Annotated in this window: 50 protein-coding genes (1 of these 50 cut by a window edge); 35 read left to right on the forward strand and 15 right to left on the reverse strand. The window is 72.8% G+C overall.

The window, feature by feature from the left end; genetic code table 11:
- From AB0N17_RS30065 to truA, 3 genes are all read left to right on the forward strand, one after another.
- Window positions 1-953: DNA-directed RNA polymerase subunit alpha (locus AB0N17_RS30065; RefSeq protein ID WP_366014692.1), on the forward strand; the 953-nt coding region annotated here is incomplete at its 5' end.
- Window positions 954-1,081: 128 nt separating this feature from the next.
- A complete protein-coding gene (gene rplQ / locus AB0N17_RS30070) occupies window positions 1,082-1,576 on the forward strand; it encodes a 50S ribosomal protein L17 (protein ID WP_366014693.1) in 495 nt (164 codons plus the stop codon).
- A 104-nt stretch (window positions 1,577-1,680) separates the two neighbouring features.
- On the forward strand, window positions 1,681-2,535 hold the full coding sequence (truA, locus tag AB0N17_RS30075) for a tRNA pseudouridine(38-40) synthase TruA (protein ID WP_366014694.1): 855 nt from the start codon (window positions 1,681-1,683) through the stop codon (window positions 2,533-2,535).
- A gap of 1 nt (window position 2,536) precedes the next feature.
- Here truA and AB0N17_RS30080 read toward each other — a convergent pair whose 3' ends face one another.
- Window positions 2,537-3,415 (reverse strand): hypothetical protein, encoded by an 879-nt coding sequence (locus AB0N17_RS30080; protein ID WP_366014695.1) that lies wholly within the window; start codon window positions 3,413-3,415, stop codon window positions 2,537-2,539.
- A 304-nt stretch (window positions 3,416-3,719) separates the two neighbouring features.
- On the opposite strand from AB0N17_RS30080, the gene rplM reads away from it, so the two are divergent.
- The 3 genes from rplM to glmM all read left to right on the forward strand — a co-directional run bounded on the left by rplM (window position 3,720) and on the right by glmM (window position 6,262).
- Window positions 3,720-4,163 carry a 50S ribosomal protein L13 gene (gene rplM, locus AB0N17_RS30085; protein ID WP_058923752.1) on the forward strand — a complete coding sequence of 148 codons (444 nt, stop codon included), beginning with the start codon at window positions 3,720-3,722 and terminating at the stop codon, window positions 4,161-4,163.
- Between the two features lie 42 nt (window positions 4,164-4,205).
- Window positions 4,206-4,718 carry a 30S ribosomal protein S9 gene (gene rpsI / locus AB0N17_RS30090; protein WP_004927169.1) on the forward strand — a complete coding sequence of 171 codons (513 nt, stop codon included), beginning with the start codon at window positions 4,206-4,208 and terminating at the stop codon, window positions 4,716-4,718.
- Window positions 4,719-4,903: 185 nt separating this feature from the next.
- A complete protein-coding gene (glmM, locus tag AB0N17_RS30095) occupies window positions 4,904-6,262 on the forward strand; it encodes a phosphoglucosamine mutase (protein WP_366014696.1) in 1,359 nt (452 codons plus the stop codon).
- Between the two features lie 51 nt (window positions 6,263-6,313).
- Here the strand turns inward: glmM and coaA are convergent, their stop codons facing one another.
- On the reverse strand, window positions 6,314-7,303 hold the full coding sequence (gene coaA, locus AB0N17_RS30100) for a type I pantothenate kinase (protein ID WP_366014697.1): 990 nt from the start codon (window positions 7,301-7,303) through the stop codon (window positions 6,314-6,316).
- Window positions 7,304-7,445: 142 nt separating this feature from the next.
- On the opposite strand from coaA, the gene glmS reads away from it, so the two are divergent.
- Window positions 7,446-9,293, forward strand: a complete 1,848-nt coding sequence (gene glmS / locus AB0N17_RS30105; RefSeq protein WP_366014698.1) for a glutamine--fructose-6-phosphate transaminase (isomerizing) — start codon at window positions 7,446-7,448, stop codon at window positions 9,291-9,293.
- A gap of 28 nt (window positions 9,294-9,321) precedes the next feature.
- Here glmS and AB0N17_RS30110 read toward each other — a convergent pair whose 3' ends face one another.
- A complete protein-coding gene (locus AB0N17_RS30110) occupies window positions 9,322-10,101 on the reverse strand; it encodes an SDR family oxidoreductase (protein ID WP_366014699.1) in 780 nt (259 codons plus the stop codon).
- Between the two features lie 95 nt (window positions 10,102-10,196).
- Here AB0N17_RS30110 and AB0N17_RS30115 point away from each other — a divergent pair, with 95 nt between their 5' ends.
- The 6 genes from AB0N17_RS30115 (at window position 10,197) to AB0N17_RS30140 (ending at window position 16,013) form a co-directional block, all read left to right on the forward strand.
- On the forward strand, window positions 10,197-10,568 hold the full coding sequence (locus AB0N17_RS30115; RefSeq protein ID WP_366014700.1) for a holo-ACP synthase: 372 nt from the start codon (window positions 10,197-10,199) through the stop codon (window positions 10,566-10,568).
- Window positions 10,569-10,614: 46 nt separating this feature from the next.
- Entirely contained in the window at window positions 10,615-12,063 is a 1,449-nt protein-coding gene (locus tag AB0N17_RS30120) for an NAD(P)H-hydrate dehydratase (protein ID WP_366014701.1), read from the forward strand.
- A gap of 546 nt (window positions 12,064-12,609) precedes the next feature.
- Complete coding sequence (alr, locus tag AB0N17_RS30125) at window positions 12,610-13,767, forward strand: alanine racemase (RefSeq protein ID WP_366014702.1); 1,158 nt, start codon at window positions 12,610-12,612, stop codon at window positions 13,765-13,767.
- 154 nt (window positions 13,768-13,921) lie between these two features.
- Window positions 13,922-15,190: an alpha/beta hydrolase gene (locus tag AB0N17_RS30130; protein ID WP_366014704.1), complete on the forward strand. Its 1,269-nt coding sequence runs from the start codon at window positions 13,922-13,924 to the stop codon at window positions 15,188-15,190.
- Entirely contained in the window at window positions 15,147-15,668 is a 522-nt protein-coding gene (gene tsaE, locus AB0N17_RS30135) for a tRNA (adenosine(37)-N6)-threonylcarbamoyltransferase complex ATPase subunit type 1 TsaE (RefSeq protein WP_366014705.1), read from the forward strand. Before AB0N17_RS30130 ends, tsaE begins: the two co-directional genes overlap by 44 nt.
- A gap of 144 nt (window positions 15,669-15,812) precedes the next feature.
- Window positions 15,813-16,013 (forward strand): hypothetical protein, encoded by a 201-nt coding sequence (locus AB0N17_RS30140; protein WP_366014706.1) that lies wholly within the window; start codon window positions 15,813-15,815, stop codon window positions 16,011-16,013.
- Here AB0N17_RS30140 and AB0N17_RS30145 read toward each other — a convergent pair.
- Window positions 16,010-16,573, reverse strand: a complete 564-nt coding sequence (locus AB0N17_RS30145) for a hypothetical protein (protein ID WP_366014707.1) — start codon at window positions 16,571-16,573, stop codon at window positions 16,010-16,012. The genes AB0N17_RS30140 and AB0N17_RS30145 overlap by 4 nt on opposite strands.
- A 113-nt stretch (window positions 16,574-16,686) precedes the next feature.
- On the opposite strand from AB0N17_RS30145, the gene tsaB reads away from it, so the two are divergent.
- From tsaB to AB0N17_RS30165, 4 genes are read left to right on the forward strand one after another with little or no spacing between them, the layout of a single operon-like run.
- Window positions 16,687-17,343 carry a tRNA (adenosine(37)-N6)-threonylcarbamoyltransferase complex dimerization subunit type 1 TsaB gene (tsaB, locus tag AB0N17_RS30150; RefSeq protein ID WP_366014708.1) on the forward strand — a complete coding sequence of 219 codons (657 nt, stop codon included), beginning with the start codon at window positions 16,687-16,689 and terminating at the stop codon, window positions 17,341-17,343.
- A gap of 17 nt (window positions 17,344-17,360) precedes the next feature.
- The gene (gene rimI, locus AB0N17_RS30155) at window positions 17,361-17,918 is read left to right on the forward strand and encodes a ribosomal protein S18-alanine N-acetyltransferase (protein WP_366014770.1); all 558 of its coding nucleotides are present in this window, start codon (window positions 17,361-17,363) and stop codon (window positions 17,916-17,918) included.
- The gene (tsaD, locus tag AB0N17_RS30160) at window positions 17,911-19,002 is read left to right on the forward strand and encodes a tRNA (adenosine(37)-N6)-threonylcarbamoyltransferase complex transferase subunit TsaD (RefSeq protein WP_366014709.1); all 1,092 of its coding nucleotides are present in this window, start codon (window positions 17,911-17,913) and stop codon (window positions 19,000-19,002) included. Before rimI ends, tsaD begins: the two co-directional genes overlap by 8 nt.
- A complete protein-coding gene (locus AB0N17_RS30165) occupies window positions 18,999-19,256 on the forward strand; it encodes a hypothetical protein (protein ID WP_366014710.1) in 258 nt (85 codons plus the stop codon). Before tsaD ends, AB0N17_RS30165 begins: the two co-directional genes overlap by 4 nt.
- A gap of 200 nt (window positions 19,257-19,456) precedes the next feature.
- Here AB0N17_RS30165 and AB0N17_RS30170 read toward each other — a convergent pair whose 3' ends face one another.
- Entirely contained in the window at window positions 19,457-20,326 is an 870-nt protein-coding gene (locus AB0N17_RS30170) for a hypothetical protein (protein WP_366014711.1), read from the reverse strand.
- A gap of 154 nt (window positions 20,327-20,480) precedes the next feature.
- Window positions 20,481-22,790 (reverse strand): glycoside hydrolase family 3 N-terminal domain-containing protein, encoded by a 2,310-nt coding sequence (locus AB0N17_RS30175; RefSeq protein ID WP_366014712.1) that lies wholly within the window; start codon window positions 22,788-22,790, stop codon window positions 20,481-20,483.
- A 108-nt stretch (window positions 22,791-22,898) separates the two neighbouring features.
- Here AB0N17_RS30175 and AB0N17_RS30180 point away from each other — a divergent pair, with 108 nt between their 5' ends.
- The 4 genes from AB0N17_RS30180 (at window position 22,899) to AB0N17_RS30195 (ending at window position 27,379) form a co-directional block, all read left to right on the forward strand.
- Window positions 22,899-23,921, forward strand: coding sequence for a LacI family DNA-binding transcriptional regulator (locus AB0N17_RS30180; protein ID WP_366014713.1), 1,023 nt, complete (start codon window positions 22,899-22,901; stop codon window positions 23,919-23,921).
- Window positions 23,922-24,108: 187 nt separating this feature from the next.
- Complete coding sequence (locus AB0N17_RS30185) at window positions 24,109-25,164, forward strand: LCP family protein (RefSeq protein WP_366014715.1); 1,056 nt, start codon at window positions 24,109-24,111, stop codon at window positions 25,162-25,164.
- Window positions 25,165-25,679: 515 nt separating this feature from the next.
- Entirely contained in the window at window positions 25,680-26,036 is a 357-nt protein-coding gene (locus AB0N17_RS30190) for a YciI family protein (RefSeq protein WP_366014716.1), read from the forward strand.
- A 116-nt stretch (window positions 26,037-26,152) separates the two neighbouring features.
- Entirely contained in the window at window positions 26,153-27,379 is a 1,227-nt protein-coding gene (locus tag AB0N17_RS30195; protein ID WP_366014771.1) for a sigma-70 family RNA polymerase sigma factor, read from the forward strand.
- Window positions 27,380-27,400: 21 nt separating this feature from the next.
- On the opposite strand, the gene AB0N17_RS30200 is transcribed toward AB0N17_RS30195, so the two are convergent.
- Window positions 27,401-28,594 carry a class I SAM-dependent methyltransferase gene (locus tag AB0N17_RS30200; RefSeq protein ID WP_366014717.1) on the reverse strand — a complete coding sequence of 398 codons (1,194 nt, stop codon included), beginning with the start codon at window positions 28,592-28,594 and terminating at the stop codon, window positions 27,401-27,403.
- Between the two features lie 90 nt (window positions 28,595-28,684).
- On the opposite strand from AB0N17_RS30200, the gene AB0N17_RS30205 reads away from it, so the two are divergent.
- From AB0N17_RS30205 to groL, 4 genes are all read left to right on the forward strand, one after another.
- Window positions 28,685-29,620 carry a polysaccharide deacetylase family protein gene (locus AB0N17_RS30205; RefSeq protein WP_366014718.1) on the forward strand — a complete coding sequence of 312 codons (936 nt, stop codon included), beginning with the start codon at window positions 28,685-28,687 and terminating at the stop codon, window positions 29,618-29,620.
- A gap of 131 nt (window positions 29,621-29,751) precedes the next feature.
- Entirely contained in the window at window positions 29,752-30,495 is a 744-nt protein-coding gene (locus AB0N17_RS30210; RefSeq protein ID WP_366014772.1) for a polysaccharide deacetylase family protein, read from the forward strand.
- Between the two features lie 229 nt (window positions 30,496-30,724).
- Window positions 30,725-31,033, forward strand: a complete 309-nt coding sequence (groES, locus tag AB0N17_RS30215) for a co-chaperone GroES (protein WP_020132158.1) — start codon at window positions 30,725-30,727, stop codon at window positions 31,031-31,033.
- A gap of 121 nt (window positions 31,034-31,154) precedes the next feature.
- Window positions 31,155-32,780 (forward strand): chaperonin GroEL, encoded by a 1,626-nt coding sequence (groL, locus tag AB0N17_RS30220; RefSeq protein ID WP_366014719.1) that lies wholly within the window; start codon window positions 31,155-31,157, stop codon window positions 32,778-32,780.
- Window positions 32,781-32,917: 137 nt separating this feature from the next.
- On the opposite strand, the gene AB0N17_RS30225 is transcribed toward groL, so the two are convergent.
- The 4 genes from AB0N17_RS30225 to AB0N17_RS30240 form a co-directional block, all read right to left on the reverse strand.
- Entirely contained in the window at window positions 32,918-33,454 is a 537-nt protein-coding gene (locus tag AB0N17_RS30225) for a DUF3293 domain-containing protein (RefSeq protein ID WP_366014720.1), read from the reverse strand.
- Between the two features lie 149 nt (window positions 33,455-33,603).
- The gene (locus AB0N17_RS30230; RefSeq protein WP_366014721.1) at window positions 33,604-34,311 is read right to left on the reverse strand and encodes an ester cyclase; all 708 of its coding nucleotides are present in this window, start codon (window positions 34,309-34,311) and stop codon (window positions 33,604-33,606) included.
- A gap of 76 nt (window positions 34,312-34,387) precedes the next feature.
- Window positions 34,388-35,161 (reverse strand): SDR family oxidoreductase, encoded by a 774-nt coding sequence (locus tag AB0N17_RS30235; protein ID WP_366014722.1) that lies wholly within the window; start codon window positions 35,159-35,161, stop codon window positions 34,388-34,390.
- A gap of 52 nt (window positions 35,162-35,213) precedes the next feature.
- A complete protein-coding gene (locus AB0N17_RS30240; protein WP_366014723.1) occupies window positions 35,214-35,882 on the reverse strand; it encodes an MOSC domain-containing protein in 669 nt (222 codons plus the stop codon).
- Between the two features lie 80 nt (window positions 35,883-35,962).
- Between AB0N17_RS30240 and AB0N17_RS30245 the strand changes: the two genes are divergently transcribed.
- On the forward strand, window positions 35,963-36,862 hold the full coding sequence (locus AB0N17_RS30245; RefSeq protein ID WP_366014724.1) for a LysR family transcriptional regulator: 900 nt from the start codon (window positions 35,963-35,965) through the stop codon (window positions 36,860-36,862).
- A gap of 86 nt (window positions 36,863-36,948) precedes the next feature.
- On the opposite strand, the gene AB0N17_RS30250 is transcribed toward AB0N17_RS30245, so the two are convergent.
- On the reverse strand, window positions 36,949-37,278 hold the full coding sequence (locus AB0N17_RS30250) for a WhiB family transcriptional regulator (RefSeq protein ID WP_366014726.1): 330 nt from the start codon (window positions 37,276-37,278) through the stop codon (window positions 36,949-36,951).
- A gap of 381 nt (window positions 37,279-37,659) precedes the next feature.
- Here AB0N17_RS30250 and AB0N17_RS30255 point away from each other — a divergent pair, with 381 nt between their 5' ends.
- The 4 genes from AB0N17_RS30255 to AB0N17_RS30270 all read left to right on the forward strand — a co-directional run bounded on the left by AB0N17_RS30255 (window position 37,660) and on the right by AB0N17_RS30270 (window position 43,018).
- The gene (locus tag AB0N17_RS30255) at window positions 37,660-38,271 is read left to right on the forward strand and encodes a response regulator transcription factor (RefSeq protein ID WP_003948568.1); all 612 of its coding nucleotides are present in this window, start codon (window positions 37,660-37,662) and stop codon (window positions 38,269-38,271) included.
- A gap of 1,225 nt (window positions 38,272-39,496) precedes the next feature.
- Window positions 39,497-40,084 carry a sigma-70 family RNA polymerase sigma factor gene (locus tag AB0N17_RS30260; RefSeq protein WP_100827787.1) on the forward strand — a complete coding sequence of 196 codons (588 nt, stop codon included), beginning with the start codon at window positions 39,497-39,499 and terminating at the stop codon, window positions 40,082-40,084.
- A 162-nt stretch (window positions 40,085-40,246) separates the two neighbouring features.
- The gene (gene guaB / locus AB0N17_RS30265) at window positions 40,247-41,755 is read left to right on the forward strand and encodes an IMP dehydrogenase (RefSeq protein ID WP_366014727.1); all 1,509 of its coding nucleotides are present in this window, start codon (window positions 40,247-40,249) and stop codon (window positions 41,753-41,755) included.
- Between the two features lie 138 nt (window positions 41,756-41,893).
- On the forward strand, window positions 41,894-43,018 hold the full coding sequence (locus tag AB0N17_RS30270; RefSeq protein WP_366014728.1) for a GuaB3 family IMP dehydrogenase-related protein: 1,125 nt from the start codon (window positions 41,894-41,896) through the stop codon (window positions 43,016-43,018).
- A 67-nt stretch (window positions 43,019-43,085) separates the two neighbouring features.
- Here the strand turns inward: AB0N17_RS30270 and AB0N17_RS30275 are convergent, their stop codons facing one another.
- Together AB0N17_RS30275 and AB0N17_RS30280 are read right to left on the reverse strand one after the other, a co-directional pair.
- A complete protein-coding gene (locus AB0N17_RS30275) occupies window positions 43,086-43,625 on the reverse strand; it encodes a hypothetical protein (protein WP_366014729.1) in 540 nt (179 codons plus the stop codon).
- Window positions 43,626-43,762: 137 nt separating this feature from the next.
- Entirely contained in the window at window positions 43,763-44,971 is a 1,209-nt protein-coding gene (locus AB0N17_RS30280) for a nucleotide sugar dehydrogenase (protein ID WP_366014730.1), read from the reverse strand.
- Window positions 44,972-45,253: 282 nt separating this feature from the next.
- Between AB0N17_RS30280 and AB0N17_RS30285 the strand changes: the two genes are divergently transcribed.
- On the forward strand, window positions 45,254-46,963 hold the full coding sequence (locus AB0N17_RS30285) for a glycerol-3-phosphate dehydrogenase/oxidase (RefSeq protein WP_366014731.1): 1,710 nt from the start codon (window positions 45,254-45,256) through the stop codon (window positions 46,961-46,963).
- Window positions 46,964-47,070: 107 nt separating this feature from the next.
- Here the strand turns inward: AB0N17_RS30285 and AB0N17_RS30290 are convergent, their stop codons facing one another.
- The gene (locus tag AB0N17_RS30290) at window positions 47,071-48,126 is read right to left on the reverse strand and encodes a serine hydrolase domain-containing protein (protein WP_366014733.1); all 1,056 of its coding nucleotides are present in this window, start codon (window positions 48,124-48,126) and stop codon (window positions 47,071-47,073) included.
- A gap of 169 nt (window positions 48,127-48,295) precedes the next feature.
- On the opposite strand from AB0N17_RS30290, the gene AB0N17_RS30295 reads away from it, so the two are divergent.
- The 4 genes from AB0N17_RS30295 to AB0N17_RS30310 form a co-directional block, all read left to right on the forward strand.
- Entirely contained in the window at window positions 48,296-50,419 is a 2,124-nt protein-coding gene (locus AB0N17_RS30295; RefSeq protein ID WP_366014734.1) for a serine/threonine-protein kinase, read from the forward strand.
- A 163-nt stretch (window positions 50,420-50,582) separates the two neighbouring features.
- A complete protein-coding gene (locus tag AB0N17_RS30300) occupies window positions 50,583-53,396 on the forward strand; it encodes a protein kinase (RefSeq protein WP_366014735.1) in 2,814 nt (937 codons plus the stop codon).
- Between the two features lie 128 nt (window positions 53,397-53,524).
- Window positions 53,525-55,195, forward strand: a complete 1,671-nt coding sequence (locus AB0N17_RS30305; protein WP_366014736.1) for a serine/threonine-protein kinase — start codon at window positions 53,525-53,527, stop codon at window positions 55,193-55,195.
- Between the two features lie 117 nt (window positions 55,196-55,312).
- Window positions 55,313-56,995, forward strand: the 5' portion of a protein-coding gene (locus AB0N17_RS30310) for a protein kinase (protein WP_366014737.1). It continues 174 nt past the right edge of the window; the window shows 1,683 of its 1,857 coding nt (coding positions 1-1,683); it begins with the start codon at window positions 55,313-55,315; the stop codon falls past the right edge of the window.

Here is a 56,995-nt window from a genome sequence, read left to right on the forward strand (position 1 = left end):
AGCCGCTGGAGCCGGGCTTCGGCTACACCCTCGGCAACTCCCTGCGTCGTACCCTCCTGTCCTCGATCCCCGGCGCTGCTGTCACCAGCATCCGGATCGACGGCGTGCTGCACGAGTTCACCACCGTGCCGGGCGTCAAGGAGGACGTCACCGACCTGATCCTCAACATCAAGCAGCTGGTCGTCTCCTCGGAGCACGACGAGCCGGTCGTGATGTACCTGCGCAAGCAGGGTCCGGGTCTGGTCACCGCCGCCGACATCGCGCCCCCGGCCGGTGTCGAGGTGCACAACCCCGACCTGGTCCTCGCCACGCTCAACGGCAAGGGCAAGCTGGAGATGGAGCTGACGGTCGAGCGTGGCCGCGGTTACGTCTCCGCCGTGCAGAACAAGCAGGTGGGCCAGGAGATCGGCCGTATCCCGGTCGACTCCATCTACTCGCCGGTTCTGAAGGTCACCTACAAGGTCGAGGCGACCCGTGTCGAGCAGCGCACCGACTTCGACAAGCTGATCGTCGACGTCGAGACCAAGCAGGCCATGCGTCCGCGTGACGCGATGGCGTCGGCCGGCAAGACGCTGGTCGAGCTGTTCGGTCTGGCGCGCGAGCTCAACATCGACGCCGAGGGCATCGACATGGGCCCGTCCCCGACGGACGCCGCCCTGGCCGCCGACCTGGCGCTGCCGATCGAGGAGCTGGAGCTCACCGTTCGGTCGTACAACTGCCTCAAGCGCGAGGGCATCCACTCCGTGGGTGAGCTCGTCGCCCGCTCCGAGGCCGACCTGCTGGACATCCGCAACTTCGGTGCGAAGTCCATCGACGAGGTCAAGGCGAAGCTGGCCGGCATGGGCCTGGCCCTGAAGGACAGCCCGCCCGGATTCGACCCGACCGCCGCCGCCGACGCCTTCGGCGCCGACGACGACGCGGACGCGGGGTTCGTCGAGACCGAGCAGTACTGAGTCGGTACTGAGCGTGTTCCGCCTCCGGGGGTCTCGCCGAGACCCCCGGATCTCCGACAGGCGACCGCCTGCTCGGATACTGACCTCGGTACCTGACACGGCCGGGGCAGACACACAGGAGAAGAACCATGCCGAAGCCCACCAAGGGTGCCCGTCTGGGCGGCAGCGCCGCGCACGAGAAGCTCCTCCTCGCCAACCTGGCGAAGAGCCTCTTCGAGCACGGCCGTATCACCACCACCGAGGCGAAGGCCCGCCGCCTGCGCCCGTACGCCGAGCGTCTGATCACCAAGGCGAAGAAGGGCGACCTTCACAACCGCCGTCAGGTGCTCCAGGTCATCACGGACAAGGGCGTCGTCCACACGCTCTTCACCGAGATCGGCCCGCGGTACGAGAACCGTCCGGGTGGTTACACCCGCATCACCAAGATCGGTAACCGCCGTGGCGACAACGCGCCCATGGCTGTCATCGAGCTGGTCGAGGCGCTGACGGTCGCGCAGCAGGCCACCGGTGAGGCCGAGGCCGCCACCAAGCGTGCGGTCAAGGAGGCCGACGAGGCCAAGGCTGCGGAGACCACCGAGGCGCCGGCCGAGGAGGCCGCTGCCGAGGAGTCGACGGAGGCCTGAGCCTCTGCCTGACGCTGGAAGCGGGTCCGCCCTTCGGGGCGGGCCCGCTTTCACGTTTCTTCGACGCGTTCTTCCGAGGGGCACGGCCCTGAGAGGATTTCCACGTGAGTGATGAAGTACAGCCCGGGTACGTCCGTGTCCGCCTCGACGTCTCCTACGACGGCACCGACTTCCACGGCTGGGCCAAGCAGGCGGGCGGGAAGCGGACCGTGCAGGGCGAGATCGAGGACGCCCTGCGCACGGTGACGCGGTCGCGGGAGACCTACGAGCTGACCGTCGCCGGACGGACCGACGCCGGGGTGCACGCGCGCGGCCAGGTGGCGCACGTCGACCTGCCCGAGGAGGTCTGGCGGGAGCACAACCAGAAGCTGCTGAAGCGCCTGGCCGGGCGTTTGCCGAAGGACGTACGGGTGTGGGCCCTCAGGCCGGCGCCGAGCGGTTTCAACGCCCGTTTCTCCGCCGTCTGGCGCCGGTACGCCTACCGGGTCACCGACAACCCCGGCGGTGTCGACCCCATCCTGCGCAACCACGTCCTGTGGCACGACTGGCCGCTGGACGTGGACGCGATGAACGCGGCCGCCCGGGAGCTGCTCGGCGAGCACGACTTCGCCGCCTACTGCAAGAAGCGCGAGGGGGCGACGACGATCCGGACGCTCCAGGAGCTGAGCCTCGTGCGGGGCGAGGACGGGATCGTCACGGCCACCGTCCGCGCGGACGCGTTCTGCCACAACATGGTGCGCTCGCTGATCGGCGCGCTGCTGTTCGTCGGGGACGGCCACCGCGGCCCGGAGTGGCCCGGGAAGGTGCTGGCCGCGGGGGTGCGGGACTCCGCCGTGCATGTCGTACGGCCGCACGGGCTGACCCTGGAGGAGGTCGGCTACCCCGCCGACGAGCTGCTGGCGGCGCGCAGCAAGGAGGCGCGCAACAAGCGGTCGCTGCCGTCGGCGGGGTGCTGCTGAGCTACTGGTTCGCCGCCGCGGACGCCTGGGCCTGGCCGCGGCGCCAGATCTGCCGGAAGGTGAAGTCCTGCAGGTCCTTGCCGGCGGAGAAGGCCTTGGTGTCCTTCGTGGTGACGTTCTTGCCGTTGGCGAAGCCGGTGATCGTGAAGTAGGCGTAGCGGCCGACGGCGTTGCGTGTCGAGAAGCAGATCGCTCCGTCGCAGAAGGGCTTGACGCCCTTGCCGGACAGCGAGCGCACGATGCTGTGGTCGTCGGTCTGGCCCTTGGCCTTCGCCGCCCGGTCGGCGGTGGCGAAGACGGCGACGCCGGTGGTGACCGCGATGCCGTTCAGGGTGTACGTGGCGCGGATCAGCCGGGTGCAGCCGTTCGCGGTGAGGATCTTCGGCAGGGTCGCGTCGGCCGCGGAGGCACAGTTCGTGGTGTCCGCGGTGGCGCCCTTCTTGTACACCGTGCTGCCGATGGTCAGCTGGGTGCCCGGGAACAGCGTCTCGGGGCTCAGCGGCGCGGTGTCCTTCTTGGCGCTGGATATGAAGTCCTTCGGGTCCAGCGGCGGCGGGGCGCTGGTCGGCGCGAAGGACGGCGCGGCCGAGGCCGTGCCCGGCAGGGACGCGCCGGCCGTCAGGCTGCTGGGACCGGCCTGTGGCTCGCCCTTGCCGTTCGCGGAGACGACGGCCATGGCGACGGCCGTGCCCACGGCGATCGTCGCGAGCGCGCCGCCGGCGATGAACAGCACCTTGCGGCGCTTGTGCCGGCTCTCCGAGGCCTCGGCCAGCGCGGCCCAGTCCGGAGTCCCGTCGTCACCGCCACTGTTCCACGGCTGCTGGGAATTAGGTTTCCAGGGATCCCACTGAGACTGGGGTCCCCCCTGCCCGTAACTCATGGGGCGCATCTTAGACGGGGGCCGGAGGGTGCTGGAGGGCGTCGGGCGGCATGCCACGTTTGTCCGCCGACATAAGCGGGAAGCGCCTCGTTTTGACCCTGCCGGGGGCCTGCAGGTAACCTGCTTGTTCGTTGTGTATTGGCTTGCTCGTTCTCACGCGACAGGCCTGTACCTAGGTTCCCTGGAGCAGTTACCAGTGGGCGGCATACGGGCAGTGTCCCCGGCATATTTGTCGTCCCCAGCTGCACGATCGCTTCAGTGATGCCAAGTGTCAGCACCCATCCCTGAAGAAGAAGGCTGCGAAGTGCGTACGTACAGCCCCAAGCCCGGCGATGTGACTCGCCAGTGGCACGTCATTGACGCTCAGGACGTCGTCCTGGGCCGTCTCGCCACCACCGCTGCGTCCCTCCTGCGGGGCAAGCACAAGCCGATCTACGCCCCCCACGTCGACACCGGTGACTTCGTCATCATCATCAACGCCGACAAGGTGCACCTGTCCGGCAACAAGCGGACCCAGAAGATGGCGTACCGCCACTCCGGCTACCCGGGTGGTCTGCGCTCCGTCCGCTACGACGAGCTGCTGGACAAGAACCCGGAGAAGGCCATCGAGAAGGCCGTCAAGGGCATGCTCCCCAAGAACACGCTGGGCCGTCAGATGCTCTCGAAGCTGAAGGTCTACAAGGGTGACCAGCACCCGCACGGCGCGCAGCAGCCGCAGCCGTTCGAGATCACCCAGGTCGCGCAGTAATTCCGGCCACCCCCTAAGACTGAAGAGAATCTGAGGTACATCGTGGCCGAGACCACTGCCGAGCAGCCGCTCGAAGAGCTTGACATCGACAGCTACACCACCGAGTCCGAGGTCCCCGTCGAGGGCGAGTACACCTCGGAGTCGATGGCCTCCCGCTTCGGCGAGCCCCAGCCGGCCGCCGGCCTGGGCCGTCGCAAGAACGCCATCGCCCGCGTCCGGATCGTCCCGGGCACCGGCAAGTGGAAGATCAACGGTCGCACCCTCGAGGACTACTTCCCGAACAAGGTGCACCAGCAGGAAGTCAACGAGCCCTTCAAGGTGCTCGAGCTCGAGGGCCGTTACGACGTCATCGCCCGCATCGCGGGTGGCGGTGTCTCCGGTCAGGCCGGTGCGCTCCGTCTCGGTGTCGCCCGTGCGCTGAACGAGGCCGACGTCGACAACAACCGCGGCCCGCTGAAGAAGGCCGGCTTCCTCAAGCGCGACGACCGTGCGGTCGAGCGCAAGAAGGCCGGTCTGAAGAAGGCCCGCAAGGCTCCGCAGTACAGCAAGCGCTAATCAGGAGCTGCCTGCTCGTACTCCGAACGCCCCGGCGGCACGCCACTTGTGCCGTCGGGGCGTTCGTTTATCCCCGCCAAGGGCGTATAACGACACAAGACGCTCAGAGGCTTGTGTGATCGGATGTCGGGAGGCGTGCGCCGGACCGCACCGATCGCGAAAATGCTGCTTCCTCAGGAGGACAAGTGGGACGACTCTTCGGCACGGACGGCGTGCGCGGTGTCGCCAACGCGGACCTGACGGCCGAGATGGCCCTCGGCCTCTCGGTCGCCGCGGCGCACGTGCTGGCCGAGGCGGGCACCTTCGAGGGCCACAAGCCGACGGCGGTGGTCGGGCGGGACCCGCGCGCGTCCGGGGAGTTCCTGGAGGCCGCGGTCGTCGCCGGCCTGGCCAGCGCGGGTGTGGACGTCCTGACGGTCGGCGTGCTGCCGACGCCCGCGGTGGCTCACCTGACCGGCGCGCTCGGCGCCGACCTGGGCGTGATGCTGTCCGCCAGCCACAACGCCATGCCGGACAACGGCGTCAAGTTCTTCGCCCGCGGCGGCCACAAACTCGCCGACGACCTCGAGGACAGGATCGAGGCGGTCTACGAGTCCCACCGCCACGGTGAGCCCTGGCAGCGCCCGACGGGCGCCGGGGTCGGCCGCGTGCGGTCCTACGGCGAGGGCTTCGAGCGTTACGTAGCCCATCTCCTCTCGGTCCTGCCGAACCGGCTGGACGGCCTGAAGATCGTCCTGGACGAAGCGCACGGCGCGGCCTCGGGGGTCTCGCCGGAGGCGTTCTCCCGGGCGGGCGCCGAGGTCGTCACGATCGGCGCGGAGCCGGACGGCCTCAACATCAACGACGGCTGCGGCTCGACCCACCTGGAGCAGCTGAAGGCGGCGGTGGTCGAGCACGGCGCGGCCTTCGGCATCGCGCACGACGGCGACGCCGACCGCTGCCTGGCCGTGGACCACACCGGTGAGGAGGTCGACGGCGACCAGATCCTCTCCGTGCTGGCGCTGGCGATGCGGGAGCGCTCCGAGCTGCGCTCCGACACCGTGGTCGCGACCGTCATGTCCAACCTGGGCTTCAAGCTGGCCATGGAGAAGGCCGGGATCCGGCTCGTGCAGACGGCCGTCGGCGACCGGTACGTGCTCGAGGAGATGAAGGAGCACGGGTACGCCCTCGGCGGCGAGCAGTCCGGGCACGTGATCATCCTCGACCACGCGACGACCGGTGACGGCACGCTCACGGGTCTGCTGCTGGCGGCGCGGGTCGCCGAGACCGGCCGTACGCTGCGGGAGCTCGCCTCCGTCATGGAGCGGCTGCCGCAGGTGCTGATCAACGTGCCGGACGTGGACAAGTCGCGGGTGCGGACGTCGGCCGATCTCGCCGCCGCCGTCTCCGAGGCGGAGCGGGAACTCGGGGAGACCGGGCGGGTGTTGCTGCGGCCTTCCGGGACCGAGCCGCTGGTGCGGGTCATGGTCGAGGCGGCGGACATCGATCAGGCCCGGTCGGTGGCCGGGCGGCTGGCCGATGCCGTGAAGTCGGCGCTGGGATAGGTCTTTTCGGAGCCGGGGCGCGGGGAACACCCCCCGCGCCCCTTTGCGTGCCTACAGCTTGCGCAGCCGCAGGCGCTGGACCTTGTGGTCCGGGCCCTTGCGGAGGACCAGGGTGGCCCGGCCGCGGGTCGGTGCGATGTTCTCGACCAGGTTGGGCTCGTTGATCGTCCGCCACAGGGTGCGGGCGTAGTCGAGGGCCTCGTCCTCGGAGACCTGGGTGTACTGGCGGAAGTACGAGGACGGGTTCTGGAAGGCCGTCTGGCGCAGCTTCCTGAAGCGGTTGAGGTACCAGCTCTCGATGTCCTCGGTACTGGCGTCGACGTACACGCTGAAGTCGAAGTAGTCGGCGAGTCCGACCCGGGTGCGGCCGTCCTTGCCCGGCAGGGCGGGCTGCAGGACGTTCAGGCCCTCGACGATCAGGATGTCCGGCCGGCGGACGGTGAGCCGCTGGTCGGGGACGATGTCGTAGATCAGGTGGGAGTAGACGGGGGCCGTCACCTCGTCCTTGCCGGCCTTGATGTCGGCGACGAACCGGGTCAGGGCCCTGCGGTCGTAGGACTCGGGGAATCCTTTCCGTGACATCAGGCCGCGGGCCCGCAGCTCCTTGGTGGGCAGCAGGAAGCCGTCCGTCGTCACCAGTTCCACGCGCGGGTGCTCGGGCCAGCGGGAGAGCAGGGCCTGCAGCAGGCGGGAGACGGTGGACTTCCCGCAGGCCACCGAGCCGGCGACCCCTATGACGAAGGGGGTGCCGGACTGGGAGCCCTGCTCCCCGAGGAAGGTGTTCAGGGCGCCTCTGAGGCCGTCCGTGGCGCCGACGTAGAGGTTGAGGAGCCGGGAGAGCGGGAGGTAGATGTCCCGCACCTCGTCCAGGTCGATCACGTCGCCGAGGCCGCGCAGCTTCTCCACCTCCTCGGCGGTGAGCGGGAGCGGCGTCTTGTCGCGCAGCGCGCTCCACTCGGCGCGGGTGAGGTCGACGTAGGGAGTCGCCTCCGGCTTGTGCCGGTGGACGCTCCGGGGCATCGAGGAGACCGGTGAGATCACAGTCCATTGTTAACGGAGTTTGAACGGGCCGGAAGGTGGGGTCCGTCACGCGCCGGACACCCCTTCGTACGACGGTGGGAATTTCTGATTTCGGGCAGCGGAAGGCCTGTTCCGGCCGCTTGCGCGCCGTAGGCTGCGGCGCATGTGCGGAATCGTGGGATACGTAGGGTCGCAGTCGGCGCTCGATGTCGTCATGGCCGGGCTGAAGCGGCTGGAGTACCGGGGGTACGACTCGGCGGGCGTCGCCGTGCTCGCGGACGGCGGGCTCGCCTCGGCGAAGAGGGCCGGAAAGCTGGTCAACCTGGAGAAGGAGCTGGTCGAGCGGCCGCTGCCGGCGGGTTCGACGGGTATCGGCCACACCCGCTGGGCCACGCACGGCGGCCCGACCGACGCCAATGCCCATCCGCACCTCGACAACGCGGGACGCGTCGCCGTCGTCCACAACGGCATCATCGAGAACTTCGCCGTCCTGCGCGCCGAGCTGGCCGAGCGGGGGCACGAGCTGCACTCCGAGACGGACACCGAGGTGGTCGCCCACCTGGTCGCCGAGGAGTTCTCGGGGACCGCCGACCTGGCGGAGGCCATGCGGCTGGTGTGCCGGCGGCTGGAGGGCGCGTTCACGCTGGTCGCGGTGCACGCGGACGCGCCGGACGTGGTCGTGGGCGCGCGCCGGAACTCGCCGCTCGTGGTGGGCGTCGGCGAGGGCGAGGCGTTCCTCGCCTCCGACGTCGCCGCGTTCATCGCCCACACCCGGTCGGCGATCGAGCTGGGCCAGGACCAGGTGGTGGAGCTGCGCCGCGACGGCGTCACGGTGACGGGCTTCGACGGCCGCCCGGCCGAGGTCCGCTCCTACCACGTGGACTGGGACGCCTCCGCCGCCGAGAAGGGCGGCTACGACTACTTCATGCTCAAGGAGATCGCCGAGCAGCCCAAGGCGGTCGCCGACACCCTGCTCGGGCGCATCGACCCGTCCGGCTCCCTCACCCTGGACGAGGTCCGCATCTCCCCGTCCGAGCTGCGGGAGATCGACAAGGTCGTCATCGTCGCGTGCGGTACGGCCTTCCACGCCGGCCTGATCGCCAAGTACGCCATCGAGCACTGGACGCGGATCCCGTGCGAGGTGGAGCTGGCGAGCGAGTTCCGCTACCGGGACCCGATCCTGGACGGCCGCTCCCTGGTGATCGCCATCTCCCAGTCCGGCGAGACCATGGACACCCTGATGGCGCTGCGCCACGCCCGGGAGCAGGGCTCGAAGGTCCTGGCGATCTGCAACACCAACGGTTCGACCATTCCGCGCGAGTCGGACGCGGTGCTGTACACGCACGCCGGCCCCGAGGTCGCGGTGGCCTCCACCAAGGCGTTCCTCACCCAGCTGGTGGCCTGCTACCTGGTCGCCCTGTACCTGGGCCAGGTGCGCGGCACCAAGTGGGGCGACGAGATCCAGGTCGTGATCCGGGACCTCTCGCGCATCTCCGAGGAGGTCGAGCGGGTCCTGGAGACGATGGAGCCGGTACGGGCCCTGGCGCGCACCCTGGCGGCCAAGAACACGGTGCTGTTCCTGGGCCGGCACGTGGGCTACCCGGTGGCTCTGGAAGGCGCCCTGAAGCTCAAGGAACTCGCCTACATGCATGCCGAGGGCTTCGCGGCGGGCGAGCTGAAGCACGGCCCGATCGCGCTGATCGAGGAGGACGTGCCGGTGGTGGTCGTCGTCCCGTCCCCGCGCGGCCGGTCCGTCCTGCACGACAAGATCGTCTCCAACATCCAGGAGATCCGCGCGCGCGGCGCCCGCACCATCGTCATCGCGGAGGAGGGCGACGAGGCGGTGGTCCCGTACGCCGACCACCTGATCCGCATCCCGGCCACCCCGACCCTGCTGCAGCCGCTGGTGGCGACGGTGCCGCTGCAGGTCTTCGCGTGCGAGCTGGCCACGGCGCGCGGCAACGAGGTGGATCAGCCGCGCAACCTGGCGAAGTCGGTGACCGTGGAGTAGGGCCGCGGATCACCCGGCCGACGGCGGCTCAGTGGGTCGAGAAGCCGCCGTCGACGAAGATCGACTGGCCCGTGACGTAGGCGGAGGCGCGGCTCGCCAGGAACACCGCCGCGCCCGCGAAGTCCTCGGCGAGCCCGTTGCGCCCGACCATCGTGCGCGCGGCCAGCGCCGCGACCCTCTCGGGGTCGGACGACAGCCGCGCGTTCAGCGGGGTCATCACGAAGCCCGGCACCAGGGTGTTGCAGGTGACGCCGTGCGGGGACCACGCCTCGGCCTGGGAGCGGGCCAGCGACTCCAGCGCCCCTTTCGAGACGCCGTACGCGCCGCTCTGCACGAAGGCGCGGTGGGCCTGCTGGGAGGTGACGTGGATGATCCGGCCGAAGCCCCGCTCGGCCATGCCGGGACCGAACCGCTGCCCCAGCAGGAAGGGCGCCTCCAGGTTCACGGTCATGGTCGTGTCCCAGACGTCCTCGTCCAGCTCGCTCATCGGCGGCCGGAGGTTGACGCCGGCGCAGTTGACGAGGATGTCGGGTTCGCCGTGGGCGCCGGCCACTTCCTCGGCCGCCGCGCGGATGCCGTCGCGGCTGCTCAGGTCACCGCGGACCCAGGCCGCCCGGCACCCCTCGGCCGTCAACTCCTCGACGGTCTCCACGAGTTGTTCCTTCTTCCGGGCCACGGCCACCACGCTCGCCCCGGCGCGCGCCAGCGCCCCGGCGACGGCCCGGCCGATGCCGGAACTGCCCCCGGTCACCAGGGCGGCATGGCCGTCGAGCGAGAAGAGGTCGGAGAGATAGGCCTGGGAAGTCATGGCCGCAGCGTAGACGGCGGGTGCCCGGCGCCGTCGGGTGATCTTGCCATCCGGGCGGGCGCCGGCCGGGGACGGGCCGCCGTAGGCTGCCCGCCATGAGCATCATCGGAGTGGGGATCGACGTCGCCGAGATCGACCGGTTCCGGGCGTCGCTGGAGCGTACGCCGGGACTCGCCGACCGGCTGTTCGTGGAGCGGGAGTTGCTGCTGCCCGGCGGGGAGCGGCGGGGCATCGCCTCGCTGGCGGCCCGGTTCGCCGCCAAGGAGGCCCTGGCCAAGGCGCTGGGGGCGCCGCCCGGGCTGCACTGGACCGACGCCGAGGTGTACGTCGAGGACAGCGGTCAGCCCCGGTTGCGGGTGAAGGGGACCGTGGCCGCGCGGGCCGCGGAGCTGGGGGTGCGGGCCTGGCACGTGTCCCTCAGCCATGACGCGGGGATCGCCTCGGCCGTGGTGGTCGCCGAGGGCTGAGCGGTCCGGGTGTGGGGGTGGGGGGTTCCGGGGCAGACTCGGTGCCATGCGTACTGCGTACAGCGTGGAGACGGTAAGGGCGGCCGAACGGGCGTTGATGGCGCGGCTGCCGGAAGGAGCGCTGATGCAGCGGGCGGCCGCCGGGCTGGCCGCCGCCTGTGCGGAGTTGCTCGGGCGGGTGTACGGCAGCCGGGTGGTGCTGCTCGTCGGCAGCGGGGACAACGGCGGGGACGCCCTGTACGCGGGGGCCCGGCTGGCGCGCCGGGGGGCCGGCGTCACCGCCGTCCTGCTGTCGCCCGGGCGGGTGCACGGCGCAGGGCTGGCCGCGCTGCGACGGGCGGGCGGCGCCGTCGTCTCCGCGGAGTCGGACGGGTCCGCGGGAACCGTCGACGAGTTGCTCCGGCGGGCCGATCTGGTGGTCGACGGGATCGTCGGGATCGGGGGCAGGGGCGGGCTGCGGCCCGACGCCGAGTGGCTCGCGTGGGCCGTGGAGCGGTCCCGGGCCGCGGTGGTGGCGGTGGACCTGCCCAGCGGGGTCGAGGCCGGCACGGGGGAGGTCCGCGGAGTCGCCGTACGGGCCGATCTCACCGTCACCTTCGGGACGTACAAGCCCGGACTGCTGGTCGATCCCGCGCGGGAGTACGCCGGGGTCGTACGGCTCGTCGACATCGGGCTGGAGCTGCCGCCGGAGGGTGAGCTGACGGCCCTGCAGCACACGGACGTCGCACGGCTGTTGCCCCTGCCCGCCGGGGAGAGCGACAAGTACCGGCGCGGTGTGGTGGGGATCGCCGCCGGGTCGGCGCGGTATCCCGGGGCGGCCGTGCTCGCCGTGTCCGGGGCGCTGCGGGGCGGCGCGGGGGCCGTGCGCTACGTCGGGCCCGCCGGGGACGCGGTCATCGCCCGGTTCCCGGAGACGCTCGTGTCCGACGCCGGACCCGCCAAGGCGGGGCGCGTGCAGGCCTGGGTGGTCGGGCCGGGGGCGGGCGAGGACGCGGCGACCGTGGCCGAGGTGCTGGCGGCGGACGTGCCGGTGCTGGTCGACGCGGACGGGCTGCGGCTGGCCGAGCGGGACGCGGTGCGGGGGCGCACGGCGCCGACGCTGATGACGCCCCACGCGGGGGAGGCCGCCGCGCTGCTGGGGGTGCCGCGGGAGGAGGTCGAGGAGGCCCGGCTGGCCGCGGCGCGGGAGTTGGCGGCGGTGTACCGGGCGACCGTGCTGTTGAAGGGGTCGACGACGCTGGTGGCCGACGCCGGGGGCGGTGCCGTGCGGGTGAACGCCACGGGGACGCCCTGGCTGGCCACGGCGGGGAGCGGGGACGTGTTGTCGGGGCTGGCCGGATCGCTGCTGGCGGCGGGGCTGTCCGCCCTGGACGCGGGGAGCGTGGCGGCGTATCTGCACGGCCTGGCCGGGCGGTTCGCGGCGGACGGGGCACCGGCGGGGGCCCACGACGTGGCCGCCCGGATCCCGGAGGCATGGCGGGACGTACGGGGTTGAGGGCGGCGGGCTCGCCGGCACGGGCGGCCTGAGCGGTGCCGGTGCCGGTGCTGGTGCTTGTGCGGGGGCCGGCTGGTGCCGTGGGCTCAGCGGAGCCGGTGCTTGTGCGGGGGGTGTCGGCCGGTGTCGTGGGCTCAGCGGAGCCGGTGCTGTGGGCTCAGCGGTGCTGGTGCGGGCCGGGGTTGGCTTCGCTCACCCGCGCTCGCGGGGTGCCGCTGCGCCCACCCGTGCCGCCCCAGCGGCACGACTGCCCGCAGCTGCGGCGGTGTCGGCTGTCCGCGGCCGGGCCGGGCCGACCCGCAGTTGCGGGGGTGTCGGCTGTCCGTGGTCGGGCCGGGCCGACCCGTTGTTGCGGGGGTGTCGGCTGGCGTTGCCGGGTGGGCGTCGCCCCAGCGGCACGACTGCCCGTAGCTGCGAGGCAGCGCCTTGGTGCGGTCGGTTGTCCCCTGTTGCGCCTCTTGGGTGAATTCGCGGCGTATCCGTGGAGCGACGGGTACCTGACACGGCAGCCGGGGCCGGGCGGCCCTCTGAGACACTGGGGGCGCCATGAGTGAGACTGCAGCTGTGCCGACCGCCCCCCTGCGCGCCCGCGCCGAGATCGATCTGGGCGCCCTGCGCGCCAATGTGCGGGTGTTGCGCGCCCGGGCGAAGGGCGCGGCCATGATGGCCGTCGTCAAGTCCGACGGGTACGGCCACGGCGCGCTGCCGTGCGCCCGCGCCGCGCTCGCGGCGGGGGCGACCTGGCTCGGAACGGCCACCCCCGAGGAGGCCCTCGCGCTGCGCGAGGCCGGGCTGCCGGGGCGGATCCTGTGCTGGCTGTGGGTGCCCGGCGGGCCCTGGCGGCAGGCGATCGAGGCCGACATCGACGTGTCCCTGAGCGGGCTGTGGGCCCTGCGCGAGGTGGAGCGGGCGGCCCGGGAGGCCGGCCGGGTCGCGCGCGTGCAGCTCAAGGCCGACACCGGCCTCGGCCGCAACGGCTGTCAGCCCGCCGACTGGCCCGAGCTGGTCGGCGAGGCCCTGCGCGCCGAGGCCGAGGGCCTGGTCCGGATCACCGGGCTGTGGTCGCACTTCGCCTGCGCCGACGAGCCCGGGCACCCGTCCATCGCCGCCCAGCTCGACCGCTTCCGGGAGATGCTGGCTCACGCCGAGGACCAGGGCGTACGGCCCGAGGTGCGGCACATCGCCAACTCCCCGGCCACGCTCACCCTCCCCGAGACCCACTTCGACCTCGTCCGCCCCGGCATCGCCATGTACGGCATCTCGCCCAGCCCCGAGCTCGGCACCCCGGCCGACTTCGGACTGCGTCCGGTGATGACGCTCAGCGCCTCGCTCGCGCTGGTCAAGCACGTCCCGGGCGGGCACGGGGTCAGCTACGGCCACCACTACGTCACCCCGGGCACCACCACGCTCGGTCTCGTCCCCGTCGGCTACGGCGACGGCATCCCCCGGCACGCCTCCGGCACCGGTCCGGTGCTGGTCGACGGCAAGTGGCGGACCGTCGCCGGACGGGTCGCCATGGACCAGTTCGTGGTGGACCTCGGCGGCGACGAGCCCCCGGTGGGCAGCGAGGCCGTGCTGTTCGGGCCCGGCGACCGCGGTGAGCCCACCGCCGAGGACTGGGCGCAGGCCAGCGGCACGATCGCGTACGAGATCGTCACGCGGATCGGAATGCGCGTTCCTCGCGTCTATGTGAACGGGGAATAAGCCGGGTAGCCCGCCGGGAAGCGGCAACTCGGATCATCGACCCAGTCACACCGGTACCACCGGCACCATCGGTTCCACCGGCACCATCGGTTCCACCGGCACCATCGGTTTCACTCACCCAGGCGAACTGCAGTACGGCGAAGAGGAGCGGTACGTGAGCGAGAGCAGTGCGGAGGCCGTCGCGGACGTCGTCGCCACGGCGGCCGCCGTCTCCGCCGCGGGGGCGGCCGGGAGCTGGCGTCGGGCGACCGGCATCGCCGGTGCCGCGATAGGCGTGCTGGCCGCGGGCGCGGCGGCCGGCGTCGCCGTCGAGCGGATGACGGTGGGCCGGGGCATGCGGCGCAAGGCGCGGCTGGCACTGGACTCCGCGGGGCCGTACGGCACCCTGCGCGGCACCCCGGCCAAGGCGTACGCCGACGACGGCACCGAGCTGTACTACGAGGTCGACGAGACCGAGCCCGATCCGGGGCCGCAGGTCTCCCCGCGCCGGCGCCGCCTCTTCGGCCGCAAGGCGCCCGCCCCGGTCACCGTCGTCTTCTGCCACGGCTACTGCCTCAGCCAGGACTCCTGGCACTTCCAGCGGGCGGCCCTGCGCGGCGTCGTCCGGACCGTGCACTGGGACCAGCGCAGCCACGGCCGCTCCGCGCGGGGGGTCGGGCAGACCCGGGACCGGGTGCCGGTCACCATCGACCAGCTCGGCCGCGATCTGAAGGCCGTCCTCGACGCCGCCGTACCCGACGGGCCGATCGTGCTGGTCGGGCACTCGATGGGCGGGATGACCATGATGGCGCTGGCTGCCCAGTACCCGGAGCTGATCCGGGACCGGGTGGTCGCCACCGCCCTCGTCGGGACGTCGTCCGGGCGGCTCGGCGAGGTCAACTTCGGGCTGCCCGTCGCCGGGGTCAACGCGGTGCGCCGGATCCTCCCCGGCGTGCTGAAGGCGCTCGGCCAGCAGGCGGAGCTGGTGGAGAAGGGGCGGCGGGCCACCGCCGATCTGTTCGCGGGGGTCATCAAGCGGTACTCGTTCGCCTCCCGAGACGTCGATCCGGCCGTCGAACGCTTCGCCGAACGCATGATCGAGGCCACCCCGATCGACGTGGTCGCCGAGTTCTACCCGGCCTTCACCGACCACGACAAGACCGAGGCGCTCGCCTGCTTCCGCGACATGCCCGTGCTCGTGCTGGCCGGCGTCCAGGACCTGGTCACCCCCAGCGAGCACAGTGAGGCCATCGCCGACCTGCTCCCCGACGCCGAGCTGGTGCTCGTGCCGGACGCGGGGCACCTCGTGATGCTGGAGCACCCGGAAGTGGTCACCGACCGCCTCGCCGACCTGCTCACCCGCGCGGGTGCGGTGCCGGCAGGGGCTACCGTAAGTGGCTATGGAACATCCAGCAGCACCGGCAGCACCGCACAACCCCGCTGAGACGCGGCTGACGATCACCTCGCCCGAGCAGATGCGGGAGCTGGGGCGCCGGCTGGCCAAGCTGCTGCGCGCGGGCGACCTGGTGATGCTCTCCGGGGAGCTCGGCGCGGGCAAGACCACGCTGACCCGGGGTCTCGGCGAGGGCCTGGGGGTGCGCGGCGCGGTGACCTCGCCGACGTTCGTGATCGCCCGGGTGCACCCCTCGCTCGGCGGCGGCCCGCCGCTGGTCCACGTGGACGCCTACCGGCTCGGCGGCGGTCTGGACGAGATGGAGGACCTGGACCTCGACGTCTCGCTGCCCGACTCGGTGATCGTCGTGGAGTGGGGCGAGGGCAAGGTCGAGGAGCTGACCGACGACCGGCTCCAGGTGGTCATCCACCGGGCCGTGGGCGACACCACGGACGAGGTGCGGCACGTGACGGTGACCGGGCTGGGGGAGCGCTGGTCGACGGCCGGCCTGGAGACCCTCGCGGCCTGAACCGGCCCGCACCACCCTTTCCGACAGGTCGTCGGCAACATATTGCGCAGGACGTCCCGGGCGTGATGACATGGTGTCCAGCCCGTAGTTAGGTGTGCCTAACCAGCCCCTGACCGCGCAGCCCCCGGCACCCAGGAGGCGCTCATGCCCGCCGACGGCCCCACGGAGCAGCAGTCCGGCCCGCAGTCGTCCGCCGGGGTGTCCGTGCGCGACCTGCTGGCGGCATGCGCGGCGGCGAACGCGGTCTCCCTGCCGCCCCGGGCACCGGACCGCCCGGAAGGGGCGGCGGGCGGTGACCCGCGGCCGGACGACGGCCCGGCGCGGCACGCGCCCGCGGCCGCCTAACGGATCACGACGACCCGCACCCCGATCGTCGCGAACTTCCACATCGCCTCCCCGTCCACCCGGCTCTCCCGGATGCCCCCCGTCTTCACGCTCGGGTCGGCCACGGTCTGCGGGTCGCCGCCGCCCACCGCCGCGCTGAAGCCGATCACGACCCCGTCCACGCTGGTGAACCGCACGACGTGCTCGATGGGGAGGCCGTCGGTGCCGGTGACGGCGTTGGAGCGGGAGCTGACCCAGTAGCCGCCGACCGGCGGGTCCACGCTCCCCGGGTTCACCCGGAAGGTGCGCTCGACCCGGTTGCGTTCGTCGACCAGCCAGACCCGGTCGTCGTCCACCGAGTACACGACCCGTTCACCCGTGCCGGAGCTGCCCGGAAGGGCGGTCGGATGGAGCCGGTCGCGGGGCGCCTTGGTGGCCGTCGCCGAGGGCGACGCACTCGCCGCGGGCCTGCCGCCCAGGCCCGCCGGGACGGTCGCCTGGGCCCGGTAGGCGAGGAAGCCGACGGTTCCGACGGCCGCCGCGGTCAGGCCGGCCACGACTCCCGAGCTGGTCCCTGCCACCTGCGCCCACCTCTGCTTCGCGCCATATGTCGTACTTCGTACAGACCGTAGCAGCCGGTGACGGTCCCGCCGGGGCGGCCATGCACGAGGCGCGGGCGCCGTAGGCTGTTCGCGTGCTCTTGCTCGCTCTGGATACCGCAACACCCGCCGTCACCGTCGCGCTGCACGACGGCACGGACGTCATCGCCTCGTCGAGCCAGGTGGACGCGCGCCGGCACGGAGAGCTGCTGCTGCCGGCCGTGGACCGTGTGCTCGCCGAAGCCGGACTCAGGCTGGAGGAGGTCACCGGGATCGTCGTCGGCACCGGGCCCGGTCCCTACACCGGCCTGCGCGTCGGCCTGATGACCGCCGACACCTTCGGCCTGGCGCTCGGCGTCCCCGTCCACGGCGTCTGCACGCTGGACGGCCTCGCCTACGCCGCCGACATCGAGAAGGGCCCCTTCGTCGTGGCGACCGACGCCCGGCGCAAGGAGGTCTACTGGGCAAAGTACGCCGACTCCCGGACCCGGCTGACCGACCCGGCCGTCGACCGCCCGGCCGACATCGCCGAGCAGGTCGCCGGGATCCCGGCCGTCGGCGCCGGCGCGCTGCTCTACCCGGACACGTTCCCGAGCGTCCACGAGCCCGAGCACGTGTCCGCCGCCTCGCTCGCCTCGCTCGCCGCCGAGCGGCTGGCCGCGGGCGAGGAGCTGCCGGCACCCCGCCCGCTGTACCTGCGCCGCCCGGACGCCCAGGTGCCCAAGAACTACAAGGTGGTCACCCCGAAGTGACCGAAGAACTGCGCGAGATGCGCTGGTGGGACATCGACCCGGTCCTGGAGCTGGAGAAGGACCTGTTCCCCGAGGACACCTGGTCCCGGGGCATGTTCTGGTCCGAGCTGGCCCACTCCCGGGGCCCGGACGCGACCCGGCGGTACGTCGTCGCCGAGGCCGGGGGCCGCATCGTCGGCTACGCCGGTCTCGTCGCCGCCGGTGACCAGGGCGACGTCCAGACCATCGCCGTGGCGCGCGCCCACCAGGGCACCGGCCTCGGCGGCCGGCTGCTGGCCGAGCTGCTGCGCGCGGCGACCGCGTTCGAGTGCCACGAGGTGATGCTCGAGTGCCGGGTCGACAACGTCCGCGCGCAGAAACTCTACGAGCGGTTCGGCTTCGAGCCGATCGGCTTCCGGCGCGGCTACTACCAGCCGGGCAACGTGGACGCCCTGGTCATGCGTCTGACCACGACATCCGACGGCGGCTCCGCCGCGGGCCCCTCCTCAGATCCAGAACAAGGCTCAGATCCAGAACAAGGCTCAGATCCGGAACAAGGATCGGATCCAGAACAGGGAACCGAGATCAATGGCTGACGAACCCCTCGTCCTCGGCATCGAGACCTCCTGTGACGAGACCGGCGTCGGCATCGTCCGCGGCACCACCCTGCTGGCGGACGCCGTCGCCTCCAGCGTCGACGAGCACGCCCGCTTCGGCGGGGTCGTACCCGAGGTGGCGTCACGGGCGCACCTGGAGGCGATGGTCCCGACCATCGACCGTGCGCTGAAGGAGGCGGGGATCAGCGCCCGGGACCTGGACGGCGTCGCGGTCACCGCGGGCCCCGGTCTGGCCGGCGCCCTGCTCGTCGGCGTCTCGGCGGCCAAGGCGTACGCCTACGCCCTCGGCAAGCCCCTGTACGGCGTCAACCACCTCGCCTCGCACATCTGCGTCGACCAGCTGGAACACGGCCCGCTGCCCGAGCCGACGATGGCCCTGCTGGTGTCCGGCGGCCACTCCTCGCTGCTGCTGTCCTCGGACATCACCTCCGACGTCCGCCCGATGGGCGCCACCATCGACGACGCGGCCGGTGAGGCCTTCGACAAGATCGCCCGCGTGCTGAACCTGGGCTTCCCCGGCGGCCCGGTCATCGACCGGTACGCGCGCGAGGGCGACCCGGCGGCCATCGCCTTCCCACGTGGTCTCAGCGGCCCGCGCGACCCGGCGTACGACTTCTCCTTCTCCGGTCTGAAGACGGCCGTGGCCCGCTGGATCGAGGCCCGGCGGGCGGCCGGCGAGGAGGTCCCGGTCCGTGACGTGGCCGCCTCCTTCCAGGAGGCCGTCGTCGACGTGCTCACCCGCAAGGCCGTCCGCGCCTGCAAGGACGAGGGCGTCGACCACCTGATGATCGGCGGTGGCGTGGCGGCCAACTCCCGGCTGCGGGCCCTCGCCCAGGAGCGCTGCGAGGCGGCCGGCATCCGGCTGCGCGTGCCGCGCCCCAAGCTGTGCACGGACAACGGCGCGATGGTGGCCGCGCTCGGCGCCGAGATGGTCGCCCGGGGCCGGGCCGCCTCCGGCTGGGACCTGTCGGCCGACTCCTCCCTGCCGGTGACGGACCCGCACGTGCCGGGCCACGACCACGACCATGTGCACGAGGTCAGCAAGGAGAACCTGTACTCGTGACCGTCGCGTTGATGTGGGAGGCGCGGGCCGCCGACGGCCGGGGCGAGGAACTGCTCGCCTGGGCCCGCGCGCAGCGGCTCACCGGGCGTCCGGTACGCCGGGAGACCTTCCGCGCTCCGCGGGACCGGGTGCTGGTCATCACCTGGTGGGACGCGCCGTACGACGCCGAGCTGCCCGAACTGCCCGAGCCGGACGGCACGTTGGTGACGCGGGCCGTGCACCGCTGGCGGTTCGAGTCGGTGGCCGACGGCTGAGGTTGATGTGTCCGGCCGGACTGGGCTATGATCATCACACAGCGAACGGCCGGAAACCCGGTCCGGACGCAGTGCGTTGGTGGTCCAAGGAAAGACGTCCCGCTTCCTGCGGGGAGATGCAGGTGCAAGGCCTGCCCGGCGCTCCACTCGAAACCCGCCTCCGGTTCTCCGGAGGCGGGTTTCGCCGTTACGGCGGCCCGTTACCGGCGGCTCGTGCGCTGCGGCCGGACCGCCTCCGCCTCGGGACCCGCGACCGTGAGGGCCGCCGCCCGCCGCTCCTTGAACTGCGCGTACGCCATCAGGCCGAACAGCACCGCGAGCAGCACCGCCGAGGAACCGGCCGTCCCCAGGTCCAGTCCGCCCTTGGCGACCGGCTTGGTCAGGAAGTCGCCGGCCGTGGCGCCCAGTGGCCGGGTGAGGACGAACGCGATCCAGAACAGCAGCACGTTCGGCACCGCCGGCACCTTCATCAGCGCCACCAGGACCAGCAGCACGCCGGTCACCAGGGCCGCACCGCCCAGATAGCCGAGGCCGGAGCTGTCGGAGAGGAAGTCGCCCATCGAGGTGCCGAGCGTGTTGGAGACCAGGATCGCCGACCAGAACAGGGCCTCGCCCCGGAAGGTGACGATCTCGGTGATCTGGAAGGTCATCCCGCTCAGCTTCCAGCCGATGAAGATCAGCAGCAGGATCGAGATCAGGATCGCGGCGCCCTCCGGATACCCGAGACCCAGGCCCTGCGGCCCCCAGCCCAGCTTGGTCGCGCCGCCCGAGAGGTACTTCGCGCTGGCGTCGCGGTTCATGAAGTCGGACATGGTGGTGCCGGCCATGGAGGTCGACAGGATCACGGTCCAGTAGAAGAAGGGGTTGTAGTGGGCCGAACGCAGCTGGATCACCAGCGTCACCACGAAGACCAGGAACAGGGCGATGGTCGTGAGGAAGTAGCCCAGTTTGAGCGTCTGGGCGAACAGGTCGCCGGCGGTCTCGCCCAGGGTCGTCGCCGCGATCTTCATGATCCAGAACGCGAGCGTGACCTCGGGCAGCTTCTTCATCACGGACTTCGGCGTCGTCAAAGGGTGCTCCTGCCGGGTGGGGGGTGATCGTTTACGGCCCGACCCTGCCAGGGGCAACCTGAATCCATCCTGAACGCCCGGTGCATGGGTCTTGCGCAAGCACGTTCGCTGTGCCTCCGCCGTGACCCCATACGTTCCACACGGCCCCGGCGGTTCAATCGGTTCCCCGGGCCACCTCCACGTCGCACCGCAGTCGCCGCTCCCCGCCGACCACCCGTACCGGACCGGTGAGGCGGAGCCGGGCCGTGTGCCGCACGTCCGTGCTCGACGCGGCCAGCCGCAGCTCCAGCGCGCCGGGCTCCACCACCCGCGCCCCCGCCCGGTCCGTGAAGGACGACAGGTCGGCGTGGAAACGGAAGGTCAGCCGGCGGGATTCGCCCGGAGACAGAGCCACCCGCCGGTACCCGATCAGCCGTACGTCGGGCCGGGTCACGCTCGCCACCGGGTCGTGCAGATACAGCTGTACGACCTCGGCTCCCGCACGGTCCCCGGTGTTGCGGACGGTGACCGAGACGTCGTACGAGCCGTCCGTCGGGATCTCCGCCGCGGGGCCGTGGAAGTCCTCCCAGGCGAACGTCGTGTACGAGCGGCCGTGCCCGAACGGGTACAGCGGCGTCGGGTCCAGACTGCTGACGTCGCTCGCCAGTCCCAGCGGCGGCTGCAGATAGGTCCAGGGCTGGCCGCCGGGCAGGCGCGGCACGCTCACCGGGAGCCGGCCGGAGGGGTTCACCCGGCCGGACAGCACCCCGGCCACCGCCGGGCCGCCCTCCTCACCGGGGAAGAAGGCCTGCACGACCGCGCCGAGCCGGCCGTGCGGGCCGCCGAGCGCGTACGGCCGCCCGGTCAGCAGCACCAGCACCACCGGGACGCCCGTCGCGACCAGCGCGTCCAGCAGCTCGGCCTGCACGCCGGGCAGCCGCAGGTCGGCCACGTCACAGCCCTCGCCGGAGGTGCCCCGGCCGAACAGGCCCGCCCGGTCGCCGAGCACCGCCACGCACACGTCCGCCTCCGCCGCCCGGGCCACCGCCTCCGCGAAGCCGCCGGTGTCCGGGTCCGAGACCCCGCAGCCCTCGGCGTACGTCACCTTGGCGTCGGGGAATTCGGCGCGCAGGGCCTGGAGGACCGTGGGGATCTCGACGCCGAGCGGGACCTCGGGGTGGTGGGTGAGGACATGGGAGGGGAAGGAGTAGCAGCCGAGCACGGCGAGGGCGTCCGCCGCGCGCGGGCCCACGACCGCGATCCGGGTGGCGGAGGCCAGCGGCAGCAGTCCGCCGGGGTTGTCCAGCAGGACCACCGACTCCTCCGCCAGCCGCCGGGCCACGGCCCGGTTGGCCGCCGAGTCCAGGTCGAGCGGACCCTCCGGCTCCGGCCGCCAGTCCTCGTCCAGCAGGCCCAGCTCGCACTTCTGCAGCAGGACGCGGCGGGCGGCGCGGTCCACCAGGGACTCCGGGACCCGGCCCTCCCGTACGGCGGCCACGAGCGGTGGGCCGTAGCAGCGTACGGTCGGCAGCTCGACGTCGATGCCCGCGGCCAGGGCCAGCCCGGCCGCCTCGGCGTCGTCGGCCGCCACCCGGTGCAGGCTCCGCAGGAAGCCGATGCCGAAGTAGTCGGCGACCACGGTGCCGGTGAAGCCCCACTCGTCGCGCAGCACGCCGGTCAGCAGGCGCGGGTCGGCGGAGACCGGCACCCCGTCGGTCTCGGTGTAGGCCGCCATCACCGAGCGGGCCCCGCCCTCGCGCAGCGCCATCTCGAACGGCGGCAGGGTGACGTCCGCGAACTCCCGCGCACCCGCCCGCACCGGGGCCAGGTTGCGGGCGCCCGCCGAGGACGCGTACCCGGCGAAGTGCTTGAGCGTGGCCACCACGCCGGCCGACTCCAGGCCGCGTACGTAGGCCGTGCCGACCGTACCCACCAGGTACGGGTCCTCGCCGATCGTCTCCTCGACCCGGCCCCAGCGCGGGTCGCGGACCACGTCCAGCACGGGGGCCAGGCCCTGGTGCACCCCGGCCGCGCGCAGGTCCCGGCCGATGCGGCGGCCCATCTCCTCGACCAGCTCCGGGTCGAAGGACGCGCCCCAGGCGAGCGGCACCGGGTACGCCGTGGCGCGCCAGGCGGTGAACCCGGCCAGGCACTCCTCGTGGGCCACGGCCGGGATGCCGAAGCGGCCGGCGGCGGCGATCCGGCGCTGGGCCCGGGCCAGGGCCCGCGCGCCTAGGGCCGGATCGACCGGGGCGGTGCCGAACGAACGGGTCAGCTGGCCGAGACCGAGGGTGAGCAGCTCGTCCCAGTCGTGCTCGGCGGCCATCTCGTGCTGCAGCGGCGCGACTCCGTCGCCGTCCGTGGCGGCGCCCACCCACACGCCGTACAGCTGGGCGGCCTTCTCCTCCAGGGTCATCCGGGAGAGCAGGTCGGCCACGCGGGCGTCGGCGGGCAGGGCGGGGTCGCGCCAAGGAGCGGTGGTCATGGAACTCCCGTCTGCTGCGAATGTTTCGAAGCGTACTCCGAATGTTCCGGGAACCTATGGCGCGCCCGCACCTTCGTCAAGAGGGTCGGCGGCGATACGATCGCGGGCATGAAGCCTTCGAAGTCCGCAGAAACGCAGACGGCGACCCTCGCCGAGATCGCCCGTGAGGCCGGGGTGTCGGCTCCGACTGTTTCGAAGGTGCTCAACGGCCGCGCCGACGTCGCCCCCGCCACCCGGACCCGGGTCGAGGAGCTGCTGCGCGCCCACGGCTACCGGCGCCGGCGCGCCGAGGCCTCCCGGTCGCCGCTGATCGACCTGGTCTTCCACGAGCTGGAGAGCGCCTGGGCGATGGAGGTCATCCGGGGCGTGGAGAACGTGGCGCGGGACGCCGGGCTGAGCGTGGTGCTGTCCGAGTCGGCCGGGCGGCTCACCCCGGGCCGGACCTGGGCCGACCAGGTCGCCGCCCGCCGCCCGCACGGGGTGGTGCTGGTGCTGTCCGGGCTCGACGAGTCCCAGCGGGCCCTGCTGACCAGCCGCTCGATCCCGTTCGTGGTGATGGACCCGGCCGGCGACCCCGGCCCGGACGTGCCGTCCATCGGCGCCACCAACTGGCAGGGCGGCCTCGCCGCCACCCGCCACCTGGTCGAACTCGGCCACACCCGCATCGGCGCGATCAGCGGCCCGCCCCGGATGATGTGCGCCCGGGCCCGCGTCGACGGCTACCGCGCGGCCCTGGAGACGGCCGGCCTGCCCGTCGACCCCGCGCTGATCCTGACCGGCGACTTCCACCACGACGCCGGCTACCGGCTGGGCCTGGAGCTGCTGCGCCGCCCGGACCGGCCGACGGCCGTCTTCGCGGGCAACGACCTGCAGGCGCTCGGCCTGTACGAGGCCGCCCGCGAGCTGGGGCTGCGCATCCCCGAGGACCTGAGCGTGGTCGGCTTCGACGATCTGCCGGTGGCCCGCTGGGTGGGCCCGCCGCTGACGACCGTACGGCAGCCGCTGACCGAGATGGCCGAGGCCGCTGCCCGGCTGGTGCTGGAGCTGGGGCGCGAGCGGGAGGAGCGGGCGGCGACGCGGGTGGAGCTGGCGACGAGCCTGGTGGTGCGGTCGAGCACGGCGGCACCGTGACGCGCGTGCCCCCACACGCCCCCGAAGCCAATCGGCCGCTTGACCGAAACTTTCGGGGCTCCTCGCACGCGGCATGAGGCGTGACATGAGGCGTGGCGTGGGACGCGGCGTGAGACTTTCCGAAGAAAACCGATTCTCACGGCTTCCGCTAACACTCTCCTAATAATTCGGACTTACGTTCCTGCCCGTGACGGGACACGAGGAGCTCGGCGAAACGGGCGGACGGGTGGGCCGGCGGTCTCGAACGCTGAGGATCGTCGGGCTCACCCTGGCGGGCACGCTGGTGCTGGGCCTGGCCACCACCGGCTGGGCGTACTGGCACCTGAACCACAACATCACGAGCGTCGACATCAACAGCGCGCTGGGCGACGACCGGCCCGCCGAGGCGGTGACCACACCGTCCGCGGGCACCTCGGCCGCCGCCTCGCCGCTGCCGACCGGCGCCGTCGACATCCTGGTGCTCGGCTCCGACTCGCGCAGCGGCAAGGCCAACCGGGAGCTGGGCGGCGGGGACAGCTCCGGGGCCCGGTCCGACACGGCGATGGTGGTGCACATCGACGCGGGCCGCACCGGGGCCACCGTCGTCAGCATTCCGCGGGACACCCTCGTCACCCGCCCGTCCTGCCCGCTGGCCTCGGGCGGCACGACGGCGCCGGCGTACGGCGCCATGTTCAACAGCGCCTACGCGGTGGGCGGGCCGGTGTGCGCGGTGAAGACCGTCGAGTCGCTCACGAACGTCCGCATGGACCACTTCGTCGAGATCGACTTCTCCGGCTTCGCCAAGCTGGTGGACGCGCTCGGCGGGGTCGACGTCACCACCACCCAGGACATCGACGACGACGACAGCCATCTGCACCTCGCGGCCGGCCCCCACCACCTCGACGGCAAGCAGGCGCTGGCCCTCGCCCGCACCCGGCACGGCATAGGCGACGGCAGCGACCTGGGCCGCATAGGTCTGCAGCAGCAACTGGTCAAGGCCCTGCTGGAGCAGATGGCCACGACGAACCTGCTCACCGACCCGGCCAGGCTGTACCGGGTCGCCGACGCGGTCACCGCGAGCCTCACCACCGACACCGGCCTGGACTCCCTCGGCGAGCTGATGCGGCTCGGCCAGAGCCTGAAGGGCCTGCCGGCCGGCCACGTCAGGACGGTGATGATGCCGGTCGTCACGGCACCCTCCGACCCCAACCGGGTCGTCGCGAAGGAGCCCGCGGCGAGCGACCTGTGGGCGTCCCTGCGCTGAGCGCTTCGCACGGCCACGGCCGGCGGCCGGGTCCTGCCCGGCGCGGGCCCGCGGGCCTCCCCCGAGGCACCGAGGCGTCGCCGGCACCGCCGCGACCGGGGAAGCCTTCGCCGGCACCGTCCGGATCCCCGACGTCAGCGGCGACGTCCTCGCCGGCCCGGCCGCCACGGCGCCCGGCGAGGACGGCGACACCGGGGGCCGTCCCGGTGCTGCGGGGCCGTCCCACCGGCGTCACCACCGACGCGGCACCGGTCCTCGGCCCGAAGGCCGTGGGGACAGCCGCCCTGAAGGCCGGGGGCGGGGCCGGACGGCGGTGGCGCGGGACGCGCGGACATGACCGTGCGGGACGCCCGGACCCGATCGTGCGGGACGCCCGGACCCGATCGTGCGGGACGCCGGAAAAAGTTTTCGGCGAGTGTGTCGATCCGGGCGTCCGCCGTTCGACGCAGGGGTGAGCGATGGGGAAGAAACCCTGCCGCCCGACCGGACCGACCGGACCGACCGAAGGAGTCACCATGCCCCGCTACCTGTCCCTCGTGCGCATCGACGAGTCCTCCGCGCCCGCCGAGGGCCCCAGCGAGGAGCTGATGCGACGGATGGGCGAGCTGATCGAGGAGGTCACCAAGGCCGGTGTCATGCTCGACACCGCCGGCCTCACCCCGACCGCCCAGGGCACCCGGGTGACCTGGGAGGGCGGGAAGCTCTCCGTCACCGACGGGCCGTTCACCGAGTCCAAGGAGGTCGTCGGCGGCTACGCGATCATGCAGTGCAAGGACAAGGCCGAGGCCCTGGAGTGGACCAAGCGGTTCCTGCAGGTCCACGAGGACTTCTGGACCGTGACCTGTGAGGTGCGGGAGATCGCCGAGGGCTGAGCATTCCTTGGCCTCACGGGCGCGGGGGTGTTGAGTGGTGGGTTGTGGAACAGCAGCCCACCACCCGGCCCGGCACCGCCCGGCCCACCACCGCCCGGCCCGGCACCACCCAGGCCATCGAGACGGTCTTCCGACTGGAGTCCCCGAGGATCGTCGCCGGTGTCGCCCGGATCGTCCGGGACGTCGGCATCGCCGAGGAGCTGGCGCAGGACGCCCTGGTCGCCGCGCTGGAGCGGTGGCCCCGGGACGGCGTGCCCGACAACCCCGGCGCCTGGCTCATGGCCACCGCCCGGCACCGCGCCGTCGACCTGATCCGGCGCCGCGAGACCTACGCCCGCAAGCTCGCCGAGATCGGCCGCGACCTCTCCGAGGCGGCCCCGCCCGAGGAACCCGCCGACCCGGACGACATCGACGACGACCTGCTGCGGCTCGTCTTCACCACCTGCCACCCGGTGCTGTCCCCCGAGGCCCGCACCGCGCTCACCCTGCGCCTGCTCGGCGGTCTCACGACGGCCGAGATCGCCCGCGCCTACCTGGTCCCGGAAGCGACGATCGCCCAGCGCATCGTCCGCGCCAAGCGCACGCTGGCGAAGAGGAACGTCGCCTTCGAGGTGCCGTACGGCCCCGACCGCGCCGCCCGCCTCGGCTCCGTCCTGGACGTCATCTACCTGGTCTTCAACGAGGGGTACGCGGCCACTGCCGGCGACGACCTGCTGCGCCCCGGCCTGTGCGAGGACGCGCTGCGGCTGGCCCGCGTGCTGTCCGCGCTGATGCCCAAGGAGCCCGAGGTGCACGCCCTGACCTCGCTGCTGGAGTTCCAGGCGTCCCGGTCCGCCGCCCGCACCCGCCCCGACGGCACCCCCGTGCTGCTCAGGGACCAGAACCGGCGCCGCTGGAACCGCATGCTGATCGCCCGCGGCATCCAGGCCCTCGCCCGCGCCGACGCCACGGCCGCGGGCCCGCCCGGCCCGTACGCCCTGCAGGCCGCCATCGCCGCCTGCCACGCGCACGCGTACACCTACGAGGAGACCGACTGGCGCGCCATCGCCACCCTGTACGGCCTGCTGGCGGCGCGCGCGCCGTCCCCGGTGGTCGAGCTGAACCGGGCGGTCGCCGTCTCCATGGCCGAGGGACCGGCGGCGGGCCTGGAGCTGGTGGACGCCCTGGCCGGCGCGCCCGCCCTGCGCGAGTACCACCTGCTGCCCAGCGTCCGCGGCGATCTGCTGGCCCGGCTCGGGCGCACCGCGGAGGCCCGCGAGGAGTTCCTGCGGGCGGCCGCGCTGACCGGCAACGAGAAGGCACGGGCCCTGCTGCTGAGCAGGGCGGACGCGTGCTCCTCGTGACTCCGTCCCCCTCGGTGCCGCTCAGGGCGCTCCACCGGCGGTGGCCGACGGCTCGACGGGGGACCCGATCAGCATGGCCGGGGCTCCCGCGACCCGGGTGAGGAACACGGTCGCCGCGTTCGGCCCCTGAGGCTTCACCTTGCGGCGCAGCTCCTCGGGCTCGACCGCGGAGCCGCGCTTCTTCACGGTCAGCGTGCCGACCTCGCGCTCCCGCAGCAGCGCCTTCAACTTCTTGACGTTGAAGGGCAGATGGTCGGTGATCTCGTAGGCCGAGGCGTACGGCGTGGCCCGCAGCACGTCGGCCGTGACGTACGCGATGGTCGGGTCGACGAGCCCGCCGCCGACCTCCTCGGCCACCTCCGCGACCAGATGCGCGCGGATCACGGCACCGTCGGGCTCGTACAGGTACCGCCCCACCGGCCGGACCCCGGGATCGGGCAGCCCTCGGCCGAGCAGCGTGCGCGGGCCGGGCAGCAGCGTGGCCCGTACGGCCCCCGGCGCCCCGGTCCCGAACCAGAGCACCGCCTCCTTCACGTCCCCGCCGTCGGAGATCCACTCCGCCTCGGCCTCGGCGGGCACGGCCTCGTGCGGGATGCCCGGGGCGATCTTCAGGGCCGCGCGGGGCGCGCCGAGCGCGGCGGCGACCGCCCAGGACAGGGGCGGCGAGTACGCCTCGGGGTCGAAGATCCTGCCGCGTCCGCCGCGCCGCGCCGGGTCCACGAACACCGCGTCGTACCCGGCGGTGGCGACCTCCGTGACGTCCGCCTCCCGGACCTCGATCAGGCCGGCGAGCCCCAGCGCCTCGGCGTTCGCCCGCGCCACCGCCGCCGTCAACGGGTCCCGGTCCACGGCCAGCACCCGGATGCCGGCCCGCGCCAGTTCGATCGCGTCGCCGCCGATCCCGCAGCACAGGTCGGCGACCGAGGTCACCCCCGAGTCCCTCAGCCGGGCCGCCCGGTAGGCCGCCACGCTCGCCCGCGTCGACTGCTCGACCCCGTTCGGCGTGAAGAACATCCGCCCGGCGTCCTCGGCCGCGAACTTCGCCGCCGCCCGCTGCCGCAGCCGGGCCTGGCCGAGCGCGGCCGACACCAGCTCCGCCGGGTGGTCGCGGCGCAGCCGGGTGGCGACGGCCAGCTCCTGTGCGGGCGCGGTGTCGCGGACCTCGTCGAGGAGGGCGCGGCCTTCGGGGGTGAGGAGGAGAGCGAGGTCGTTCACCGGGTCATTGTGGGCCAGTCGGTGGATGGTGCGCCTGTGGCGGCGGTGTCGCCCGGGGTTCGGGGCCGTGGCCTGGGAGGATCCGGCACCATGCGACTAGTACTACAAAATGACAAATACCGGGCACGCTGGGGGGCGGGTGCCGGCGCCCGCGCCCGGAAACTGGCCGTCGGCTGCTGTGCCGCCGCACTGGCCTCCACCGCCCTGCTCTCCGGCTGCGCGGGGGAGGACTCCCGTGCCGGCGCCGCACCCGGACAGGGCGCCCCCGCCCATCCCGGCCCGCACGCCGGGCAGTTGACCGAACACGCCCGCCTGGTCGCCGCGGCCAAGCGCTGGGGGCTGCAACAAGTCCCGCTCACGCCCCCGCCGCCGCCCGCGAAGAAACCGGTCATCACCGCCCGGGCCGGCTTCGAGGTGGACCACCAGGAGGACTGGTACCTGCCCCCGGTCTTCACCACCGTCCCCACCAAGCAGAAGATCGTCTTCCTCACCATCGACGACGGCTCGGAGAAGGACCCCCGGTTCCTGCAGATGATGCGGGAACTGAAGATCCCGTACACCGCCTTCCTCAGCAACTACCTGGTCAAGGACGACTACGGCTACTTCCGCCGGATGCAGTCCTACGGCCACACCCTCAACAACCACACCCTCCACCACCCGTACCTGCCGGGCCTGTCCTACGAGGAGCAGAAGAAGGAGATCTGCGGCATGCAGGACATCATGGAGAAGCAGTTCGGCGAGCGCCCGAAGGTCTTCCGCCCGCCCTACGGCAACTACAACCAGGACACCCTGATCGCCGCCAAGACCTGCGGCATCAAGTACGCGCCGATCTGGAACGAGGAGGTCTTCGTCGACCACTGGGAGTACCGCGAGGACGACCAGAAGCTGCGCCGCGGCGACATCGTCCTCACCCACTTTCGCGGCCGGGACGACTGGAACGGCACGATGGTCGACGACATGCGCCGCTTCCTGGACAAGGTCACGCGCGAGGGCTACGCCGTGGCCCGCCTGGAGGACTACCTGTGACGCCCGGGAGGAGCCGGCCGGGCGGGACGGCACGGGCCGGCTCCGGGCGGCGCTCGCCGCGCGGCCGGGGCCCGGCCGCCGTCCTCGCCGCGACCCTCCTCCTCGCGGGCTGCGCGCAGTCCGTCGACCCCATCGAACGCCTCGGCAAGAAGGCCGCGGAGCAAGTGCACCCGCACGGCCCGTCGCCCGACCAGCCCTACCGCCGCTGGGGGCTGACCGAGCCCCTGCCGCCCCCGCCCCGGCCCCCCGCCCGCGCCCTCGTCCTCACCCCGCACGCGGGCGGCCGGGCGCTGCCCCGCGTCGTCGACCACGTTCCCACCCGTGACCCCGTCGTCTTCCTCACCTACGACGACGGCTCCGAGCAGGATCCCCGCTTCGTCGACATGGTCCGCGAACTGCGGCTCCCCGTCAGCGTGTTCCTCACCGACAGCATCGTCGGCCCCGGCTACGGCCACTTCGGCCGGCTGCGCGCGCTCGGCGCCGGCATCCAGAACCACACCCTCGACCACCGGGCCCTCGCCGGACTTCCGTACGCCGGCCAGCGCGCCGAGATCTGCGGCCAGCAGGACCGGCTCCGCGCCCACTTCGGTGTCCGTCCCCGGCTCTTCCGGCCGCCCTACGGCGCGTACGACGGCACGACGCTGCACGCGGCGGCCGGCTGCGGCATCTCGGCGATCGTCCTGTGGCGCGCCGCCATGACCCCGACCGACCTCGTCTACACCCACGGCGTCCACCACCTGCGCCCCGGCGACATCGTCCTGGTCGGCCCGGACGAGACGTCGGGGCCGACCCTGCGGGAACGCACGGTGCGGGTGCTGCGGGGGGCGCAGCAGAGGGGGCTGACGGTGGGGCGGCTGGAGGACTATCTGAACTGAGCGGCGGCCGGCGGCGGACCCGGCATGGCCCGTCTTCGGCCGACGCGCCGCACGGCATTGGCACTCCGCTTGACCGAGTGCTAATCGCGGTCATAGTCTCGGCTCTGGCACTCACCACCGGAGAGTGCCAACACGCGACGGGCAGGTCCGGCACCCGCGACGACGGATCCACCTGGTCGCCACCTCAGACAGTTAACCCCGTGAGATCTCCGAAGGGGGAGGTCGGATCGTGACGACCACCAGCTCCAAGGTTGCCATCAAGCCGCTCGAGGACCGCATCGTGGTCCAGCCGCTCGACGCCGAGCAGACCACCGCCTCTGGCCTGGTCATCCCGGACACCGCGAAGGAGAAGCCCCAGGAGGGCGCCGTCCTCGCCGTGGGCCCGGGCCGCTTCGAGAACGGCGAGCGTCTTCCGCTCGACGTCAAGGTCGGCGACGTCGTCCTGTACAGCAAGTACGGCGGCACCGAGGTGAAGTACAACGGCGAGGAGTACCTCGTCCTCTCGGCTCGCGACGTGCTCGCGATCATCGAGAAGTAATCACCTCGAGCATTTTCTGCTCTTGAGCTGCGCCCCTGGCCCCCGCGACCGATAACGAAGCCGGGCGCCCGGGGCGCAGTTGTCTTTACTCCCACAGATTTCCGAGAGGGCTTCCGCTGTCATGGCGAAGATTCTGAAGTTCGACGAGGACGCCCGTCGCGCCCTTGAGCGCGGCGTCAACAAGCTGGCCGACACGGTGAAGGTGACGATCGGCCCCAAGGGCCGCAACGTCGTCATCGACAAGAAGTTCGGCGCCCCCACCATCACCAACGACGGTGTCACCATCGCCCGTGAGGTGGAGATCGAGGACCCGTACGAGAACCTCGGCGCCCAGCTGGTGAAGGAGGTGGCGACCAAGACCAACGACATCGCGGGTGACGGCACCACCACCGCCACCGTGCTCGCCCAGGCGCTGGTGCGCGAGGGCCTGAAGAACGTCGCCGCCGGTGCCTCCCCGGCCCTGCTGAAGAAGGGCATCGACGCGGCCGTCGCCGCCGTCTCCGAGGACCTCCTCGCGACCGCCCGCCCGATCGACGAGAAGTCCGACATCGCCGCCGTCGCCGCGCTGTCCGCCCAGGACCAGCAGGTCGGCGAGCTCATCGCCGAGGCGATGGACAAGGTCGGCAAGGACGGTGTCATCACCGTCGAGGAGTCCAACACCTTCGGTCTGGAGCTGGACTTCACCGAGGGCATGGCCTTCGACAAGGGCTACCTGTCGCCGTACTTCGTCACGGACCAGGAGCGCATGGAGGCCGTCCTCGACGACCCGTACATCCTGATCCACCAGGGCAAGATCTCCGCCATCGCGGACCTGCTGCCGCTGCTGGAGAAGGTCATCCAGGCGGGTGCCTCCAAGCCGCTGCTGATCATCGCCGAGGACGTCGAGGGCGAGGCCCTGTCGACCCTGGTCGTCAACAAGATCCGCGGCACCTTCAACGCCGTCGCCGTGAAGGCCCCGGGCTTCGGCGACCGCCGCAAGGCGATGCTGCAGGACATGGCCGTCCTCACCGGCGCCACCGTCATCTCCGAGGAGGTCGGTCTCAAGATCGACCAGGTCGGCATCGACGTGCTCGGCTCCGCCCGCCGCGTCACCGTCACCAAGGACGACACCACGATCGTCGAGGGTGCCGGCAAGTCCGAGGACCTCACCGGCCGCGTCGCGCAGATCAAGGCCGAGATCGAGAACACCGACTCCGACTGGGACCGCGAGAAGCTCCAGGAGCGCCTCGCGAAGCTGGCCGGCGGCGTGTGCGTGATCAAGGTCGGCGCCGCCACCGAGGTGGAGCTGAAGGAGAAGAAGCACCGTCTGGAGGACGCCATCTCCGCGACCCGCGCCGCGGTCGAGGAGGGCATCGTCTCCGGTGGTGGCTCCGCCCTGGTCCACGCCGTCAAGGTCCTCGAGGGCAACCTCGGCAAGACCGGCGACGAGGCCACCGGTGTCGCGGTCGTCCGCCGCGCCGCCGTCGAGCCGCTGCGCTGGATCGCCGAGAACGCCGGCCTGGAGGGCTACGTCATCGTCTCCAAGGTGGCCGAGCTCGAGAAGGGCAACGGCTACAACGCCGCCACCGGCGAGTACGGCGACCTGGTCAAGTCCGGCGTCATCGACCCGGTGAAGGTCACCCGCTCCGCCCTGGAGAACGCCGCCTCCATCGCCTCCCTGCTGCTCACGACCGAGACCCTGGTCGTCGAGAAGAAGGAAGAGGAAGAGCCGGCCGCCGCGGGCCACGGCCACGGCCACGCCCACTGAGCGCAGCGCTGAGCTTCGGCTGAGCTGAGCCGACGGTGCCCAGTTCCCTGCGGGGGACTGGGCACCGTGCGTTGGTGCGGCGCCGTGCCCGGTTGCGGCGGGTGCGCACCGCTCACCGGAACGGTCGCGTACGTCCGTCACCTCGGCCGGGAAGCCGTCGGCCCCGCCCCGTTCGGCCGGTGGACCGGGAAGACGCCTGCCGCAGCGCTCTCGAACGCCGCCCACCCGCTCACCGACGCGGCGCCGGTGCCGCACGCGAGGACACGCCAGGCGCCGGGGGTCCAGGCGAAGACCGCGTCCTGGCCGAAGCGGCGCCCGAGGCCGCGCGCGGCGGTGTCGCTCAGGCCGACGACGGCGACGCTCTCCTCGCGGTGGGTGCCGTGCACGTCGCCGCCCTCCGCGGACCACCAGGTGAGACCCCGGCGGTGGATCTCGTCGGACAGCAGGCGCTGGGCGCGCGCGTTGGCGTCGGCCGACGCGGTACGGCCGAGGGGGTTCCAGGCGGTGATCACATGGACGGGCGAGCCGCCGGCCGGCTCCGGGAAGGATCCCTGGGTCGTGCCCGAAGGACGGGGCTCGACGCGGACCGTCCGGTCCCGGAAGCGGATGCCGACGACCGCGGTCCGGTAAAGGTCCCAGTTGAGGGGCGTGACGGCTGCTTCGATGGCGTGCACAAGGGCCTCCTGAGGAACGAAGACCCCCTTACCTGTCCAGCAGGGAGATCGGTGCTTACGCGACCCGCCACGCTCGGCGGGGTCGGCCAGGCCGCAAGATCTCATGATCGCGGCCCCGGGATCAAGGGGCCGGGGGCAATCCGAACCCGTTATTGCTCCAGCTCGTCCAGCGCCCCCAGCTGCTGCATCAGCCCCAGCTGGTCGTGCTGCCACCAGGTCTCGGCGATCTTGCCGTCGGCGCCGAAGCGGAACAGCGTCATCCCGGTCATCGTGACCCGCCGGCCGGTGGGCGGGATCCCCAGGAAGTCGCCCTTGTGCGTGGCGCTCCACGTCCAGCGCGCGCAGGCCCGGTCGTCCTGGGCCAGCACGTCCTCGATCGTGAAGGCGAAGTCGAAGCCGCCCCGCCACATCCGGTACTCGCTGCGCGCGTTGTCCAGGCCGATGGTGTCCTGCGGGTTCACCGGATCGTGGCTGTGAACGTCCTCGTCCAGCAGGTCGTTGAGCGGGGGCAGCTCGCCCGCGGTCGCGAGCGCCTCGAAGAACCGCCGCACGGTGTCCTCGGCCAGCCGCTCGTCCCGCACGACGTCCAGATCGGTGAACGAGGGCATCTCGTCACACAGGGCGACCATCTCCCGGAAGATCTTGTCGGTCTCCGGGAGGTTCGAGTTCCGCATCGCGTCCTCGTACGACGGGAACTCCACCACTTCGACGACGTGCGCCGCGTCCGAGCGGTCCTGGGCGACCAGCGCGTGCGTGGCCGTGCGCCTGCCCTTGGTCCGCCTGACCCAGTCGTCCATGAGCCGGTTCATCTCGTCCAGCCGGCTCGTCCTGCACTCGATGAGCTGTACGAACGTCATGCCACCGCCTCCGGCCCCCCATGGTCCGGTCGTGTCACGCCCATTTTCGCACCGGACCGCCGGCGGCACCCCCCCGTCACTGCGGGCCGTACTTGCGCCCCGTCCTGGAGGAGATCCCGCCCAGCAGCCCGCGCGGGGTCACCTTCACCAGGCCCATCAGCGCCTTGTAGCGCGGGTCGGGGATCGACAGCGTCCTGCCGCGCGCGAGGTCCGCCAGCGCCGCCGCGACCAGCTTGTCGGCGTCCAGCCACATCCAGCCGGGGATGTTGTCCGTGCCCATCCCGGCCCGCTCGTGGAACTCCGTCCGCACGAAGCCGGGGCACAGCGCCATCAGCCGGACCCCGCTGCCCGCCAGGTCCTTGGCCGCGCCCTGGGTGAACTGCACGACCCACGCCTTGGACGCGCCGTAGGTGCCCCGGGGGACGAACGCGGCCACCGAGGCGACGTTGACGACCCCGCCCCGGCCGCGCTCGCGCATCGCCTCCGTCGCCGCCGACGTCAGCCGCAGCACCGCCTCGCAGTGCACCTTGAGCATCTTCAGCTCGTCCGCCATCGGGACTTCCAGATAGCGGCCCTTGTTGCCGAAGCCGGCGTTGTTGATCAGCAGGTCGACCGGGTTCCTCCGGTCGCCGAGCCGGTCGGCCACCGTCTCGATGCCCTTGTCCTCGGACAGGTCGGCGCTCAGCACCTCCACCACGATGCCGTGCCGGTCGTGCAGTTCCGTCGCCTGCTCGCGCAGCCGGCCGGTGTCCCGCGCCACCAGGACCAGGTCATGCCCGTCAGCCGCCAGCCGCCGCGCGAACGCGGCACCGATCCCCGCGGTCGATCCCGTAATCAGAGCCGTTGTCATGACCCAAGGGTAGTGACCCGGACCGACAGCGTCCGCTGCCGGTGACAGCCCCTCACCGGGTCCGGGACGCCTCGTACTTGCGGGCGGCCGCCAGCGTCTCCGCGTGCAGCGCCTCGCCGGCGGCCAGCACCCGGGGCAGCAGCTCCCGCTCCGTGGTGACCGCGCGGAACTGCATCTCCGCCGTCACACCGTGGTCCGGCCGGTGCACGATCTCGATGCCGTCGCCCGGGCGTATCTCGCCCGGTGCGATCACTCGCAGGTAGGCCCCGGTCGCGCCCTTCCGGGTGAACCTCTTCACCCATCCCCGCTCGCCCAGATGGCCCTGGAACGTGCGGCACGGAATCCGCCCCGAGGTCACCTCCAGCACCAGCTCGGGACCGATCCGCCAGCGCTCGCCGATCAGCGCCCGGGAGACCTGGAGGCCGGCCGTCGTGAGGTTCTCCCCGAAGCAGCCGTTGACCAGCGACCGGCCCAGCTCGCGCCCCCACTCGTCGAGGTCCTCGCGCGCGTAGGCGTACACCGCCTGGTCGTCCCCGCCATGATGGCGCAGGTCGCACACCGCGTCCCCGGCCAGTCCGCTGCCGCCGGTCCCCCTGGGGCCCGGAGCCGCCACCCGCACCGGGCCGTCGACCGGCTGCTTGTCGATGCCCGTCACCCCCTGCGGCTGGTCCGTGTACGGCACCGGCCGGGGGAGGCCCAGATTGACCGAGAGAAGCTTCATGACCGCACGGTACGGGAGCGGACCTCAAAGCGTCGAGCGGGTATGGGACGCCTGCCCCAAGGCGGCCTTATGCTCAAGGGGTGATCGAGGCTCGTCATCTCCGCGTCCTGCGCGCCGTCGCCACCACCGGTTCCTTCTCGGCGGCGGGCCGCGAACTGGGCTGCACCCAGCCCGCCGTCAGCCAGCAGATGAAGGCCCTGGAGGCCTCGGTCGGCACCCCGCTGCTGGTCCGCACCGGCCGCGAGATGCGCCTGACCCAGGCCGGGGAGGCCCTGGTCCGGCACGCCTCCGGGATCCTCGCCGGGCTCACCGCGGCCGAGGAGGAGGTCGCCGCCATCGCGGGCCTCAGGGCGGGCCGGGTCCGGCTGGTCTCCTTCCCGAGCGGCAGCTCCACCCTGGTCCCCACCGCCCTGGCCGCCCTGCGCGCCGCCCACCCCGGCACCCGCGTCTCCCTGGAGGAGGCCGAGCCCCCGAAGTCGGTCGCCCTGCTGCGCGAGGGCGACTGCGACCTGGCCCTGGCCTTCCGGTACGAGGGAGCGGCGGTCGCCGAGGACTGGGACGACCTGGTCGTACGGCCCCTGCTGACGGACCGACTGGTGGCCCTGGTGCCCGAGCGGCACCGGCTCGCGCGCGCGGAGGCCGTCGCCATCGGCGAGCTGGCCCGGGAGCCGTGGATCGCGGGCTGTCCGCGCTGCCGCGGCCAGCTGGTGGAGGTGTGCGAGGGAGCCGGCTTCACCCCCCGTATCGACTTCGCGACGGACGACTATCCGGCGGTGGTCGGCCTGGTCGGCGCGGGTCTCGGGGTCGCCGTACTGCCGCAGCTGGCGGTGGAGTCGGTACGGCCGAGGGGGGTGCGCACGGTACGGCTGGAACCGGCGGTACGGCGGGAGATCGTCGCCCTGACCCTGCCCGACCTGGCACAGGTGCCGGCCGTGGCGGCGACGCTGGAGCAGCTGGCCCGGGTGGCCGGGCGGAAGTAGCGGCAGCGGGGGATACGGGGGCACGCGGGCACGAGGCAACGGGCACGCGCGCGCGTGCCCGCCGGTGAGATTGCAGAAACGTTCCTTCAGTGGTTCGGAGCAGTGTTGCCGCTGGTCGTCGACGCCGACACCAGACGGTTCCGTGCCCGTCCCATCAACTCTTCACGCTCGTCCTCGGTCAGGCCGCCCCACACGCCGTACGGCTCGCGCACCGCCAGCGCGTGCGCCGCGCACTCCGCACGGACGGGGCACCTCATGCAGACCTCTTTGGCCGAGTTCTCGCGAGCGCTCCGAGCCGCCCCGCGCTCACCTTCCGGGTGGAAGAAGAGCGAGCTGTCCACCCCGCGGCAGGCAGCCAGCAGCTGCCAGTCCCACAGGTCAGCGTTCGGTCCGGGAAGGCGGGAGAAATCTGCCATTACGTGACCCCTTGTAGCCGTTCTGGGCGGATACGGTGCCAACGACCGTACATCTCCGGTCTAAGGAGATGTAAATATGACTCATTGCGAATCTAGCCCCGAACACCACGAAACGGGAAGAAAAGCAGCTGAATGGGGCATAGGTTGTGATGAAAAGTTGAGGGTCCGGCGGCCATGTCTGCACCGTGTCGACGCCCTCACGTAGAGTGCCGAAGACGGCACGCAGCCCCGTAACTCTTTCGAGTGACCGTCGTTGAGAGTGCGGAGGCGGTTGAAAACAGAAGCGCTCGGGCAGGCGTCCGAGACGGTCGACCGCACAGGTGACGAATCCGTACCAGCCTGGAGGCTCAAGGTGACGCGCATCAGCTGCGGAGGGCGGTCATGACATCCGTCCTCGTCTGCGACGACTCCCCGCTTGCCCGAGAGGCGCTCCGCCGCGCGGTCGCGACCGTGCCCGGTGTCGAGCGCGTGACGACGGCGGCCAACGGCGAGGAAGTCCTCCGCCGCTGGGGCGCCGACCGCTCCGATCTCATCCTGATGGACGTGCGCATGCCCGGACTGGGCGGCGTGGAGACCGTGCGCCGGCTGCTGTCCGCCGACCCGGGCGCGCGCATCATCATGCTCACCGTCGCCGAGGACCTGGACGGCGTGGCCCTCGCGGTCGCCGCCGGTGCCCGGGGGTACCTGCACAAGGACGCCTCCCGCGCGGAGCTGCGCGCCACGGTGACGCAGGCCCTCGCCGACCCGACCTGGCGGCTGGCACCCCGCCGTCTCCGCTCGGCCGAGATGGGCGCCGCGCCCACGCTCACCGCGCGCGAGATCCAGGTCCTGGAGGGCATGAGCCACGGCCGCTCCAACGCCGAGATCGGCCGCGAGCTGTTCCTCTCCGAGGACACCGTGAAGACGCACGCCCGCCGCCTGTTCAAGAAGCTCGGCGCCTCGGACCGGGCCCACGCGGTGGCGCTCGGATTCCGCTGGGGACTGGTCCGGTAGGACGTGCACAGCCCTGCGGGGCAGCAGCCGAGCACCTCTCCCTCGCCACCCGCCCGCCGATCCCGCCGATCCCGACCCCGACGCCCCTTCCGCCCCGATTCCGCATGGACATGGTCCGGCAGGGGCAGGGGCAGGGGCAGGAGCAGAGGCAGGCGTGCGGGGTGGCGGTCGTGGACTCCGATCGTGCCGACGGGGTGTGGCGGGGTGGCGGGGCCGGGCGATGGAGCAGTGGGCGCAGGGAGACCTGCGCCGGATCCTGCGCCGGGAGCCGTGCCGGCGTGTCGCGGCCGGGTGCCGGGTGCCGGGGCCGAGGTGGCGGGCGGAAACGTCGGGGCGCCCGCACGGCCGGGGGTCCCGCGCGCACGCCCGCGCGCCCCGGGGCACCACTCGCCCGCTCCCACCCGTAGGCCGGGCCCGGGACGCCACTCGTTCGGCGCCCACGAGCCCCGGACACCACTCGTTCGGCGCCCGCGCGCCCAGGACGCAGCAGTACGGCCACGGAGCCGATGCACGTGCGCGTACGCCCTCACACGGGACCAGAACCGGTGGGCACGGCCCGTGTCCGGCGGCGGGTGCACGCGGGCGTCGCTCGCGAGGGCGTACGCGTGCGCGTGAGTTCTCGCCGTCCGCCTGGGAGCGCGACCCTCCACCTCGGTCGGCCGGATGTACCGGCGTCTCCCGCCCCCGCCCGGGGGCCGGTGAACGCGGTTCCCGGCGGCGAGGGCGTCTCGGTGCGGCTCCGCCGGCCGCGGGGGCGTGTCGTCGGCACCCAGGGCCGACGACCACGGGATCGCTCGCGAGGAGCGTGCCGACGGTGCCGGACGAGGATTCCGGCCGTCCGCGGAAGCGGTGGCTGCGGTGCTCCCGGGTGATGCCGTCACCCGCGGGGGTGAGACGGTCCGGTCGGCCGGCGGAGCCCAGGTCGGCGCGGTCGGCACGAGCCGGTGCGCACGCGCGCGTGCCGTTCGCGCAGCGGGCGCACGCCGCCGCCGGGCATCGCGGCGGGCGGGGTTCTCGGCGGGGTTCAAGACGGCCCGCCGGACGCGCGCTGCTCGTTTCGGCGCGCATGCCGCATCCTTGAGATGTGGAGTCTCTCGGGGACGAGTCGGTCGAGCGGAAGGGGAGGGCGCAGGGAATGAGTGCCGGCGCACCTGCTCATAACGCTTCGGTGCACAACCACGAGCACAATGCGACGGACCGGACGGCCGCAAGGCACGATGGACCGATGCGCGACGACGAGGCGGGCACGGCCCACGGGGCGTTCGGTGCGCTCGTCCACCGTGCCGTCGACGGCGACGAGCAGGCCACGCACGACCTGCTGGCGCACGTCCACCCGCTGGCACTGCGCTACTGCCGCACCCGGCTGTCCCGGCTGCCGGGCGACGCGCGCCACTTCGTCGAGGACCTCGCCCAGGAGGTCTGCGTCGCGGTCCTGCTCGCCCTGCCGCGCTATCGCGACACCGGGCGCCCTTTCGAGGCGTTCGTCTTCGCCATCGCCTCCCACAAGGTCGCCGACCTGCAGCGCGCCGCCATGCGCCACCCGGGTTCGACGGCGGTGCCCTCCGACGAGATGCCCGAGCGGCCCGACGACTCCCTCGGCCCCGAGGAGCGCGCCCTGCTCAGCAGCGACGCCGAGTGGGCCAAGAAGCTGCTGGCCAACCTGCCGGAGAACCAGCGCGAGCTGCTTCTGCTGCGCATCGCCGTGGGCTTGACCGCGGAGGAGACCGGGCAGATGTTGGGAATGTCACCCGGCGCGGTCCGCGTGGCCCAGCACCGGGCCCTGAGCCGCCTGCGGGCGCTCGCCGAACAGTAACCAGCCTGCGCGGAGCCGTCGTAGCCCTCCGCTGAACAGGTGCGCCCTCGGTTCCGTACGAACATACGAAGCCTGAAGTGACCGCGTACCGTGGAATTTGCTAGCGATGCTTCCCGTTAGCATGGACATCCGCACCGATCAAGGCCATTTGGGGAAGGTGTCATGACTGCCAACGTCGACGGAGTGCCCGGTAAATTCGCGACACTCGGGCTGACCTACGACGACGTGCTGCTGCTGCCGGGCGCGTCGGACATGGCGCCCGACGAGATCGACACCGCCTCGTACGTCTCCAAGAACGTGCGGGTCAACATCCCGCTGCTGTCCGCCGCCATGGACAAGGTGACCGAGTCCCGCATGGCGATCGCGATGGCTCGCCAGGGTGGCGTCGGTGTCCTGCACCGCAACCTGTCCATCGAGGACCAGGCCAACCAGGTCGACCTGGTGAAGCGCTCCGAGTCCGGCATGGTCAGCGACCCCATCACCATCCACCCGGAGGCCACGCTCGCCGAGGCCGACGCGCTGTGCGCCAAGTTCCGCATCAGCGGCGTCCCGGTGACCGACGGCGACAAGAAGCTCCTCGGCATCGTCACCAACCGTGACATGGCCTTCGAGAGCGACCGCAGCCGCCGCGTGCACGAGGTCATGACCCCGATGCCGCTCGTCACCGGCAAGGTCGGCATCTCCGGGCCGGAGGCCATGGAGCTGCTGCGCAAGCACAAGATCGAGAAGCTGCCGCTGGTGGACGAGGGCGGCGTCCTCAAGGGCCTGATCACGGTCAAGGACTTCGTCAAGGCGGAGAAGTACCCGAACGCCGCCAAGGACTCCGACGGCCGCCTGCTGGTCGGTGCCGCGGTCGGCGTGGCCGGTGACGCCTTCGAGCGCGCCCAGGCCCTGATCGAGGCCGGCGTCGACTTCATCGTCGTGGACACCGCCCACGGCCACTCCCGCCTGGTCGGCGACATGATCGCCAAGATCAAGTCGAACTCGTCCGGCGTCGACGTCATCGGCGGCAACGTCGCCACCCGCGACGGCGCCCAGGCCCTGGTCGACGCGGGCGCCGACGGCATCAAGGTCGGTGTCGGCCCCGGCTCCATCTGTACGACCCGCGTGGTCGCCGGCGTCGGCGTCCCGCAGGTCACCGCGATCTACGAGGCCGCGCTCGCCGCCAAGGACGCCGGTGTCCCGGTGATCGGCGACGGCGGTCTGCAGTACTCCGGCGACATCGCCAAGGCCCTGGTCGCGGGCGCCGACACGGTGATGCTCGGCTCGCTGCTCGCCGGCTGCGAGGAATCCCCGGGCGAGCTGCTGTTCATCAACGGCAAGCAGTTCAAGTCGTACCGCGGCATGGGTTCGCTGGGCGCCATGCAGACCCGCGGCGACCGCAAGTCGTTCTCGAAGGACCGCTACTTCCAGGAGGGCGTCGCCTCCGACGAGCAGCTGATCCCCGAGGGCATCGAGGGCCAGGTGCCCTACCGCGGCCCGCTGTCCTCGGTCGTCCACCAGCTGGTCGGCGGCCTGCGCCAGTCGATGTTCTACGTCGGCGGCGGCACCGTGCCGGAGCTGCAGACCAACGGCCGCTTCGTCCGGATCACCTCGGCGGGTCTGAAGGAGAGCCACCCGCACGACATCCAGATGACGGTCGAGGCGCCGAACTACAGCAGCAAGAAGTGACCCACGCGCACGCGTGAAGGGCATGCGAGGGCGGTCCCGGAGCACCCGGGGCCGCCCTTGTCGTACCTGCGGAGGGCTTCTGTCCGACCCGTCGGCGATACTGGAAGACGCTGAAACGCATCAGGGAAAGGCCAAGACGTGACTGAGATCGAGATCGGGCGCGGCAAGCGCGGGCGCAGGGCGTACGCCTTCGACGACATCGCCGTCGTCCCCAGCCGCCGTACGCGGGACCCGAAGGAGGTCTCGATCGCCTGGCAGATCGACGCCTACCGCTTCGAGCTGCCCTTCCTGGCCGCTCCCATGGACTCGGTCGTCTCCCCGGCCACCGCGATCCGCATCGGAGAGCTGGGCGGCCTGGGCGTCCTCAACCTCGAGGGCCTGTGGACGCGGCACGAGGACCCGCAGCCGCTGCTGGACGAGATCGTCGAGCTGCCCGCCGAGCAGGCGACGCGCCGCCTCCAGGAGATCTACGCGGCCCCGATCAAGGAGGAGCTGATCGGTGCCCGCATCAAGGAGGTGCGCGACTCCGGCGTGGTCACGGCGGCGGCGCTCTCCCCGCAGCGCACCGCCCAGTTCTCCAAGGCGGTCGTCGACGCGGGCGTGGACATCTTCGTCATCCGCGGGACGACGGTCTCCGCGGAGCACGTGTCGTCCTCGCACGAGCCGCTGAACCTGAAGCAGTTCATCTACGAGCTGGACGTCCCGGTGATCGTCGGCGGCTGCGCCACCTACACCGCCGCCCTGCACCTGATGCGCACCGGCGCGGCCGGTGTCCTGGTCGGCTTCGGCGGCGGCGCCGCGCACACCACGCGCAACGTGCTGGGCATCCAGGTCCCGATGGCGACCGCCGTCGCGGACGTGGCGGCGGCCCGCCGTGACTACATGGACGAGTCCGGCGGCCGGTACGTGCACGTCATCGCGGACGGCGGCGTGGGCTGGTCCGGCGACCTGCCCAAGGCGATCGCCTGCGGTGCCGACGCGGTGATGATGGGCTCCCCGCTGGCCCGCGCCACGGACGCGCCCGGCAAGGGCCACCACTGGGGCATGGAGGCGGTCAACGAGGAGCTGCCCCGCGGCCAGAAGGTCGACCTGGGCACGGTGGGCACGATCGAGGAGGTCCTCACCGGCCCGTCGCACACCCCCGACGGCTCGATGAACCTGTTCGGCGCCCTGCGCCGCGCGATGGCCACGACCGGCTACAGCGAGCTGAAGGAGTTCCAGCGGGTCGAGGTGACGGTGGCGGACAGCCAGCACCGCCGCTGACCCCACGGCACGCGAAGGGCCCGGCCACCGTCAGCGGTGGGCGGGCCCTTTCGGTTGTGTGCGTGCCTTACGCGGCGGCCTTCTTGGCGCCCGAGAACGCCGCGAACGCGGCGATGGCGAAGAAGAGGAACGTCAGCGGGTCGGCGTCCTTCTTCCAGACTTCCTGGACCACGTCGAGGTGCTGGAAGAACAGCTCGTTGAAGCTGACGGGCAGCTGCTTGGTGATGATCATGGCCTCGCCGACCAGCTGGCCGAGGTAGACCGAGCCGAGCGCGAGGACGGCGCTGATCACGGGGAGGGCGGGGTTGCGGCCGCCCGCCTTGCCGGCCGCGAGGCCGACGACGAAGCCGACACCGACGGCCGCGTAGCCGATCTCGTGCTTGGTGGCGCCGATGATGAGGCCGTAGAGCCCGGCGACGACCACGGCGGCGACGACCGCGGCGACGAGGCCGAGGGCGACGTTGTTCTTCACCGGCGCGGGCGGCGCCGCCGGCGGGGCGAAGGCACCCGGCTGCGGCGGGTACGGCGCCCCGGCCGGCGGCTGCTGGGCGTACGGGTTGCCGTCGACCGGCTCGGACTGCGGTGGTGGCGGAGCTGACTGGCTCATGACAGGAATCCCCCCGTGCTGTGGCGCAACTGGAATAAGGAAAAGGAGACGTACGCGCACGTGTGTGCGGCAAGTCCGAGGGAGACTAACAGCCGGGGACGACAATGCCCCCGGCCGTTTTCCGTTCGTGACCGCCCTCAGAGCCGGTGCGCGGCCCCCGTGGGCGTCGCCCCCCGCGTGTCCAGCAGCAACTGGGCTTTCACCGACAGCCCTTGGAGGTCGTACGTGCGGTGCTGCTGGAGCAGGATCGTCAGATCGGCGTCGGCGGCGGCCTCGTAGAGGGAGTCCGCGCGCGGGACCGGGCGGTCCTGGACGCTCCAGGCGGCCACGTAGGGGTCGTGGTAGCTCACCGAGGCGCCCAGCCCCATCAGCCGTGTGGCGACCTCGTTCGCGGGCGTGGCCTGCTGGTCGGCGACGTCGGCCTTGTAGGTGACGCCGAGCAGCAGCACGCGCGCGCCACGGGCGGACTTGCCGTGCTCGTTGAGGAGCGTGGCGGCGCGCTGCACGACGTAGCGGGGCATCCGGTTGTTGACCTGCTGGGCCAGTTCCACCATGCGCAGGCTGCGGGTGGCGTGCCCGGTGAGGTCCTGCGGGACGCCGTGACCGCCGACGCCCGGGCCCGGCCGGAACGCCTGGAAGCCGAACGGCTTCGTCTCCGCGCACCGGATGACGTCCCACAGGTCCACGCCCAACTCGTGGCAGAGGACGGCCATCTCGTTGACCAGCGCGATGTTGACGTGCCGGAAGTTGGTCTCCAGCAGCTGCACGGTCTCCGCCTCGCGCAGCCCACGCGCGCGTACCACCTTGTCGGTGAGCCTGCCGTAGAACGCGGCGGCCGACTCGGTGCAGGCCGGGGTGAGGCCGCCGATCACCTTGGGCGTGCCGGCGGGGGCGTGGCCGCGGTTGCCGGGGTCGACCCGGCTGGGGGAGTAGGCGAGGTGGAAGTCGCGTCCGGCGCGCAGCCCCGAGCCCTCCTCCAGCAGGGGGCGCAGGAACTCCTCCGTCGTCCCGGGCAGCACCGGCGACTCCAGGATGACCGTGGTGTGCGGGCGCAGCCGCTCGGCGAGCGTGCGGGCCGCCGCCTCCACCTGGCCGAGGTCGAGCCCGCCGTCTGCGCCGCGCGGGGTCGGCGCGCAGATCACGGCCGTGCGCACCCGGCCGAGCTGGGCCGGATCAGTGCCGGGACGGAAGCCCGCCGCGTGCATCCGGCGAAGCTCGGCGGGGCTGAGCGAGCCCACCTCGGGGCCGGTGGCGTAGCCGACGGTGGGGATGCCTGCGGCGACGGCGGCCTGGGCGACCGGCAAGCCGAAGGGGCCGAGTCCGATGACGGCGAGGTCTGCGGGCATGGCGTGGGCCGTCCTTACCAGTAGCCGAAGCGGGACAGATGCGCAACCGCTGTGAACAGCATGTACGAGCGCACTGTCACACTAGGAGTAAATATGACCGTTATGTGGGATTGTGTTCGTGTGTCTTCCGGTGGTTGTGAGCGTGTTGTCCACAGGGTGGGAGGCCTGTTGTGGCTGAAGTCGGGCAACCCCGTCAGAATTTGGGCATGAGGAGGGGATGAACCGGGCTTCGCCCACCGGGTGTGGCCGACGCGAGCGAGTCTGCGACAGCGGGAGGCAGCGGTGAGGACAGCGACTCTGGGGCCGGCGCAGCGCGCCGAGGCACTGGCGGCGATGGCGGAGCGCGAGCTGGACGTGCTGGTGGTGGGCGGCGGCGTCGTCGGCGCGGGCACCGCACTGGACGCGGTCACGCGCGGCCTGTCCACCGGTCTGGTCGAGGCCCGCGACTGGGCGTCCGGCACCTCGAGCCGGTCCAGCAAACTGGTCCACGGCGGTCTGCGCTATCTGGAGATGCTCGACTTCGCCCTGGTCCGCGAGGCCCTCAAGGAGCGTGGTCTGCTCCTGGAGCGGCTCGCCCCGCACCTGGTCAAACCGGTGCCGTTCCTCTATCCGCTGCAGCACAAGGGCTGGGAGCGGCTGTACGCGGGCTCCGGCGTCGCGCTCTACGACGCGATGTCCATGGCCCGCGGCCACGGCCGGGGCCTGCCCATACACCGGCACCTGACCCGCCGTCACGCCCTGCGCGTCGCCCCCTGTCTGAAGAAGGACGCGCTGGTCGGCGCCCTGCAGTACTACGACGCGCAGATGGACGACGCCCGCTTCGTCGCCACCCTGGTGCGCACGGCGGCGTCCTACGGCGCGAAGGTGGCCAACCGCGCGCGCGTGACCGGGTTCCTGCGCGAGGGTGAGCGGGTCGTCGGTGCCCGGGTGCGGGACGTGGAGGGCGGCGGGGAGTACGAGATCCGCGCCAAGCAGGTCGTCAACGCGACCGGCGTGTGGACCGACGACACCCAGGCCATGGTGGGCGAGCGCGGCCAGTTCCACGTCCGCGCCTCCAAGGGCATCCACCTGGTCGTGCCCAAGGACCGCATCCACTCCACCACCGGCCTGATCCTGCGCACCGAGAAGTCGGTCCTGTTCGTCATCCCCTGGGGCCGGCACTGGATCATCGGCACCACCGACACCGACTGGGACCTCGACAAGGCCCACCCGGCCGCGTCCAGCGCCGACATCGACTACCTGCTGGAGCACGTGAACTCGGTGCTCGCGGTGCCGCTCGGCCGCGACGACGTCCAGGGCGTGTACGCCGGTCTGCGTCCGCTGCTCGCCGGGGAGTCCGACGCCACCAGCAAGCTGTCCCGCGAGCACACGGTCGCCCACCCGGCGCCCGGCCTGGTCGTGATCGCGGGCGGCAAGTACACCACGTACCGGGTGATGGCCAAGGACGCCGTCGACGAGGCCGTGCACGGCCTGGACATGCGTGTCGCCGACTGCGTGACGGAGGAGACCCCGCTGCTCGGTGCGGAGGGCTACCAGGCGCTGTGGAACGCGCGAGCGCGGATCGCGGCCCGCACCGGACTGCACGTGGTCCGCGTCGAACACCTGCTGAACCGGTACGGCTCGATGGCCGAGGAGATCCTCGACCTCATCGCCGCCGACCCCGCCCTGGGCGAGCCGCTGCAGGCCGCCGACGACTATCTGCGGGCCGAGGTGGTGTACGCGGCGTCGCACGAGGGCGCCCGGCACCTGGACGACGTCCTCACCCGCCGCACCCGTATCTCCATCGAGACGTTCGACCGGGGCACCCGCAGCGCCCGGGAGGCGGCCGAGTTGATGGCCCCGGTCCTCGGCTGGGACAAGGACCAGATCGAGCGCGAGGTCGAGCACTACGAGAAGCGGGTGGAGGCCGAGCGGGAGTCCCAGCGCCAGCCGGACGACCTGACGGCGGACGCGGCCCGGCTCGGGGCACCGGACATCGTGCCGCTCACCTGACCGGACGGCTCACCCGGTCCCTCGGCCCGTCCTCACGAGGCCCCGCACCCGGTCTTTCACTCGAACGGGTGTAGTCAACCGGGATCTTCGTTCGGAATCCGCTCGTTCTACCAGATGCGAGGGCAGAACTCGGCGTCGAGCAGGGCCGGTTCGAGGCGGGGGTCTGTGATCGCGTCCGTGTTCACCCGGAAGGTGAGGACACGGCGGCCGTCGGCGGTGGCTGCGCTGCGCACGTAGCTCCCGGATATCCGGCCGTTGTGCCCCCACACCGTGGTGCCGCACGGAAGCTTCACCGGAAACAGCCCCATGCCGTACGAGCCGTGTGCGGCACGGGTGGCGAGCATCTCGCGCAGCCGGCGCGGGGGCAGCAGCCGGCCGTCCAGCAGCGCCGCGTAGAAGCGGTCGAGGTCGGCCAGCGTGGTCACCAGCTCACCCGCCGCGCCGGCCACGCGCGGGTCGAGCTCGGTGACGTCGGAGCCGTCGGCCGCGAAGGCCCGGCCGTGCGGCGAGGGCAGTGCGGTGCGGGATTCAGGGAAGGAGGTACCGGTCAGACCCAGCGGAGCGATGATGCGGCGCTCGGCCTCGGCCGCGTAGGGGCGACCGGTGACCTGCCGGACGACCATGCCGAGCACGACGTAGTTGGTGCTGGAGTACGCGAAGTGGTCCGGGCGGGCCGGAGGGAGGGCGAGAGCGATGCGTACCGCCTGAGGCGGGGTCAGGGGCAAGGTGCCGTGGGTGGCTTCGGTGAAGTCGGCCAGTCCGCTGGTGTGGGTCAGCAGGGCGCACAGGGTGATGCGCCGGCCGTCGGTGCCGTGCCCTCGGAGGAGGCCCGGCAGGTGCTGTTCCACGGTGTCGGACAGCGACAGCCGGTGCTCCGAAGCCAGTTGGAGCACGACCGTGGCGACGAACGTCTTGGTGATGCTTCCGGCGCGGAAGCGGTCGGTACGGCCGATGTCCGGGCCGGCCGCCGCGTAGCGCGCGTGTGTCCCGTCCCGGGCCAGCAGGGCCGCGGCGGGTGCGCCGCCCTCGGTGACGAGCAGCGGCAGCACGGCGTCGACGGCCTCCGCGGGGGAGGTCTCCACCGGGGCGTTCTGCGCGGCGGCCGGGGCGAGCGCCAGCACCAGGGACGCCGGTATGGCCAGCAGTGTCCGAAGCGTCGGCATCCCGGTTCCTCCCTTCACGCGGCCATCATCCCGGTAACCGGAACGGCTGCTTCAGCCGGGTTCCCGGTGCGCGGCGGGCGGACCGCGGGCAGGGGCACCCTGGGCGTCGGCCACTTGTCGGGTGAGAGACAATGGAGGCTCTGTCAGGGCGGGTTGTATGAGGGGACGCATGTCGGAGGCGGAGCGGGCGGGCTCATCTCGTCAGGAGACTCGTCGGGACAAGAGCGAGCGGCGTCTCCTCGCCGGGCGGTACCGGCTGGGAGACGTGCTGGGCCGGGGCGGCATGGGCACGGTCTGGCGTGCCGAGGACGAGACCCTGGGCCGGACGGTCGCCGTCAAGGAGCTGCGGTTCCCGTCGAACATCGACGAGGAGGAGAAGCGGCGCCTGATCACGCGCACCCTGCGCGAGGCCAAGGCGATCGCCCGGATCCGCAACAACAGCGCGGTGACGGTCTTCGACGTGGTCGACGAGGACGACCGGCCCTGGATCGTCATGGAGCTGGTGGAGGGCAAGTCCCTCGCCGAGGTCATCCGTGAGGACGGCCTGCTGAAGCCGAAGCGCGCCGCCGAGGTGGGGCTCGCGGTCCTCGACGTGCTGCGTTCCGCGCACCGGGAGGGCATCCTGCACCGGGACGTGAAGCCGTCCAACGTGCTGATCGCCGAGGACGGCCGGGTCGTGCTCACCGACTTCGGCATCGCGCAGGTGGAGGGCGACCCGTCCATCACCTCCACGGGCATGCTCGTCGGCGCTCCCTCCTACATCTCCCCGGAGCGCGCCCGCGGACACAAGCCGGGTCCGGCGGCCGACCTGTGGTCGCTCGGCGGGCTGCTGTACGCGGCGGTCGAGGGATTGCCGCCCTACGACAAGGGTTCGGCGATCGCCACGCTCACCGCGGTGATGACCGAGCCGCTGGAGGAGCCGAAGAACGCGGGCCCGCTCCGGGACGTCATCTACGGCCTGCTCACCAAGGACCCGGCCAAGCGGCTCGACGACGCCGGGGCGCGGGCCATGCTCGACGCGGTGATCCACGCGCCCGAGCCGGAGCCGATGGACGCCACCCGGGTGGTTCCGCTGCCGGCACAGCCCGGCTCGCCCGAGGGCAAGCGGGGCGAGGAGGCCGCGGAGAAGCTGCGCGGAGCCCTGCGGTCGGTCCGCAAGGCCGCGGGAGCGGCCACTGCCGCGGCCACTGCCGCAGCCTCCGCGCGGGCGAAGGGCGGCAGCGACACGGCCGCCGCGCCCGAAACCGGCGGTGCGCCGGGCGGGACCGGTGCGGCGCGTGCGGGCGGTGCGGCGCGTCCGGGCGGTGCCGGCGGTCCGGGCGGTGCAGTCTCGGGCGGGGCGCGGCCCGGCTCGTCGTCGCCCTCCTCCGGGAGGCCGGGTGCCGGGTCGGCCGGCCGGCCGGTGGCCCCGGGTGCCTCCGGCGCTCCCGGGACGCCGAACTCCGGCACGGCCAAGCCGAGTTCCGGCTGGCCCGTGGTGCCGCCGCCGGACCTGGACCTGCCGACGCGGCCGGTGCCGAGAGCGCCGCTGACCGATGTGGTGCCCAGGCGCACGCTGGTGATCATCGCCGTGGTGATCGTCCTCGCGGTGCTGGGCACCGTGCTGGCCCTCACGCTCGGCGGCGACGGCAAGGACGACAAGGGCAGCGGCCGTACCAAGGCCGTGGTCAGCGCGAGTGCGTCCACCAAGCAGGACAAGGGCGGCTCGGGCAGCCCGGACAACGGGTCGCGCACGGACGGGGCGAGCCAGGCGTCCGCGAGCACCGGGTCGGCGTCGGACGACGCCGCCGGCACCGGCGCGAGCCCGTCCGCCGGTGACTCCTCCACCGGCTCGTCCGGCTCGAAGGACGGCGGGAGCGCGCCGGTGGTGTCGACCCACAAGGGAGGGCAGGGCTACTCGATCGGGCTGCCCGAGGGGTGGTCGTACAAGTCCACAGGCAGCGCCGGTGACCGCTACACCGGGCCGGACGGGCAGAGGCTGCTCGTCGGCTGGACCGGTTCACCCAAGGACGACCCGGTGGCGGACTGGAAGAACCAGGAGCGCTCCATGGTGCGTTCCCAGTACCAGAGGATCCGCATCGAGAAGGTGGGCTACCGCGGCTGGAACACCGCCGACTGGGAGTTCACCTACGACGACGGCGGCACCAAGTACCGCACCATCGACCGGGGGTTCGTGGTGAACGACCACCTCGGTTACGGACTGATGTACTCCGCGAAGGCCGAGAACTGGGACAGCGACCTGCGCACGGACACCTGGAAGACGCTCACCGGGTCCTTCCGGCCCAAGTCGTAGGCGCCCGGCGCCGGTTTGCGGCGGGAGAATCCGTCATCCACTCCGTGTGGGTTGCCTCCGGCACGTATCGTGAATGGTTGCGGACCGTACGCAGCCGGATGCGTGTGCGAAACGGGTCGTGAGGCGAACGGATGTGACCGACCGGGCGGCCGGGGGAGGCAAAGTGGACGACTACGCGGGTCGGGTGCTCGCCGACCGCTACCGCCTGCCGCTGCCGCCCTCCGAGGAGTACGAGCTCACCGAGTCCCGCGCCTTCGACACCTACAGCGGCCAGGAGGTGCTGGTCCGTCAGGTGCCGCTGCCGGAGGTCGTCGAGGCCGAGGTGCTCGACGCGGACGGACTGCCCGACGGCTTCACCGCGCGTGAGCGCGGGGCTCGTCCGGCGCCCGCCGCCCGGACCGCCACCCGGCGGCCCACCGACCCGGCGGTGCGGCGCGCCGTCGAGGCCGCGCAGGCCGCGGCCCGCATCCCCGACCACCCCCGTCTGGACCAGGTCTTCGACGTCTTCGCCGAGGGCGGGTCGCTGTGGATCGTCAGCGAGCTGGTGGCCGCGCGCCCGTTGTCCGCGATGCTCGCCGAGCAGCCGCTGTCGCCGTACCGGGCGGCCGAGGTCGCCTCCGACGTGCTCATGGCGCTGCGGGTGCTGCACGCACACGGCTGGGTGCACCGCAACATCACCGCCCGCACGGTGCTCGTCTGCGACGACGGCCGAGTGATGCTGACCGGCCTCGCGGTCGGCGCCGCGGAGGAGGCGCTCTGCGGATACGACCCGGTGCCGGCGCAGGACGATGCCGGCCGGCCGGGGACGCCGCAGATGAGCGAGGAGGCCGGCACCGGCGCGAGCCCGGGTGGACTCCCGGGCTCTTCCGGTTCTGGTTCCGGCGCCGGGTCCGGCTCCGGTGCCGTTGGCGTTGGCGGGCCTGAGGGTGGAGGAGGGGTTCCCTCCGCCGATGTCGATCCCGAGGCCGCGCGCCGGGCCGCGATCCAGGCGAGGGCGGCCGGAGGGCTGCCGGTGCCGGGGGCGAACGGGGCGTCCGGCGGGCCCGGAGCGCCCGCGCCCGGACCGGCGGGCCACCGGGCCCTGGAGAGCGGCGCGGACGTCCGTGCCGCCCGGGCCGGGGCGATCGCCGCGTACCGCGCGGGCGCCCGCGCGGCCGCCCGGGTGCAGGAGGCCCAGCAGAGCGGGCGCGCCGCGCTGCCCGGGGCCCGTCCGCCCGCCGAGGACGACACCGGTGCCGAGCGGGCCGAGGGCGCGGCGCAGCCGCCGTACCCCGCGGGGCCGGGCACCGTGCCGCCGCCCGGCCGGACAGCCGACCCCTACGGCGTGCACGGCGCGCCCTGGCACGGCGCCGGACCGCGCCCCGGAGCAGCGGGCACGCCGCCGGCCCGTGGCGCCGGCCTGTCTCCCGCCCTGGACGGCCCCGAGCGGCGCCCAGGGCTGCCGCCGGGCGCCGACGACCGCGCCGCCGGCGCCACCCGCCCTGGCCTCGACCCCGCCCCCGGAGCCGCTCACGGCGGCGACCGGGCGGCTCACCTCAACGGCCGTACCACCGGCCACCCCACCGGCCAACCCACCGGTCACCCCTTCGGCCGGCCCACCGGTGATCCCGTTCCCCAGCCCGCCTCCCACCCCGCCTCCCGTCCGGTCCTCCCCTCGCAGTCCGGCTCGCACGGCCGTTGGGACGAGCCCGGTCCCGGAAGTGCCGCGCGCCGGGGGCCCGGTACCGCGCTGGCCGCCGAGCGGGCCCGGCAGGTGCGGATGACCGTCGTGGGGCCGGCGACCGAGCGGTGGGCGCCCGAGCAGGCCGGGCCGGTGCACGAGAACTGGCAGCTGGCGGCCCCGATCGGCCCGGCGACCGACCTGTGGGCGCTGGGCGCGCTGCTGTTCCGGGCCGTGCAGGGGCATGCGCCGTACCCGGAGGAGTCCACGGCCGAGCTGGTGCAGCTGGTGTGTGCGGAGCCGCCCGCGTTCGCGGAGGAGTGCGGGCCGCTCAGGCCGGTGGTGGAGTCGCTGCTGCGCCAGGACCCCACCGAGCGGCCGGACGTCGAGGAGCTGAGCGGCTGGCTGCGCTCGCTGGTGCGGTCCGCGCCCGAGCCGGACGCCGGCGTCCATGTGGTGCCCGTGCCGCCCGCCGACCCGAGCCGGCTGCCCATCGTCCGGCGGCGCGGTGAGCTGGTGCGGCGGCGGCGCGCCGGACTGCCCGCGGCCCATCCGCACGGCCGGCACAAGCGGGCGCGGGAGGAGGGCGGTTCGCCGCGCAGCCTCGGCCGGACCCTGCTCCTGCTGATCCTGCTCCTGCTGGCCGGCGCGATCGCGTACGCGCTGCTGTTCATGCCGAAGCAGGGCGAGAACGGGGCCTCGGGCAGCGACCGTACCGGCAGCGCGGGCCAGGCGGACCCCGCGCCCGCGCGGAGCGGCCGGCCGCCCTCCGGGCAGCCCTCCTCCGGGCAGAGCGCGCCCGAGGGCGGCGCCTCCGCCTCCGCGCCCGCCACCGAGACGCAGACCGGCGGCGACCCTGCCGTCGGCGACGGATTCACCCTGCGCAAGGACCCGGAGGGCTTCCAGGTCGCCGTCGCCAAGGGCTGGGACCGCACCCCGAAGAACGGCAGCGGCCAGGTGGTGTACGCGCACGGGAACTTCGAGCTGATCGTCGTCCCCGGACGGGACAGCGCCTCCACGTACGGTGGCGACCCCATGGCCTACCAGCGGGACAAGGAGAGCGAACTGCAGCCGTACCGGAACTCCAGCTGGGCCACGGCGACCGGGCTGAGAACCATCGAGGTGGGCGGACGGACCATGGCGGAGGGCCAGTTCACCTGGACCGACGGACAGGGGCGCGACCTGTTCGTGCGGAACATGGCGATCCTGCTGAACGGCCGCTACCACATCGTCCAGGTGCGGGGCCCCGACGCTCAGCGGGACGAGGTGACACGCCTCTACGAGCAGGCTACGGCGACGTACCGCTACACGCGTTGAGCGCCCCGTACACGGGCCGGGGCGACAACCGTCACAGTGCTGTCACCTTGGCACCCCGCTGGTTCCCTGATGGGGGACCGGTCCTTAGTCTGACCCTGTCAAGAGCATTGCGGGGCAACGTGAATCAGATGCAGGGCCTGCTCATAGCGGGCCGCTACCGGCTCGCCGATTCGATCGGCAGCGGCGGCATGGGCCGGGTGTGGCGCGCCCACGACGAGGTGCTCCACCGGACGGTCGCCGTCAAGGAGTTGACCGCCGCGCTCTACGTCTCCGACGGCGACCGGTCCGTCCTGCTCGCCCGCACCCGGGCCGAGGCGCGGGCCGCCGCCCGCATCAACCACTCCGCCGTCGTCACCGTCCACGACGTCCTCGAACACGACGGCCGCCCGTGGATCGTCATGGAGCTGGTCGAGGGCAACTCACTGGCCGACGCCGTCAAGGAGCAGGGCCGGGTCGAGCCGCGGGAGGCGGCGCGGATCGGGCTGTGGGTGCTGCGGGCCCTGCGCGCCGCGCACACCGCCGGCGTACTGCACCGGGACGTCAAGCCCGGAAACGTGCTGCTCGGCCGGGACGGCCGGGTGCTGCTCACCGACTTCGGCATCGCCCAGATCGAGGGCGACACCACCATCACCCGTACCGGAGAGGTCGTCGGCTCGGTCGACTACCTGGCTCCGGAGCGGGTGCGCGGGCATGACCCGGGCCCGTCCTCCGACCTGTGGGCGCTGGGCGCCACGCTGTACACGGCCGTCGAGGGCCGTTCGCCGTTCCGCCGTACCTCGCCGCTGAGCACCATGCAGGCGGTGGTCGAGGAGGAGGCCGACGAGCCGCGCCACGCCGGCCCGCTCGAACCGGTCATCGCCGCCCTGCTGCGCAAGGAGCCCGGCCAGCGGCCCGGCGCGGAGGAGGCGGAGCAGTTGCTCGCCGAGGCGGCGGAGGGCCGACGGCCCAGCGCGGCCCAGGCGTTCGTGCCGACGCAGGGCTCGGGCCTGTCCAGAGCGGGCGGCGGCCAGGGCGCGGGCACGTCGGGCTACGGCTCGGGCGGGAACGGGCCGACGGCGGTCGGACCCACGCCGATGGGACCTCCGACGGGGACGGTCCCGGGCGGTACGGCGGTCCAGCCCGGCAGACCCGGGCGCCGGCCCCGGCGCCGGCTGCGCACGCTCGCGCTCGTCATCGCCTTCGCGGCCGTGCTCGGCGGCGGCTCGGCGGTGGCCTACCAGAAGTGGGGCGGATCGGAGCAGGACACCGGCGCGAGCGGCGGCGCGAGCCCGGCCACGAGCCCCGGCGGCAGCGCCACGCCGGGTGGCGACGGCACGGTCCGGGCCGGCTGGGAGGTGCACCACGACCCGCTCGGCTTCGGCCTCTCCCTGCCCAAGGGCTGGAAACGGAAGGCCTACAAGCTCAAGGACACCGACATCAAGCAGGTCGACTTCTCCCCGGACAACGGCCTGCACTTCGTCCGCGTCTCCATCGACGGCTCCCCGGACTTCGCCAACCCCTTCGAGCACCAGAAGGACCTGGAACAGCAGTTGCAGGGACTGGTCGACTACAAGCGCGTGACCATGAAGGCGAACCTCTACCGCGACCGCAGCGGCTCGGTGTGGGAGTACACCTGGTACGCCCTGGAGAAGGACCCTCCGCACGTGGCCGGAGACCGGCACGCGATCGAGGAGACGTACTACGCGCGCTCCGGCACCGAGTACGCCATCTACATGTCGACGCCGGCCGCCGACTGGGCCTTGACCAGCGAGCAGTTCAAGTGGGTGCTGCAGAGCTGGCAGGAGACGAACGGCGGCTGACGGGCCGTCGCCGCAGGACGGGGCGGGCCGAAGACGGCCGAAAAGGGCGGGGTGAACCGCCCGGCTTGGCCGATCGGCGCCCCGGAGCGCATGGGTCCGGTGCGGCATGATGGGCGCATGGGGACCGAGGGCGCCGACTTCCGGCTGATCGCGGGCCGTTACCGCCTGGAGGCACGCATCGGGCGTGGCGGCATGGGCGTCGTGTGGCGGGCCGTCGACGAGCTGCTGGGACGGCGGGTCGCGGTCAAGGAACTCCTGCCGGACGACTCCCTCTCCGAGGACGACGCGCGCCGCCGCCGGGACCGTACCTTCCGTGAGGCGCGCGCGGTCGCCCAGCTGCGGCACCCGCACCTCATCGTCGTGCACGACGTGGTGGAGCACGACGAACGCCCCTATCTCGTCATGGAGTTGGTCGAGGGCGGTTCGCTCGCCGACCGGATCTCGCGGGACGGCCCGGTGGACGCCGCCGAGGCCGCGCGGATCGGCATCGCCCTGCTCGGCGCGGTGCGCACCGCGCACGAGGCGGGGGTGCTGCACCGGGACATCAAGCCGGCGAACGTCCTGATCGAGTCCGACACCGGCCGGGTCGTGCTCACCGACTTCGGCATCGCGCAGGTCGCGGGCGCGACGACGCTGACCGAGACCGGCTCCTTCGTCGGCTCGCCCGAGTACACCGCGCCCGAGCGGATGTCGGGGCTGCGCACCGGGCCGGAGTCCGACCTGTGGTCGCTGGGCGCGCTGCTGTGCACGGTGCTCAGCGGCGAGTCGCCGTTCCGGCGCGACTCGATCGGCGGCATCCTGCACGCCGTCGTCGCCGACGACATCCGGCCACCGGACGAGGCCGAGCCGCTGCTGCCCGTCGTACGGGGCCTGCTGGACCGTGACCCCGACCGGCGGCTGGACGCGGCAGGCGCCGAGTGGATGCTGCGCATCTACCTGGAGACGGGCCGGACCCCCGAAGCCCCGCGCCCGTCCGGCGCGTCGCCCGGCGCACCCGGCACCGGGCGCGGGCACCGGATCGGCGGGGCGTTCACGGCGTGGCCGGGGTCCGGCGGCGGCCGTACGGCGTGGCCGGGTGCGCGTGGCGGGCGTGCGGCCGGGGGCCGTACGCCGGGGTCCGGGCCCGGCGGAGAATCCGCAGCCGACGGGGCACGCGCGTCCGGGGCGGGTGACTCCGCGGCCTACGCGCCGACCCGGCCCGACGCGCCGCGCGGTGGCCCGCTGCCGTCCGCCGTGCCCGGATCGCCGGCGGACGGAGCCACGGCCCCGGTCCCGGCCCGGTCGTCCACGCGCGGGATGCTGGTCGCGGCGCTGCTCGTCGCCGCGCTGGCCGGTGCGGGTGTGTCGGCGGCGCTGCTGCTGCACCGGAACGGGGAAGGGGGCGGCGGCAGCCCGGGCGGTACGGCGACGAGCCCGGCGCCGGGGAGCAGCACCGGCCCGGTCTCCCCGTCGGGGGGCCCGGCGCGTCCGACGTCCTCGGCGACACGCCCGACGGCCGGCGCGCCGGCCACCGGCGACGCGCACACGGCGCCCTCCGGGTACCGCACGGCCCGGGACCCGGGCGGCTTCTCCCTCGCCGTACCGGAGGACTTCACCCGCAGCCCGCAGGGTGAACGCGTCTTCTACCTCTCCCCGGGCGGGACCTACCGCCTCGGCATCAGGACCACCGTCGCCCAGCCGGGCGGCCCGCAGGGCGTGATGGACCGGTCGGCCGCCGACGGGCCGTCCACCAACCCCGGTTACCGCGACGGCCGGGTCACCCGGACCACGCACCGCGGACACCCGGCCGCGCTGTGGGAG

Source organism: Streptomyces sp. NPDC051133, assembly GCF_040682635.1.
Classification (GTDB): domain Bacteria; phylum Actinomycetota; class Actinomycetes; order Streptomycetales; family Streptomycetaceae; genus Streptomyces.

Bases quoted from the DNA above. Each gene is read 5' to 3' on its own strand.
- rplQ (WP_366014693.1), top strand. From the start codon at position 1,082: ATGCCGAAGCCCACCAAGGGTGCCCGTCTGGGCGGCAGCGCCGCGCAC.
- AB0N17_RS30080 (WP_366014695.1), bottom strand. From the start codon at position 3,415: ATGAGTTACGGGCAGGGGGGACCCCAGTCTCAGTGGGATCCCTGGAAA.
- glmS (WP_366014698.1), top strand. From the start codon at position 7,446: ATGTGCGGAATCGTGGGATACGTAGGGTCGCAGTCGGCGCTCGATGTC.
- AB0N17_RS30110 (WP_366014699.1), bottom strand. From the start codon at position 10,101: ATGACTTCCCAGGCCTATCTCTCCGACCTCTTCTCGCTCGACGGCCAT.
- AB0N17_RS30115 (WP_366014700.1), top strand. From the start codon at position 10,197: ATGAGCATCATCGGAGTGGGGATCGACGTCGCCGAGATCGACCGGTTC.
- AB0N17_RS30120 (WP_366014701.1), top strand. From the start codon at position 10,615: ATGCGTACTGCGTACAGCGTGGAGACGGTAAGGGCGGCCGAACGGGCG.
- alr (WP_366014702.1), top strand. From the start codon at position 12,610: ATGAGTGAGACTGCAGCTGTGCCGACCGCCCCCCTGCGCGCCCGCGCC.
- tsaE (WP_366014705.1), top strand. From the start codon at position 15,147: ATGGAACATCCAGCAGCACCGGCAGCACCGCACAACCCCGCTGAGACG.
- AB0N17_RS30140 (WP_366014706.1), top strand. From the start codon at position 15,813: ATGCCCGCCGACGGCCCCACGGAGCAGCAGTCCGGCCCGCAGTCGTCC.
- rimI (WP_366014770.1), top strand. From the start codon at position 17,361: ATGCGCTGGTGGGACATCGACCCGGTCCTGGAGCTGGAGAAGGACCTG.
- tsaD (WP_366014709.1), top strand. From the start codon at position 17,911: ATGGCTGACGAACCCCTCGTCCTCGGCATCGAGACCTCCTGTGACGAG.
- AB0N17_RS30175 (WP_366014712.1), bottom strand. From the start codon at position 22,790: ATGACCACCGCTCCTTGGCGCGACCCCGCCCTGCCCGCCGACGCCCGC.
- AB0N17_RS30180 (WP_366014713.1), top strand. From the start codon at position 22,899: ATGAAGCCTTCGAAGTCCGCAGAAACGCAGACGGCGACCCTCGCCGAG.
- AB0N17_RS30190 (WP_366014716.1), top strand. From the start codon at position 25,680: ATGCCCCGCTACCTGTCCCTCGTGCGCATCGACGAGTCCTCCGCGCCC.
- AB0N17_RS30205 (WP_366014718.1), top strand. From the start codon at position 28,685: ATGCGACTAGTACTACAAAATGACAAATACCGGGCACGCTGGGGGGCG.
- groL (WP_366014719.1), top strand. From the start codon at position 31,155: ATGGCGAAGATTCTGAAGTTCGACGAGGACGCCCGTCGCGCCCTTGAG.
- AB0N17_RS30230 (WP_366014721.1), bottom strand. From the start codon at position 34,311: ATGACGTTCGTACAGCTCATCGAGTGCAGGACGAGCCGGCTGGACGAG.
- AB0N17_RS30235 (WP_366014722.1), bottom strand. From the start codon at position 35,161: ATGACAACGGCTCTGATTACGGGATCGACCGCGGGGATCGGTGCCGCG.
- AB0N17_RS30240 (WP_366014723.1), bottom strand. From the start codon at position 35,882: ATGAAGCTTCTCTCGGTCAATCTGGGCCTCCCCCGGCCGGTGCCGTAC.
- AB0N17_RS30250 (WP_366014726.1), bottom strand. From the start codon at position 37,278: ATGGCAGATTTCTCCCGCCTTCCCGGACCGAACGCTGACCTGTGGGAC.
- AB0N17_RS30255 (WP_003948568.1), top strand. From the start codon at position 37,660: ATGACATCCGTCCTCGTCTGCGACGACTCCCCGCTTGCCCGAGAGGCG.
- AB0N17_RS30260 (WP_100827787.1), top strand. From the start codon at position 39,497: ATGCGCGACGACGAGGCGGGCACGGCCCACGGGGCGTTCGGTGCGCTC.
- guaB (WP_366014727.1), top strand. From the start codon at position 40,247: ATGACTGCCAACGTCGACGGAGTGCCCGGTAAATTCGCGACACTCGGG.
- AB0N17_RS30275 (WP_366014729.1), bottom strand. From the start codon at position 43,625: ATGAGCCAGTCAGCTCCGCCACCACCGCAGTCCGAGCCGGTCGACGGC.
- AB0N17_RS30280 (WP_366014730.1), bottom strand. From the start codon at position 44,971: ATGCCCGCAGACCTCGCCGTCATCGGACTCGGCCCCTTCGGCTTGCCG.
- AB0N17_RS30290 (WP_366014733.1), bottom strand. From the start codon at position 48,126: ATGCCGACGCTTCGGACACTGCTGGCCATACCGGCGTCCCTGGTGCTG.
- AB0N17_RS30295 (WP_366014734.1), top strand. From the start codon at position 48,296: ATGTCGGAGGCGGAGCGGGCGGGCTCATCTCGTCAGGAGACTCGTCGG.
- AB0N17_RS30305 (WP_366014736.1), top strand. From the start codon at position 53,525: ATGCAGGGCCTGCTCATAGCGGGCCGCTACCGGCTCGCCGATTCGATC.